The following is a 57,671-nucleotide window of genomic DNA, read 5'->3' as shown; positions in this document are numbered from 1 at the left end:
ATTACTTATATCAAAAATGCGGCTGGATCGAGGTCGGAAATATTCCCGATTACGCCATGTTACCTAATGGCGAATTATGCAGTACCACTTATTTTTATAAGAATCTACTCAAGACGATTGAGAATTACAGTTAAGAGTAGCTTCATTGTTTTGTTATAATTAACCTGCAGATTTACATAGTTCCACTCGATAACGGCGTTCGTCACAAATCACATAAATTTAGTACTAAGATTTTAATTCGTTAGTACAAAATTAGTATTATGCGTTACTCTTTGGCCATTTGTGAGGACGGATAATTTCATTGCGCCAGGCGGAACATTCGAAGGAACAGCCACTTTGATCATCTTTTCAGAAACACTAATCGGTATTACAGTTACACTACCAAAGTCAACAGCTGTCCAACCATTTTCAACATTAAACCCGGTTCCCAAAATAGTTATCTCCGTACCTGGCACACCTGAATTTGGAGAAAATGACGCGAACGTGGGCGCCATAATTGATAATTCGCCAGGAACTAAAATACGTTTTACTGGTGTCTCGACTATAATATTAACTTTCCCAGAAAGACCAGATGGAACGGTAGTAGTAAGTACAGTGGACGATGTAGCGTATCCATCAACTACCGTATTACCAACCAAAACTCTGTAATGCTGACCTGCCTCAAATCTACCTTCTATCTTAATGGTGTTACCTGGGAATGCTGTTGAGGGGCTAAAGCGCGTGGCTGAATATCCAATAATCTTCAGCTTATCTCTGGATGACAACAAATGCGGCCCTACTTTGATATAAACCGTATGATCGCCTTCTGGAGTTGCCAACGGCACTTCAAAAAAGACATTATCTGGTTCCCACATCAAATCCTGAAAGGAGCCAGTGCCTACCCTAACTTGAGGTCGTGCCCCATTTGGAGATGTTTTGGAAAAACTCGCCATACCTTTGACTTTTAACGAAACCGTTCTGCCTGAAAAAGCTGTAGATTGATCGAAAGAAACTATTTCTGGTGGTGTGACAACAAATTGATCAGGAAATTCGTATGGTCTACCGTTTATTATCGCGGTAATTTTTGATCTTTCTTGCACGGTAAAAGGCACATAAAACACGCCATCCCAATTTATAGGCACTCCGTCGCCGCCCATCGCAAACGATAATAAATTCATCGAAGGATAGTTATGAAGATTGTGCCCCGTGAATTGTATAGGCGTACCTACTGGACCGGTTTTCGGGAAAAAGTCAGAAAATTTGGCCAATACTGTAAAACCATGTTGTATAGTAGTTGACATACCGCCAATGTTCGCTTTCACATCAACTGTCCAGCCATGATATGCAGGAATATCTTCCGGAACGATTACCGATATACTAGTATCTGAAATATGAACAATACTTGCCAATGTGTTAGAAAAAGTAACAGATGACTGCTTTGCGTCTGCGGAGTGGAATTTACCAGACAACCGAACGGTATCACCTACTTGACCCATAGATGGATAAATACCGACCATTGTAGGAATCGGAATTTTAGCACTCATTGTACTTCCATATCTCGTACCCTGCCTATCAGTAATAAAGGCTCTTGCGTAAATCATCGGCTCCCTCCATAATTCAGAAGCAGGAACAAAATTTTCAATGTTGGCCTGGAACTCACCTAACTTAATATTTCCACCTAACGAGACCGAAGTATGTGCGCCAGAAGGAAGATCTGGAGAATAACCATAAATAAATCCATGATCTATACCTGCATCCGTACCCAGATCGGTAATGGTACCACGAAGAACTGCAGCACCCAGCGCAGGTATCTCAATCGCTAAAGTTTGTATGCGAGATCTTTCAGGAACCTCTTCTTTAGCACAACTTCCCACAATTAGGAAACAGAAAAAGTATAAGAAAAAAAGTGGCACAGTTAGTGTTGAAAACGCAAAGTTAACGATATTCCTACGTGTGGAAACGGAGGGCTTGAATAGGCAATAAAAGGCACTAAGAACAAGTACATTCCCTTTTATGGTACGCCAGCCATTCGCTAAAATAGCTGCGAAATAATTTTTCATAAAGTATTAGTTTGGCAGCCAAATATACCTTTTAGTTCTTAACATTCTCATGAGGTTGTCAATAATTAATTCATGAAAACAAAAGATACAGAGATAGCAGCTTGCCTAAGCTAGGTACCTCATAAAATGGAAAGCAAAAAAAAAGGAACCCGAAGGTTCCTTTTTCATATCTCTAACAAATTGATATCGGGTTTTAAACTCTATTTTACTGCGTCTACAACTGCTTTGAAAGCTTCTGGGTGGTTCATTGCTAAGTCAGCCAATACCTTACGGTTTAAGCCGATGTTTTTAGCATTCAATTTACCAATTAGTTGAGAATACGAAACACCGTGTTGACGGGCGCCCGCATTGATACGCTGGATCCATAAAGCTCTGAACTCGCGTTTTTTGGTTTTACGGTCGCGGTAAGCGTACTGTAAACCTTTTTCTACTGTATTTTTAGCAATAGTATAAACTTTGCTACGTGAACCGAAATAGCCTTTGGCTAATTTCAAGATTCTTTTTCTTCTTCTTCTCGAAGCTACTGCGTTAACCGAACGTGGCATAATGTTGAAATTTTATTTGGTTAAAGGCGTTACGTTTCTCAGCAATCTTACAACCTACAACCTGGTTAAAAAATTATTATTAATGAAGTGGACTTATTTACCGATAGCAAGCATGCGTTTCACATTGCCCATATCAGCATCATGAACATAACTAGTTTGTGTCAAGTTACGTTTTTGTTTAGTCGTTTTCTTAGTCAAGATGTGGCTTTTGAAGGCACTTTTTCTTGCGATTTTACCTGTTCCAGTTAGCTTAAAGCGTTTTTTAGCGCTGGAATTGGTTTTTACTTTTGGCATAATATTAAAAATTATATATCAATCTGTTAGATGTTTATTTTTTAGCCGCTACTTTCGGAGCTAGGGTCAAGAACATACGCTTACCTTCTAATTTAGGCAGCAATTCTACTTTACCATAGTCTTCTAGAGCTTGCGCGAAGCGGAGCAATAAGATCTCCCCTTGTTCCTTAAACACAATTGCCCGACCCTTGAAGTGCACGTAAGCGCGAACTTTCTCGCCACTTTCTAAGAACTTCATCGCATGCTTCAATTTAAACTCGAAGTCATGGTCGCTGGTGTTTGGTCCAAAACGGATCTCTTTGATGACAGTTTGTTTGGCATTTGCCTTGATCTCCTTTTGTTTTTTCTTTTGCTCGTAAACGAATTTACTATAGTCAATGATTTTACAAACCGGAGGCGTGGCATTTGGAGAGATCTCCACCAAATCCAACTCCAACTCATCAGCAAGTTCTACCGCTTTACGAGTGGGATAAATCCCAGGCTCAATATTATCACCTACTAAACGTACTTCAGGTACGCGGATGTTTTCATTGATGCGGTGTTCAGGTTCCTTCTTACGGATTGGCCCTCTACCTCTATTACCAAAATTGCTACTTTTTGCCAAATGCTTTTGAAATTTAAACCGTTATTTCTTTAATTAATAATTCTTTGAATGCTTCTGAGGTCATTGAACCCAGATCGACAGACCCATGCTTACGAACAGATACCGTGCCACTTTCGATCTCTTTATCCCCTATAATCAACATATAAGGCAATTTTTTCATCTCAGCATCACGGATTTTGCGACCTACCTTCTCGTCACGCAAGTCAATCAGTCCGCGAATATCGGAATTATTTAGGGAATTTAAAACATTTTGCGCGTATTCCTCGTATTTTTCGGACACTGGCAAGATGATAAATTGCTCAGGAGCAAGCCATAACGGGAACTGACCGGCGCAGTGTTCGATAAGGACTGCGACAAAACGTTCCAATGAACCAAATGGCGCACGGTGAATCATCACTGGACGGTGTTTTTGGTTATCACTTCCTGTATATTCTAATTCGAAACGCTCCGGTAAGTTATAATCTACTTGGATCGTACCCAACTGCCATTTACGCCCTAAAGCATCTTTGACCATGAAATCCAATTTTGGACCATAAAAGGCTGCTTCTCCATATTCAATCACCGAATTTAAGCCTTTTTCGGCAGTCGCTTCAATGATCGCTTGCTCCGCCAAAGTCCAGTTTTCTTCAGTACCAATGTATTTCGTTTTGTTATTCGGATCACGAAGCGATACCTGCGCAGTATAATCATCGAAACCCAAAGCACCAAAGACGTATAAAACTAAGTCGATTACTTTTTTGAATTCCTCTTTCACCTGATCTGGACGACAGAACAAATGTGCATCATCTTGCGTAAACCCACGCACGCGAGTCAATCCGTGCAATTCTCCCGACTGCTCGTAGCGATATACTGTTCCAAATTCTGCAAAACGTACCGGCAAATCTTTGTACGATCTTGGTTTTGTTTTATAGATCTCGCAATGGTGCGGGCAGTTCATCGGTTTTAAGAAAAACTCCTCGCCTTCTACCGGAGTTTTGATCGGCTGAAACGAATCTTCACCATATTTATCATAGTGACCCGAAGTCACATACAATTGTTTGTGTCCAATATGAGGCGTTACTACCGGTTCGTAACCTGCTTTCAACTGTGCTTTTTGCAAGAAATCCATCAGTTTCTGACGCAAAGCAGCACCTTTTGGTAACCATAGTGGCAAGCCCATTCCTACCTTCTCCGAGAAAGCGAATAACTCCAATTCCTTACCCAATTTACGGTGATCGCGTTTCTTCGCTTCTTCGATCATTTTCAAATAATCGGTTAGCTCCGATGCTTTAGGAAATGTAACACCGTAAATACGAGTCAATTGTTTGCGCGACTCATCGCCGCGCCAATACGCACCTGCAACATTGGTCAACTTGATCGCTTTGATCACGCCAGTTTGCGGAATGTGTGGCCCACGGCAAAGATCCGTGAACGAACCTTGTGAGTAAAAAGTGATTTTACCATCTTCCAGATCCTTGATTAGATCTAGTTTATACTCATCTCCTTTTTCTTCGAAATACGTGATAGCTTCTGCTTTGGAAACCGCACGGCGTTCAAAAACTTCTTTTTGCTTCGCCAGTTCCAACATCTTGTCTTCGACTTTCTTAAAGTCGTCAGAAGAAAATTCCTGATCGCCAAAATCTACGTCGTAATAGAATCCCGTCTGGATGGCAGGGCCAATACCAAATTTAATACCCGGATAAAGTGCTTCTAATGCTTCTGCCAACAAGTGGGCAGATGAGTGCCAGAAGGTAGATTTTCCTTGTTCATCATTCCAGGTCAGCAATTTGACATGTGCGTCTTGCTCGATCGCACGAGATGCATCCCATACTTCGCCATCTACTTCGGCAGCCAATACATTTCTGGCCAGACCTTCGGAAATAGACAAGGCAATCTGCATCGCAGTAACGCCGGATTCATACGCACGGACGGAGCCGTCAGGAAGTGTAATGTTAATCATATTACAACTTATGATTTTAGATTATAAAAAATGTTTGATAATACTCTTGAAGGCACAACATACCACGTTGGCATACTTCAAAAGCGTGTTTCACACTTTGGAAAACCCCATTCCAAAGTGCCACAAATGTCCGAAAAAAAATCAGAAAACCGCATATATTTGAATGATATGGATTTAATCCATCGCATTTAGCGATCTGCATCGTGCAAAGCTTGTGCATCTTGTGCTAATCGTATAAACTCGGCGCGATAACCTTCTTCATCCTTACCGCGAGAAGCTTTTGCTCGCGCAATCAATTGATCGAAATTAGCTTGTTGTTTATAGTCTGAATTACGAAGCAGCATGCCCAATTCCGCTACGGCGGTCGCAAAACGCAAATCATGCGAGGTTTGCGCTAACGGCGTTACTTTGGGATTCACCACGTGGGTAACTAGCTTACTCACTTCACCATCCGGCTCTTTGTAACGGAATTTTACCGTCGCCAGCTCCTTTTTATTAACGCTAGATTTCGGCTTAGTGTTCTCCTGATATTTCAGGTCATCCACGGATCCATCAAAATTGCTTTTTACACCTTGTGGAATGATTTCATACAAAGCGGTAACGACGTGGCCAACTCCCATATCGCCACCCAACTTTTCGTCGTTATTAAAATCTTCTGCTTCGAGCAGATTGTGCTCATAACCCACCAAGCGATACGACTGTACAAAATGCGGATTGAACTCGACTTGGATCTTCACATCCTTGGCCACGGTAAACAAACTAGCTCCAAATTCGGTGACGATTGCTTTTCGCGCTTCGGAAATGTTATCAATATACGCGTAGTTTCCATGTCCTTTATTGGCCAACATCTCTAGCTTGCTATCTTTATAATTACCCATTCCGTAGCCCAATATCGAGATGTAAATCCCGTCATTACGCTCTTTGGCAATCAGTTTTTCCATCTCTTCATCGCTAGATTCGCCGACATTGAAATCACCATCTGTGGCCATAATGATTCGATTATTTCCAGCTTTTGCAAAGTGAGCTCGCGCTATCTGATAGGCTTTGGTCATGCCAGCACCTCCGGCCGTAGAACCCGACGCCTGCAAAGCATCCAACGCATCCTTGATCTTTCTCTTCTCCTTACCAGAAGTACTCTCCAAAGCCACAACAGCAGAACCTGCGTAAGTAACAATTGCTACGCGATCTTCATCGCGCAATTGATCTACAAGCATCTTAAAAGAACTTTTTACTAACGGTAACTTATTGCTGCTGCTCATAGATCCTGACACGTCAATCAGAAAAACAAAATTAGCCGCAGGAAGATTTTCGCTAGGTATATCTTTCGCTTTGAGCGATAAACGCAACAGCTGATGCTGTGCATTCCACGGCGCATGCGTTACTTCGGTAACCACGCGAACAGGATCTCCATTTGTCGGGCCAGACAAATCGTACGTAAAATAGTTAATCATCTCTTCTACCCGAACAGCATCTGGATGCGGCATATGACCTTGACGCAGAAAACGACGCACATTGCTATACGATGCGGCGTCTACATCTGCTGCGAATGTGGACAACGGCTCTACATTGGTTCGCACAAATTTGTTTTCCTGTATTTTTTCGTAGCTTTCTGAGGAGTGGATACCGGCAGAGCGATACATTGGTCGCACATGCATACTACCGCCGAGGTATGCCGTTAGAGATTCTCCTCGTTTGATAGAATATTGACCAGCGTAAACATCCTGTCTAATTGGGATCGAATTGCGATCTCTTTCCATATTGTCGATTTGTAAAGCGACGTCAATCCGTGTTTCTTGACCAACCACGTGCTCTACCGCAGTAAATCTTTCCAGTGAAAACACCAGCACTTGCCCGAGTGCTGCATTTATCTGATAATATCCTTGTTGATCAGTATGGGTTTGTATAGATTTCCCTTTAACTCTGACAGATACGCCTCCGAGTGCTGCACCCGAACTTGCTTCTTTGACATATCCTGTTATACTTTTAGCCATCACCGTTTGGACGCCCAAAAGGATGATAAACATCCATACGCTTCTGAGTGTGTTTACTTTCATATTTGTCTCTCTTTATATTTTTTTTAATATTCACTTTAAACTACGCGCTCAGCAATGTGCTGCTAGTTGGTATAGCCCGCTTGTGTGCAAGGGATGCGCACGATCTTCCATTTCCATAAATGGATAAAAAAAATTATTTTGGGAAACAGAATGGGGCTATTCAAATCATCAAAGCGTGACGATACACCGGACGAATCATTGCTTTTACACTATCAAGTAAGCAAAGATTTGGCTTTGTTGGGCGAGGTATACCAGCGACATACGGAAATGGTTTATTACGTGTGTTTGCGGTATTTCAAGGATAGTGAGCGTAGCAAAGATGCCGTAATGCAAATTTTTGAAGAGCTCATTCTCAAAATAGAGCGGCAAGAGATCAAGAATTTTCAGAAATGGATCTATGTGGTAGCAAAGAACCACTGCCTCATGGCCTTGCGCTCTGATAAAGTTCGAAAGATAGATTTTTCGGAAGATTTTGTGGAATTATCTGTGGCTCCGCATCCCGAAGAAGATCATGTGATACAAGAACAACGATTGCAAACTTTGGAACATTGCATAGAAAAGTTACCAGAAAAGCAAAAGATAGCGGTACAGCTCTTTTTCCTAGAGGAAAAATGTTACAATGATATCGCAAACCTGACCGGATATAGTATGAATGGTGTGAAGAGCTACATACAAAACGGCAAAAGAAATCTGAAGCAGTGCATAGAAAGGGGAAAGGATGAGTAAGAGGCCAGATATAGCGTTGTTGCGTAGGTATGTACGTGGCGAATTGTCGCCTCAGCAGATGTATGAGATAGAAAAAGCTGCCGAGGCGGATGAATCGCTGATGGCCGTACTGCATGGCGTTGAAACAGAAAATACACAAGGTTTAACTGATGACATAATACCTGAACTGCAACAACGGATTCGGCAACGTAGCCACATACCTTTGCGTCGTACATCTTCAAACTCGTACCGTTGGATTGGGCTAGCTGCTTCTTTACTAATAGTACTCGGCATCGGTATGTACATTTTCTTCCCACTCGGCAACGATCAGCAAGAATTAGTACTACAAGTTCCTAGCGACGGACCGTCGTCGGACAGGATGAGGGAAAAATCGTCTTCGCTACCAGACGATTCTACCACGGTGGATCGTAAAGAAACAGCACCGACAAAAGATTTTGAAAAAAAACTTGCTTATAGCAATGTAGAAGAATCTGCTTCTCATCGTCTAAAGAATTCAAGCGCGTCTCGAAAAGCAGTACTCGATACCATTCCGATACAAATCTTCCCTTCTAACGCAGAGGAACTGGTTTCTATGAGTTTACATGATGATAACCCGAGTTTAATAGCGCACAACAACCATCAACCCCTAAATTTGCCCAAACGGCTATCCGCACGATCTGGCCGTCAAGCACGATCATCTACAGATGTGCAATCGGTATCGCTCGGCGAAATAAAATCTATCACGACAGGAATCATCATAGACCGCCAAACTCAGAAACCTATTGCGGGAGCTGTGATACAAGATCAAGAAATGAATACTTTGGCAAAGACTGATTCTACCGGGCGGTTTGTTGTGGGTTCTACAAGTGAAAAACCTATATTACGGATTCAATCAGATGGTTTTGAAACCACAGATCAGGTGGCCGACGGCGCTATGCGTATAGCGCTAAGACGAGCAAATAATGCTAAATCCATCAGAGCATCTAACCTAAGTGAACGTACAGCAAAACTTACGCAAAGCCGTCCGGCTGTAGGGCTCAAAGCATACCAATTATACGTAAATAACGTTGCTAAAGCCAGCGCATTGGGTAGCGGTGAAGTGACGTTGCAATTTGAAATTAATACGAAAGGTAGGCCAACCAATGTTGCGATAAAGAACAGCGGAGGTAAAAGACGGGATAAAGAAGCCATCAAGATCATAGAAAACGGCCCTAACTGGATCCAAGGAAGTGATCTTGAGCCTGTAGAATGGACGATTCAATTCTAAAACTTAACCTACAGCCATACGAGCGACCGGTGTTATATCTTGTCCGACGAATTCTCCCTTTTGAAACTTGTGATAACCAGCAATAGCAATCATAGCCGCATTGTCGGTACAATACTCAAATTTTGGAATAAATACCTCGGCGCGTAGCTGTTTACCTAGTCCCAGCAATTGGGTACGCAATCCGGAATTAGCGGATACACCACCAGCAATAGCAATCTGGCGAACGCCAGTTTGCTGCACGGCTTTTTTAAGCTTATTAAGCAAGATGGAAACGATACGCTCCTGTACACTCGCACACAAATCGGCCATGCGAGTATTTAAAAATTCAGGATCCTGACGCATTTCTCGTTGTACCAAATACAAAATAGCCGTTTTCAAGCCCGAGAAACTAAAGTTTAAGCCTGCAATCTGTGGTTCTGGAAGTGCAAATGCGCGAGCATTACCCGTAGCCGCATATTTATCAATCAAAGGGCCGCCAGGGTACGGCAAACCCAATATCTTTGCCGTTTTGTCAAAGGCTTCGCCTGCCGCGTCATCCAGCGTTTCGCCAATCAGCTCCATCTCAAAATAATCTTTGACCAATACGATCTGTGTATGGCCACCAGAGACAGTAAGACATAAGAAAGGAAACTGTGGCTGCGGATCTTCGATAAAATGCGCCAGTATATGTGCCTGCATATGGTTAATATCCAACAATGGAATTTGCCGAGCTAAAGCGAAAGATTTAGCAAAAGAAGTACCTACCAACAAGGAACCAAGCAAGCCCGGGCCACGCGTAAAAGCAACGGCGCTAATATCCTCTTTTGCAATGTTAGCTTGCTTAATTGCTTCGTGCACCGTCGGGATAATGTTCTGCTGATGTGCCCTAGAAGCCGCTTCGGGCACGACGCCGCCATACTTCGCATGTACGAGTTGGTTCGCAATAATATTTGACTTAATTTTGCCATCTATGCAGATAGATGCAGAGGTCTCGTCGCAGGAAGATTCTATACCAAGGATGACAGTCATAGCAGGAGTCGCACTTATTATTTTACAAAATTATCAAAAAAATAATTAAAATAATCGCCTATGTCCTGCTCACTATTGTGGTGAGTGTCGCGATATTGACCCTATCGCTACAATTTCCATCGGTACAAACCTATGCAGCAAAGAGGGCTGCAAAGTACTTATCTAAGGAGCTCAATGCTCAGGTATCGCTTTCGGCGATCTACTTTAAACCATTCTCAGCGCTTATTTTACATGATTTTACTTTGGACGATCCCGATGGCAATCGCATTGGTGCTAGCAAGCGCTTATTCGTTGGCCTTTCGTTAACAGGAATTGCTCAAAATAAAATAGATATTCAGGATATTCGGCTTACCGAAGCTTATATAAATTATACGGTTTATCAGGATAGTTCTAATTTCGACTTTCTAATTGATTATTTCGCACCGAAGAAGAAGCAAGGCACAAAACCTAAAAAAAGCTTAGAGCTTACTTTAGGGCGGGTGGAGTTGACAGATTGCCACTTTGCATACACCGATGCGACCAAAAAACACCACGACAAAGGCATCGACTTTTCCGATTTGGAGCTCACAGAATTTTCGGGTGTTTTCGATCGTATTTCTTTAGATTCAGCACAACGGCATGTTGATATCAAGCAACTTAGCTTCCGCGAAAAATCTGGATTCTATCTGCAGGAATTATCAACCTTCGCCACATTAGAGCCGCGAGCCATGATTTTCGAGGATTTGCGACTGAAGACCAATCGCTCCTTATTGACCGACTTTCTGCGGTTTGATTATGAGAAATTAGCAGATTTTGAAGACTTTATAAAACAGGTTAAGATCACGGCGCAGATCAATAATAGTACAATCGATTCAAGAGATATTGAATATTTTGCGCCTGATATGCGCTTTGTAAAGTTTTATACGCAAATACAAAGTGCTTCGCTTGCAGGTACTATTGCCGCTATGCAAGCACGCGATGTAGCACTATCCACAAAAAGCAACACTTCTTTAAAAGGGCAGTTTAATGTAACTGGCTTGCCTGCTATTGAACGTACCGTATTTGACTTTTCGCATATCGCGCTAACATCTCACGCAGACGATATCAGCGAATTGGTACGCGAACTATCAAACGATCCTACTTTTGCACTTCCAAATCAACTTACTCCGCTTGGGGCGCTCACATTCCGTGGAAGTTTTACAGGTTTATACAATGATTTCGAAGTTGACGGAAAATTTTCTACCGAGATTGGCGAAATCGAGACGCTTACTTCAATTGCCGTCGGGTCGGAATTGATCTACAGCGGTCATATAAGTTCGACTGCTTTCAATATCGCTGCGCTAACGGACAGCGATATGCTTGGCAACACTGGCGTGCAACTTGATTTTGAAGGTCGCAATACCGACTTGGCTACTTTGGATATCAAAGTTGGTGGAAGACTGCAACAATTTGACCTCAAAGATTATGCGCTGAGAGAAGTGGATTTTCAAGCTAACTTGCAAAACGAGCTTTTGCATTTAAATGGACATGTGGAGGATGTCGAAGCTACATTGGACTATGATGTCGCCATTGATTTCTCGCAAGAAGTACCCAATTACCAACTCACCTCGCACATCGACCGTCTTAATCTCAGTGCACTTTATCTTTTGCAAAAGGACAGCGTAATCGTAGCTAACACGGATCTTGAAGCTAGCTTCGCGGGAAGCGATATCAATAATCTGTCTGGCCACCTCGCCTCCCAAGATATTACTTTACACACCCTAGCAGGTGCTTTTGAAATCCAAGACTTTCGTTTCGAATCAGCAGGCGATCAGCTCAACCGGCAGCTTCGACTACAATCCAATGTGTTGGATGCGGATATGACTGGAACGATCGACCTTAATACGATTGAGGCTTATTTTCAGTCATTGGCCGTACAATACGCTCCTGCTATAGGTTTGGAGAAAAGGCCGTTTAACGATCAGAATTTTGACCTGAAAGTAGCCGTAAAATCCTTCGAACCTGTATCCGCTTTTTTGGATTTACCTTTGAAATTTGAAGAAGGTGCAACTTTAGAAGCTAATTTCTCATCCGATAATTACATCGGCAATTTTGTATTTATTAGTCCAAAAGCGTCATATAATCGCATTAAGTTGACCAATCTTCGTGTAGAAGAGCATACCGATGCCAAAAATTTTTCTCTGCGCTTACTAGCGGATCGCCTATCTCTTGCCGACAGTATTTTTGTAAACAAAGTTGCTATTGAGAATATTCTGACTAACGATAGCCTCACATTTGCTATTCATGCGGCAGAGGACCAGGCATCCGACCGATTGCGGTTACATGGACACATACATTTTGAACATAACAAACCGGCATTCATTCATTTTAATGAGTCGACTATCGTACTTAACAATGAACCTTGGGAGATACAAGCAGATACAGAGATTAGAGTATCGAAAGGAAAATTGTATTTCGAACAATTTCGATTTGCACAAAACCATGAAAACGTGGAATTCAATGGTATTTTATCCAACGAGGAAGATGATTTACGCGTTAGTTTCAACCGATTTGGTTTGAAATCCTTAGAAGCTATCACCAATCCGCTGGGTATTCATCTTCGGGGAGAGGTTAATGGCGAAGTAACGATCACTTCAGTGTTGCAGTCACCGCGCTTTAGAGCTAGCATTACGACCACACCAATCGTTTACAATACCATTCCAATCGGACAACTTAACTTCAACGCCAATTACAATCCGAGCACCAAACTGGTCGACGTCAAGGTGGATCTCTTGGATGCGCTACATCGCGGGTTTCAGTTGGATGGAACGTATAACTTGGCCGATACGGAGGAAGCTTTGCAGCTACGCGGCGAAATCCGCGAAATTGAATTGGTGTTATTTCAACCATTCTTGCAAGAGCTTGTTAGCGGCCTTGATGGCAAAAGTAATGCAGAAATCCGTATTGGAGGAACTTTTGCCAATCCAAAAATTTCGGGTACTGCAGAGATACAGCAAGCCAGTTTTACAGTGATGTATCTCAACACGCCGTACCACCTTGCACAACAATCTTTAATGGTGGAGAATAACGTAGTGCGTTTTGACAATCTACGGTTGTTCGACGCGCAACGACATGAAGCTGCGGCCTCCGGATATTTGGATCTCAATCAGCTTAGCAATCCAGATATTCAGGTAGAAGCGCGTGCCAACAATTTCCACGTATTGAATACGACGTACAAAGAAAATAATATGTATTATGGTACTGCGTATGCAACAGGCATTTTCAAATTTGCGGGTCGGACCTCGAACCTTAATATCGACATTAACGCATCTTCAAATCCGCATACGGTGATCACCATTCCACTGGATGCAGCGATGACTATTTCAGACAGCGACTTTATCTATATGGTAGAGGCCGACGACAAAAAGACGACGGTGGCGAAGAACCAATACTTCTTTCAAGGGTTGACGATGAACATGGATCTGAAAATCACACCCGACGCGGAAGTGAACTTGCAGACCGATATCGGCTCATTGAAAGGAACGGGAGAAGGCGAAGTAAGTCTTAAAATTTCTAGCAGAGGTGATTTTGAAATGTTTGGTGATTACAGTGTGAACTCCGGAAAATTTCACTTTGTAGCACAGGATTTTATCAATAAATATTTTGATATCAAACAAGGTGGTACGATCCGCTGGACAGGCGATCCTGCACAAGCACAACTTGATATTACAGCGCTGTATCAACAGCGTACATCTTTAGGAGCTTTATATGATGCTGCTGGACGAGAACGAAATGAAGAACGGGTGTTGGCACAGGCAGATATGATAATCCGCGGTACGCTGACTAGCCCAGATATTACGTTTGACTTGAGTTTTCCGCTTACGCCTTATGTGAAAGATGAGCTCCAAGCCTACTTTAGCGATGCCAACAACATCAACCAGCAAGCGCTCAGCTTAATCGTTCGCCGAAGCTTCACGGCCACAAGTGCGAGTAATGAATTTGGTCGGGAGGTCAATAATACCTTGCTTTCGGCAGGTACCGAATTCGCCTTCAATCAGCTGAATGCGATTATCTCCCAATCTTTGAATGTGAATTTTTTGGATCTAAATATTCGCTCTCTGAATGATGCGTCGGCTTCACTACGCTTGTTTGATGATCGGCTGATATTGACTGGAGGCGTCAGTGATCGTCGCAATCTGCAAACCACCGATCTTGCACTTTTCTCTGCGCGTGTGGCGACTGATGCAGAATTGACGTATCGTATACGTCGCGATGGAAGTTTGATGTTTAGAGCGTATAATCGACTAAATACGCGAAACATCCTATTTACGCCTACCGATGATTACATTAATGCGGTAGGATTGGTGTATCGTAAAGAATTCAATACTTTTCATCAATTCTTCAAACAGCTTTGGACGTTCAAAAAGAAGGAAGATGAACAGATAGACCTGACTGTACCAAGTGATACTACCGCTGCCCCAGTAACAGCTAATTAAGGTATTTTTTATAACAACGAAATCACCAATTCCTCCCATTCGTGATCGAGCGATCCCACATACGGTGGCTGCTTGGCGCGATCGTACCAGTAGTTGGCATTCCACAAATCGCCTTCTACTCGATGCAGATACGCGTGTACATGTGCAGATGTACGATCACTTAGCTGATCTACCAAATCATGGGCGGTACGCCAGTCGCCTTTGCCATCATACCATAGTGCCTTCAATGGTGCTGACCATGTGTTTTGCGGTGCCGCTTGTGCTAAACTGTTTTTGAATTCGGTTAATGTCTTCATCGGTATCGGAATATAGGTCACATTATGATTTGAATTTGCTTGCGAGTTGTGCGAGTTTTGTCGCCATGTCGCCGCCAGCATGTTGCTGTTTCTTGTTTTGCTTATTCGTATGTTTAGCACTTTTGTCCGTAGGGCGATCTACGCGATCTTGCCGTTTTCGCGGTTGTGCATCATCGTTTTTCATCGATAGGCTGATGCGATTGCGTTGTTCATCGACTTCGATGACTGTCACTTCGACTTTTTGCTGCACCTTGACTACTTCGCGAGGATCTTGCACATAGCGATTGGCGAGCTGGCTGAGATGCACCATACCATCCTGATGTACGCCAATATCGACAAATGCACCAAAATTGGTAATATTCGTCACAATACCAGGCAGTCGCATACCTACACGCAAATCCTTAACACTATTGACACCTTCCGTGAACGAAAACTGTTCAAACTGATCGCGCGGATCCAAGCCAGGCTTGGCTAATTCTGCCAAGATATCATGTAAGGTCGGCAAGCCTACTTCGCTAGATACATAGCGTTTTGGATCAATTTGCTTCCGCAATTGATCATCGCGCAACAATTCCTGAACGCTAGCGCTCAGATCCTTGGCCATCATTTCGACAAGGGCATATCGCTCTGGATGAACAGCCGAAGCATCCAAAGGATACTTCGCATCGCGGATTCGTAGAAATGCGGCTGATTGTTCAAATGCCTTAGCGCCTAATCTCGGAACTTTCTTCAGCTCTTTGCGCGAAGTAAATGGCCCATTTTCCCGTCGATAGTTTACAATTTGCTGAGCCAAGGCCGGTCCTAAGCCAGAAACATACGCTAAAATTTGTTTTGAAGCCGTGTTGAGCTCCACTCCTACTGCATTAACGCAGGAGATAACGGTATCGTCCAAGGCACTTTGCAATTTATTTTGATCTACGTCGTGCTGATATTGCCCGACTCCGATGGATTTTGGATCAATTTTCACTAGTTCTGCCAGTGGATCCATCAACCGTCGGCCAATGGATACCGCACCACGCACCGTAATATCCTGTTCAGGAAACTCCTCACGCGCAACTTCCGATGCGGAATAAATAGAGGCACCACTTTCGTTTACCATCACTATGGGAATGGTAAGCGATAGGTTACGAATGAATGTTTCGGTTTCGCGGCCTGCTGTGCCATTTCCGATCGCTATCGCGCCAACATGATATTTGTCGACCAAATGAATGATCGTCTTCTTTGCTTCGGCTTCGCCGCCCGCACCATTATGTGGGAAGATCGCAGTATTTTCTAAAAGACTGCCCTGTTCGTTGAGTACGACTGTCTTACATCCTGTGCGAAAGCCTGGATCGATAGCGATAAGTGAAACTGCACCTAAGGGCGCTGCCAATAACAATTGGCGCACATTTTCAGCAAAAACCTTAATTGCTTCCTCATCGGCTTGTTGTCTTGTCGATACGCGCATCTCGTTTTCCATCGACGGCTTGAGCAAGCGTTTGTAACTGTCTTGTATCGCCAATCGTAGTTGATCGGCTGCTTCGCCAACGCTTGTAATGTATTTTTTTTCGATCTGTGGTAGCACCTCGCTCTCATCCACGGTGATACCGAGGCTAAGTAACTCTTCTTTTTCACCACGGCGCATAGCTAATATGCGATGCGAAGGTGCATCTTTGATTAATTCTGTCCAATCAAAATAATCTCGATATTTCTGAGCACTGGCTTCTTTACCAGCAATCACCTGGCATACGAATTTTCCTTTTTTCTCTAGCATGCGGCGTGCTATTGTGCGCACTTCAGGGTCTTCGTTAATGATCTCCGCGACTATATCTCGCGCACCCGCTAACGCTTGATCGATCGAGTCCACACCCTTTTCGCTGTCTATAAAAGCTTCTGCTCGTGTTTGTAGATTGCGCACATCTTGTGCAAATAATATTTCTGCCAAGGGAAGTAATCCCTTTTCTCGTGCAATTGATGCGCGGGTTTTGCGCTTAGGTTTGTAGGGCAAGTAGAGATCTTCCAATGCGGACATCGTTGCTGTAGCGCGAATCTGCGCTTCTAAGTCCGGCGTTAGTTTTTCTTGCTCCAAGATTGACTTTAGCACTGCTTCTTTTCGTTTATCCAGATCACGTAATTGTTGCATACGATCTCGAATCGTCACTATTTGCACTTCGTCAAGACTGCCCGTCATTTCTTTTCGGTATCTGGCGATAAAAGGAATGGTGGCCCCCTCATCTAACAACTGAATGGTGGTCTGTACTTGTTTGAGCTGGATATTCAGCTCTTGTGCTATGCTAATTTCGGGAGACATCAGAAAATGCTGGGTTAGGTTAGATATATTATGAGCAAAATATCCGATCAAGACAGAGCGATGCTGAGCCTATAATCGGATATTGTTGTAGCTTTAGGAAAGCAGTGCTGCTTTTTTAGGCTTCTTTGGATTCAGAAGATGCGCTATCATCAGTGGTCGGACTAGCCATTGGCACATCTGCGACTACATTGCTTGGATTATGTTGTTGTGTTTCAGCTGGAGTAGTGAACTGTGGTACCGTAGATGCCGGTTTCGATTCCTCGGCATGCGCACGCATCTGTTCGGCCATTGATGCAGATGTAGGAGCAGAAGTCGCTACGGGGCTTTTCTTCGGCTCTTCTACCTCGACGTCTAAATCTCGTTCGAAGCTATTAATCTGATCAGATAATTCGCGTTTGATGCCATCTGATGCATCTTTGAATTCGCGGATACCTCTTCCTAAACCACGAGCCAATTCTGGTAATTTCTTTCCTCCAAATAGAAAAAGGATAACAATGATGATTAACATCATTTCTTGTGTCCCGATATTTAAAAACGCTAAATTCATGACTTTTATATCAATTATTAATGCTGCTAATGTACGCAAAAGTTCAGAATTTAGCAGACTAATCCATGTAAAGATCTTGTAGCTAAAGGGTGTGCAAAAGTTAACATCAAGATTTCCGCACTTCTATTTACCTTTGTCCATATTCAATTATCATGTTTGCTTCCATACGGAAAGATAAAGCTTTCTACATCAGTACTATGGCGCTAGCTGCGCCGATCGTCGTATCTCAATTAGGGCATACAATGGTGCATACGGCCGATACGATTATTGTCGGCCAATTTGCAGGTCGCATACCGCTAGCGGCTGTTTCTCTGGTGCATGCTGTTTTCATGGTGGTGCTAGTCATAGGATTGGGCATTGCTTATGGTATTACACCACTTATTGCACAATATAATGGTAAATCCGATTATAAAGAATGTGCAAAATTGCTCTCGAACAGTATCTGGCTAAATGTGTTGACCGGAATTATCCTTTTTTGCGCAGTGTACTGGGGCTCGATGTATGCGATGCAACATACTGATCAAGATCCATTGGTCGTAGAAACTGCCAAACCTTACCTATTTATCTTGGGGCTTTCCATTTTGCCGCTGATGATTTTCAATGCTTTTAAGCAATTTACCGAAGGTTTAGGATTTACTAGGCAAGCTATGAATATCACGATTTGGGGCAATGTATTGAATATTGTGATTGCATTGGTACTCGTACGTGGCATGTTTGGTTTTCCAGAGATGGGCATCCGTGGTGTTGGTATTGCTACTTTGGTGGATCGCGTTTTGATGATGATCGTGATGGCAACGTATGTGCTACGATCTAAAAATTTCAAACGATACATGTCCGACTTTTCTATTTATTTTTTAGAACGTACACGGATCAAAAGTATTTTTAAAATCGGTGCACCTGTAGCGATGCAGTACGTATTTGAAATCGGAGCATTTGCTACCGCAGCATTAATTGCTGGTAAAATCGGCGCATTGGAGCAAGCGGCACATCAGGTCGCTATAACTTTAGCCGCGATGACGTACATGATGGCCAGTGGTATAGCTTCGGCAGCTACTATCAAAACAGGCAATAGCTTTGGTACGGCAAACTTCCAACGTTTACAGAAGTTTGCGACGGTTTCGTACCGTCTGGTACTGGTATTTATGATTTTTTGGGCACTGATCTTTGCTTTGTTTAATCAGTATCTACCTTTGGTGATTACTCAAGACACAGAAGTAATTGGCCTTGCTGCGGCGTTATTGGTAATTGCAGGAATGTTTCAACTATTTGATGGAACGCAGGTTGTCGGGTTAGGTGTATTACGAGGAATGGGCGATGTCAATGTACCTACGGCTATTACATTTGTCGCGTATTGGATTATCGGCGTGCCTAGTGCATATGTGATGGGATTAGAATTTGGCTGGGGAATTCAAGGCGTTTGGTATGGCTTAACGCTGGGCCTATTAACTTCCACCGCTTTACTGTATTGGCGATATAAGACGATGATTGTTCGAAAAATGAACAGCACTGTACATTCGCAAACGCAAAGTGCTTAAATATTAGTCGTGATTTAGGGATCGTACTACACCGTACGATCCAAATCCCAATTCTCTAAATAATCTGCCACACGCTTGATAAATGTACCTCCCAGAGCACCATCGATTACGCGGTGGTCGTACGACATCGTGATGTACATAAAATGACGAATACCAATCAAATCTCCAGCTGGGGTCTCGATTACAGCTGGTTTCTTTTTGATCGTTCCTACAGCTAAAATTGCGGCTTGCGGCTGGTTGATGATCGGCATCCCGAAGATGTTGCCAAAAGCTCCAATATTCGTAAACGTAAATGTACCCCCTTGCGTGTCGTCGGGTTTTAATTTATTGTCACGAGCTCGTTGTGCCAAGTCATTCACCGCATGACTAATGCCTAGTAAACTTAATTGATCAGCATCTTTAATGACAGGGACAATCAAATTTCCATTTGGTAAGGCCGTAGCCATACCAATATTAATGTGTTTGCGACGAATGATTTGATAACCATCTGCCGACACGTTTATCATCGGAAAATCCTTCAGTGCCTTAGAAATAGCTTCAATGATGAGTGGAGTAAAAGTGATATTCTCGCCCTCTCTCTTGTTGAAGCCATCTTTGACACGGTTACGCCAATTAACAAGGTTGGTTACGTCGGCCTCTACGGCCGAAAATACATGTGGCGATGTGTGCACACTGCTCACCATATGATCGGCAATGAGTCGGCGCATCCTATCCATCTCGATTATTTCATCACCATCGCCTTTGGCAACTACCACTGGTTTGGCGACCGGCGACTGGCGTGATACATCAGAGGCTGTGCTTTCAGAAATAGCATGATTAAAACTATTTGATGCATCAGAATCGTCATCTGCTATAGCTTTCACATCAGATTTACTGTTCTTCTGCGCAATATATTTCAGTACATCATCTTTAGTAATACGTCCTTCTGCTCCACTACCAGAAACTTGATCGAGTTCGGCCAGTGAGATTCCTTCTTCCTGCGCAATACTCCGTACTAGTGGAGAATAGAATCTTTCTAAACTTTCAGCTACATGCAGTTTTCCTGACGACGTACTATCACTATCGGACTGCTCAACAGTAGATTCTACCTCCGTTAAACCTGGCACATCGTTAATATCTACAGGAATATCATCTTCTTCAGTAGAGGATGAAGTATCAGTATTACTTTGTTCGGTATCGCGATCAGACTCGTCTGTTTCGATGATTGCAATGGCTTCCCCTACTTGAACTACCGCTCCATCTTCGAACAAACGCTCTTTCAAGATACCTGATCTAGTAGATGGCACATCGGAATCCACTTTATCTGTTGCTACTTCCAATACAGACTCATCTTCCGCAATCGGATCTCCAATTTCCTTTAACCACTTAGTTACGGTTGCTTCCGTAACACTTTCACCCATTTTTGGAAGAGTAAGTTTATGCAGTGCCATTGTGTATCTTTTTTGAAGTGAATTACGAATATAGTCAATCTCCTTATAACGTAGGGTAATTCAAAATATAATTATTAAGAATGCAGTGGATACAAAATTTTATTCCTAACAACCTAAATTGCGCAACTCTTGCCATAGCAGGAGAAAACATTGTGTACTAGTGCGTTCGATATTAATATTGCGATCGTTCTGAAAATGGAACAACCTGGTGATTACGGTAGTTTTAGTAGCTAACGCAATCCAAATGGTGCCCACGGGTGTATCTTTTGTACCGCCATCAGGACCAGCAAACCCACTGGTCGCTAAAGCAAAGTCAACATCGAAGCTTTTTAATGCTCCCGTCGCCATCGCGCTCACAACTTGCTCACTTACCGCACCGTACATTTCTAAATCATGCTTACTAACGCTTAACATTTTCTGTTTTATCTCATTAGTATAGGACACTACAGAGCCTTTAAAGACATGACCTGCACCTGGGATCGCCGTAATACGGCTAGCAATAGTACCGCCAGTGCAGCTTTCTGCCGTAGCTAGTGTATAATTTTTCGAATGCATGAGTGGCAAGATAGCTCCTTCTAAATCTACATCTCCGAAAGTGACAAAATACTCATTTGTACGCGCCTTGATGTTATTAGCGAACACTTGCATTTCTGCCCTCAGTGCTTCAGCATCGTTACTCACGCCGGTTAGCCGTAGTCGTACCATACCCAATTTAGGCAAGTACGCAATTCGGATATAATCTGGCATATCGGCTTCGATATCTTGAATAGATTCTGCTAAGTGCGATTCACCAATCCCAGCAGTTAGGATATATATATTTACAATATGCCCTTGGTCTGCGACAGATGCTAATTTTGGCAACACATGCTGCGACATGATGTGTTTCATTTCGTACGGCACACCAGGCATAAAGACAAATGATTTGTCTTCGTGCGTATACCATAAGCCAGGTGCAGTGCCGAGCTCATTGAACAGGACTTCTCCATTCTGGAATACATCAGCCTGCATTTGATTAATAGCAGGCATAGCACGTTTGCGTTGTGCGAATATTCCTCGTACATGCTCCAATACGAGCTCATCGCGAACGAGGTTAGTGCCAAAATAGTTAGCAGCAGTTCGTTTGGTGATATCGTCTTTGGTAGGACCAAGACCACCCGTTACCAAAATAATATCTGCTCGCTGCTTGGCCTGTTCAAAAGCATCAATAATAGCATCCTCGCGATCGGCAACCGTAGCAATATGCACTACGGCGATATTTAACAGTAGTAATTGCTGTGCAATCCAAGCAGAATTAGAATCAACAATCTGACCTTGTAAAATTTCGTCGCCTATGGTTATGATTTCTGTTTTAATCGGCATAGTACGGTAGTTTAGAAACTAGAAAATGTAATGACTTTGGCGCTTCATTAGTTTTAAATCTTGCAATATTGCTGCTTTGGCGCGTATAGTCACGTTGTAACTCTGAAATTGGCCAATCGGCACCCACGAAAAGGACATCTCCCAACAATGCAAATCTCGATATATACTAAACTGCGGTATCACGACCTGCATTTGACCAAAATCGTAGCCTCCGTTGAATTGCACTTTCCACTTCGGCGTTACGTTAAAATCGCCATGCAATTGTACAGTACTCGTTATATTGCTACCCATGCGCTGTTCTTCCCTGTTAAAGACGCTGGCATAGTTAAAACTAAAAGAACCTGATAAGTTCCACGGAATATTGAAATCCACAAAAGCATTAGGATCTCGACTTACGCGCGCAAGCGCGTCGGCTTGCTCTTGAGTCATTCCTGGCATATTATTTTTCAGTGAATCGATATTATTATTGCGACTTCGCGAAGCATCTGGGTTAAAGCTGTAATCGAAAGACAGACCAAAATTTGTAAGACGTGCCAAGCTACCTTCGCGCAACATAAAACGGTTAATGCGTGTACCAGTTACTCGATCGTACGTATAGGGGTCAAATGCACCATTAAAATTCAGATTGATCTTTTCGTTAAATAATGATGTACGTCCCGAGAAACTAATCATGGACAATTTCAATGAGTCAGCTGCCACATTATAATTACCACTAAAAGTAAGACCCTGAAGTATTTTTACTTTTCTAATGCCTGATCCCGTAGTATCTTTATCTGAGCGAACTTTTGCCTCAATGTTATTGTCAACAGAAAAACCAATCCCCATAGAACGGCCTGCGGCCGGACCGCCGAATATCGCACCATCGAAAATAGAATACCGTGCAGCTTGCCCCTGTGGATTAATATAATCTCTATAAAATCCATAGCGCGGATCACCAAAGTCAGGTCGATAGTTTAAATTCACGGATGGCGTTACCACATGTCGTATAGCTTCTATTTTACCTATTTTTGGATATTGACCATATACTTTTGTAGAAAGCCCTGAAGACATGGAGTAATCGTATGCGCGGCGAAATCCTTGAATCGTATCACGCATATCGCGAAAACCAAGTTGATCGTTTTCTCTATAATTACGAATACTTTGCAAATACCACCTTTCGGTGTAATTAACCGCGGTATTGAACTGAAAATATTTCAGCACCTGCAACGAAAGTGCAATCGGAATGGTATGTTGCATACCATTTGTAAAATCGTTCAACGTTTCTTTTCGGAATAATAGCGAATCTGTAGTAGTCAACTTATTAGTTCCTTGCAAACTATATCCTACCGTAATGCGCTCATACCATCGCTGCCTTCCTTGTCCGTCGCCAAATTTAAAAGGGTTAAAGGTCGAAACGTTTAAGCTGAATGTCGGCAACTCCAAATCCAACCTTCCAGTAGCGATATCTTGCCGGTGGCTCATGGTCGAGGTAAAATTCACCTTTCCGTCAGCAAACACACGACCATAACTAATATTAGACGACATATTATTTTGTGTCAATTGTCGAAAATCGTTTGTACCATTTGCCGCCGTATTCCGAAAGTAAGAACTAGTACCAAAGTTGACGGATGCCGAAAAGGAAGTTCCCGGATTAGCCTCCTGGCGTTGTGTATGATTCCATGTGACGTTAAAATCCTGTGCCCGATTATAGCTCTCCGTTCCTTCTATACCAGTCGGCGTAGATCCATATCTAAGATTGAAACCACCGTTAAATTTATAGTTGACGATATATTGTGTACGCATTGATGCCTCAAAAGCACCTCTAGAATAAATATTTGTTCGAAATTCGGTATCCCAATAATCATTAAAAGTTAAGTACCAACCTAGGTCACGCATCGCGAATCCGCGGGTCGCATCTTCTCCAAACGAAGGAAAAAGCATACCTGAGGCCGGCTTATCTTGCTTTGGAAAAAAACCAAAAGGAATGGCAACAAATTTCATTGGAATATTCTGTACGACGAGATAGGAAGGACCTGCTATAATCTGATTTTTGACTACTAATCCTTTAGAAATCTTGATACCGAAATGCGTATGTGGCTCGGGTAAGTTACACGTGCTATACAAACCATCAAATAATGACATCTCTTCGTAAATGTTACGGCGTACTACCCTAGCTTGTACAAATGCGCCATCCACCTCAGTCATCACACCAAAGGTTTTCGGTATCTGAGTTTTATAGTTATAAAACAACGAGTCCACTGCAATCGGCCCTTCGCCCGGCATGATTACAACCGGCCGCCCAGCATACTTCCCATTATGATCATTTATACCCGAAGCAAAAAGTACATTCGTATTTCTGTCTAACCGAATGTAATCTGCGGCTAACTCAAAATCTTGATACTTGACCTTGGCACCACCATACAGATGAAGAATATTTCGACTTACTTCATTCACCGAAGAATCATTTGCCACAATCGTGACCACAGTTTCTAAATCGCTCTCAGAATCCTTCATGACAACTGTATCACGCCCTGTCACTTCTTTGAAGTTATTTTGCGCGGTATCAATTCCTAATGTATCTACCAACGACGAATCTCTTAACGGGATAGTATCTCGTGTAGGTCTAGCCTCCTGCGCAGTAGCGAATAAAACATTCACAAACACGAGGATAAGCATACCGAAAAGAGAAGTAAACGCTCTCAAAATAAATTATGAATGTTATGTTTGTATAATGTTGATATGTTCTCCGGCAAAAATAGTTAAAAAACCGATACTGTGAACGATTTTAACATTCTTCACCGAGCGTCGAAAAACCATTTACATGTACCAAAATGAGTATATTTTTAAACGAAGTGACAAATGATTTTGCTAAAAAATGTTAATTCTTTAATACGAGCGATATTTCTATCTTCCCTAATTTGCGGCAGTTTGGTTTATGCAAACGGATATACCTCCCAAAAAAATGCGCCTAAGCACATTAATCATGTGATCAACAAACCTTTTTCTTTAGTGGTGATCGATCCAGGCCATGGCGGCGACAAACCAGGAGCAAAAGGACGTATTTCAGCAGAAAAAGACATCGTTTTACAAGTTTCTAAAAAATTAAAAGCTGCAATAGAAGAAGAAATGCCCGGCGTAAAGGTGCTACTTACGCGCGATAGCGATGTGGACGTACCTTTCTACGAACGTACTGCCCTAGCAAATAACAATCACGCCGATCTCTTTCTTTCTGTACACTGCAATTCGGCAAACTCAGAACGCCGAGTCAAAGGGCGGACTCAGGTTACACGCAGACCGCACGTACGCGGTACCGAAACATTTGTTTGTGGATATAATCGCCTAGCGCAACAAGATGTCGCCATCCGTGAAAATGCCGATATTCTGTTAGAAGAGAATTATAAGGAAAACTATAACGGCTTCGATCCGAATGATCCTTCCACTTATATTGTATTTTCTCTAATGAAGCGAAAATATAGAGATCAAAGCATCAAAGTAGCCACCATGATGCAAGAAGAATATGTACAATCTGGCCGAGCAAATCGTGGCGTACAAGAGCTCTCCCTTGCGGTATTGGCTACCGCAGGAATGCCAGCCGTACTTACCGAAATCGGTTTTATAAGTAGTCCCGAAGAAGAGAATTTTATGCTCTCGGACCACGGACAAGCCGAGATAGTAAGTAACTTAACTACTGCTATTAAACGCTTTAAGACAAGTGTGGAACGTTAATTGTTATACGACACGAATATTCTACATACATTAACAATTATTTAATAAGTCATAGTATATTGATGATTCAAGAGCACTCAGCAACCCGACCTCAAAGAATTCAAAACATTGTATTACTTCTCTCGTTATCAACGCTGTTGATTGTTGTTTTTGGAAGTTTTAGGGAAAAACCAAACACTGATAAACCCGCACAAAAAATCAAAACAATCGTGTTAGATGCAGGCCACGGCGGGCACGATTCGGGAGCAGTAGGCTCGCAATCTCGCGAAAAGGATCTTGCCTTACAAATAACATTGAAACTCGGAAAAAAGATAGAACGCGAAATGTCCGGAGTAAAAGTTATCTATACACGTGATGATGATAGCTATCCAAAATTATATGAGCGCCCGGCCTTGGCTAATAAGCACCACGCCGATTTATTTATATCCATCCATTTGAATTCAGTGGGCAGGTCCTCCAGTAGATCCGCAAAAGGCACAGAAACTTTCGTTTTGGGTTTTAACAGCATGGTAAATCAAGATGTTGCGATGCGCGAAAATGCTTCTATTCTCTTGGAAGATAATTATGAAGAGAATTATGATGGATTTGACCCTAATGATCCTTCTACGTATATCGTATTTAAATATTTGAAGAAAATGTATCGAGATCAAAGCATCAAGCTCGCCAGTTATATGCAAGCAGAATACGCTCGATCAGGCCGTGTCAATCGCGGTGTCAAAGAACTTCCCTTGGCGGTATTAAAAACAGCAGGAATGCCCGCTGTACTAACTGAAGTTGGCTTTATCAGCAATTCGGAAGAAGAGAGATTCATGATGTCTGCACAAGGTCAACAAGAAATAGTAGATAATCTATTCAATGCTATAAATACGTATAGAAAAAATATGGAACGTTAAACTTTTCTTATATTAGAATGTTAACATACTAAAGAATCAAACTTACGCTATCATTTAAAGGCTAAATATTTTGAAAATTTCAAACGAAACTAAAGTCGGAGCGCTAACTGCCATTGCCATTGCATTGCTATTTATTGGCTATAGTTTTTTAAAGGGCAACGATGTTTTTACATCTGAAAACACTTACTACACGGAATATAATAATGTAGATGGACTTTCTGCATCAAAACCTGTGATGGTAAATGGCTACCAGATTGGGCGAGTATCTAGCCTAAAGATGCAGGACAATGGAAAGATCCGTGCCGAATTCAAAATTAAGAACGATTATGCCATTCCTTCCAATACGGTTGCTCGTATTGTAAGCGCCGACTTATTAGGCAGTAAAGCCATTGTGTTTGACTTGGGCAACAGTACGACGATGGCGCGTGATGGAGATCCCTTGCTTTCTGACATTCAGGCAAATTTGATGGAGAAAGTGGAACCTTTGCAACACAAGGTCGAAAATCTGGTAGTCAAGGTAGATTCTGTGCTAACCGCCGTCAATACGGCCTTGGACGATGAGTTTCAACGCGATTTTAAGCAAAGTCTTCGTAGCATATCGACATCCTTGAGTAATGTCGAAAAAATTACAAATGACGTAGAAGGTTTAGTTGGCTCAGAGCGTATGCGCTTGGCGCAAATTATGATGAACCTCGAGTCGATTACCAACAACTTTAAGCGGTATGATGGGCAAATCAATTCTATACTGAATAATCTAGACACAATGTCTAATAATTTGGCTCAGGTACAAGTTAAAGAAACAGTAGATAATGCGAACAAAGCGATGCAGGAAGTACATGCCATCACCCAAAAGATTCAAAACGGTGATGGATCGTTGAGCTTATTACTAAACGACGATAGATTGTATAACAACCTTAGCGATGCGTCAATGAATTTGGACAACTTGCTGAAGGATGTCAAAGAAAATCCGGGACGTTATATCCGCCTAAGCATCTTCGGCAAGAAAGACACTAAGTAATCATCCCTTTATATTTTCACACAAAAGAATAGGCCTGCGTATCGCGCAGGCCTATTCTTTTTTGTGTGTGTGTGTGTGTGTGTTGAAAATTGCTTTATAAGGTTTCTGCTAACCACCGGAAAAATTCGCGTTGCCACACCTGTGCATTGTGACCAGATAGTACCCAATGATTTTCTTCTGGCAAGTACACTAGTCTACTTTTAATGCCACGCAATTGTGCTGCTTGGAACGCTTCCAAACCTTGACCGATTGGCACTCTAAAATCTTTGCCACCTTGGATCACCATAATCGGCGCATCCCACTTTTCGATATGCTTAATCGGATTGAAAGCAGTATACGTTTGTTCGTTGGCTGAGTCCCAATAAGGGCCACCCAAATCTTTGTTGGCAAAAAACAATTCTTCGGTTGTGCCGTACCAAGAAGTCATGTTGAACAAGCCACAATGAGAAATAAAGGATTTGAATCGACCTTCGTGTACGCCCGCCAACATAAATACAGAATAGCCGCCATAACTTGCGCCAACCGCACCTAATCGCGCCGTATCGACATACGATTCGGTAGACAAATCATCTATCGCAGATAAATAATCGCGAATAGGTTGACCACCCCAATCTCCAGAAATATCTTCATTCCATTTCACTCCCCAACCTGGCATACCACGGCGGTTTGGTGCAATCACAATATAACCTTGTGAAGCGATTAATTGCAGATTCCAACGGAGCGAGTAAAATTGCGTTACCGCAGATTGTGGCCCGCCTTGGCAATACAATAAGGTGGGATATTTTTTTGTTGGATCAAAGTCCGGTGGATATACTACCCACGAAAAAAGATCTTGCCCATCGGTTGCTTTGGTAAAGCGGCCTTTTACTGGCGTTTCGGCGATGTGCGCGTAGGCATCATCATTCACTGTCGTAATCGCACTCAGCTCGCGCGATTTAAAATCATACCGATAAACTTCTGCAGCACGTGTAAGACGCGTAGAAGTCACTACCAAACCACCATCATACTCTCCAACGATTCCGGTGATATCAAACTCACCCTCGCTAATTTGTGTAATCTTTGGAAGCCCTTTAGTCGTTAGCTTATTCGGCACTTGTACTTCAAAAAGTTGCACAGTTCCTTTTACAGGCGCCGTGAAATAGATCTTTTTACCATCTCTGCTCCAAGTAAAAGCATTGACTGTTTCATCCCAATGTGCCGTCAGATTCAGTCGAATTTTATCGCCATCATCCTTTAATATAATATCATTCTTATCGGCTTCGTAACCATCCGTTTTCATGCTCAACCAAGCCAGCCGATTTCCGACAGGACTAAAACTCGGGTGAGTATCATACCCGTTCATTCCTTCAGTCAGGTTGCTCACCTGTCCGCTCGCCAAGTCGTAATGATAGATATCGGTATTGGTACTTAAAGCATATTCTTTGCCTGCTTTCTTTTTGGCTACGTATAAGATCGCTTTGCTATCTGGCGACCACGCAAAATCTTCGGCTCCGCCGAATGGTGCTTGCGGACTATAATACGGCTTGCCTTCTAGCAAGTCAATTCCTTCGCCCAACTTCCCATCAGCATAGCTGGCTACAAACGGATGCGTAAAGCGACCGTCATTGAAGGAATCCCAATGCCGAAAAGCCAGATCATCGTATACATATACATCACTTTTTGGCAAATCCTGGTATTTGTCTGGGCTGTGCACCGCATTCACGAGTACCGATTTGCTATATAGAATATGTTTTTTATCTGGCGAAAGCTTCACGTCGGATAGCTTGCCTTCGGTATCGGTCAGCTTGGTTTTCTGAGCACCATCAGCTTGCATCTTCCACAGATCACCTTTGTACAAATAGATGATCTCCCCTTGGCTATTGATCTCCAAAATAGTTTCTGATCCAGCTTCTGTGGTCAGTGGTGTCGGATTTCCGCCTTTTATCGGTACGACAAATAGATTGCGCTCGGCAGCGTTGGTCTCAAAACTGTATTGCGCGACACCGTAGATCAGGTTTTTACCATCGGGAGTCAATCGTTCGCCCGACACGCGACCTAGCTTCCACAGATCTTCTGCCGTTAAGGCTTTTCGGTCGGAAGAGATATTCACCACTTCCGTATTTTTTGTACGCTTTATTCGTTGTGGCACATCTTTCGAATTTTGTGCGTGCCCGAGTGTGGTGATACTCATCACCAGCAAGGCACCCAACATGTTTTTTGTATATGTCATTTAGTGTTGTTGTTTGTTGCATTCATCCGATGCGCTATCCAGCGATCAATTCTTTGGCATGTTGCAATGCTGCTTCGCCTGGCTGAGCGCCACTCAGCATTTTCGCGATTTCGACGATGCGCTCTTCCGGCGCCAACGCTTCGATCCGAGAAAGTGTGCGTTCGTCTTGATCTTCCTTGTATACTTTAAAATGGCGCTTACCTTTGGAAGCAATCTGCGGAAGATGCGTAATGGCAATCACTTGCATATGCGCTGCTAATGCATCCATCACCTCGCCTACTTGTAGCGCTACCTCGCCCGAGATACCTGTATCGATCTCGTCGAAGATAATGGTCGGTAATGAAGAAGACCGCGCCACCAATGATTTCACCGCAAGCATTACCCGCGAAAGCTCACCCCCAGAGGCGACTTTGTGAATTGGTTGTGGAGATTGCCCTTTATTCGCCGAGAATAAGAAAGCTACTTTGTCTGTACCATGGGTATTGAAGATATCGTTTTGTGTGAGTTGAATCTCCAAGACTGCATTAGGCATGCCTACTTTCTGCAAGGTTTTCTCAATTTCTTGTTTGATATCGGGCAGTACATTTTTTCGCTTTTCCGACAGGGCTTGCGCTGCTTCGAGGCTAAGCTGTTCGGCTTGTGCGACTTCTTCTTGCAAGCGACTCACTTCTTCTTCTTGATTATGGAGCGATTTCATTTTTTCGCGGAGGCTCTCGCCCAATGCGATTAATTCGTTGACATCAGCTACGCGGTATTTCTGGACCAATCCATAAAGGGTAGACAAGCGTTCGTTTACAAATTGTAATCGCTCTTCATCTACCGTGATGGACTGTTCTTTCTGTACCAATTCGGCTGCGATATCTTTGATTTCGATAATATTGCTATTCAATCGAGCCAGCAAGTCATCTCCTCCCGACAGATAGGTCGAGATCCGTTGCAGTTCGTGTTGTGTGTCGCGGAGGCTCTGCACGATGCTTTGCTCCGATTCTTCTACCAAATGAATGGACTGAAGCAATCCGCGTTTTATTTCTTCGGCATTCTCCAATTGCAGTTGCTCTGCTTCCAACGTATCTACTTCGCCTTCAGCAAGTTGAGCAGTATCCAATTCATTCACCACAAATTGGTTATAATCCAATTCCGTGTTGGATTTCGCAATAGCCTCTTCCAGCTGCCGCAATGTTTTGGTCGCCGTTTTGTAATGTTTCCATTGCGTATGGTACTCATTGAGCGCTGCTGCATTGCCAGCTACACTATCTAGCACGAGAAATTGAAAATCTTCCGTATTGATTTGGGTGGTCGCTTGCTGCGAATGGATATCGATCAATCGTTCGCTGAGTGCCTTCAGCACCTGCAACGTGACGGGCGAATCATTGACAAAAGCTCTGGATTTACCTTCTGGACTAATCTCTCTACGAATAATGGTTTCCGCCTCGTAATCCAGATCTTGCTCGTCAAACAAATCCTGCAATGCATACTGTTGAATATCAAAATATCCTTCGATAATACACTTGCTACCATCGTGGAATGCATATTTCCCTTCGACCCGATTGCCCAGTATCAATCCTAGTGCGCCCATGATAATGGATTTTCCGGCACCCGTTTCACCGGTAATGATGTTTAGCTTATCATCAAACTCGATATCTAGAGAATCTATCAAAGCGTAATTTCTAATCAGAAGCTTTCTTAGCATGCGTTGTCCGGTTATTGTGTAACCAAAGATAAAAAGGATTTATTAGATACACTGTTGCCCGAATGCGTAATGTGCCGGAAATCCGTATTTTTGTGTAATGCCTGATTTTACCAAGTCACTCGCCCGATATATGCCCGAAGCCGCAGCACCCATTATTTCTCAATGGATTGTGGATACCGAATGTCGTTTTCGTATTTCGCGTTCGCGCAGCACCAAACTCGGCGATTACCGAGCACCATTTCAAGGGCAAACTCACCAGATCTCGGTAAACCACGATCTCAATCCTTACGCATTTCTGATCACCACGGTGCACGAGTTTGCACATCTAAAAACGTGGACACAGCACAAACATCGGGTAAAGCCACACGGTTTGGAATGGAAAAACAACTTCAAGACCTTGATGACTCCATTCTTCAAGTTGCAGGTATTGCCACATGATGTGACGGTGGCACTCGTAAAATACATGGACAATCCAGCGGCATCGAGTTGCACCGATTTGAATTTGTATCGCACCCTAAAAAAATACGATCAGGGTGCAAGTGAAGTGATCACGGTCGAATCAGTGCCAATCGACAGTGTATTCTCCTTGAAAAATGGGCGTGTTTTCCAGAAAAAGGAAAAGTTAAGAAAGCGATTCGAATGTGTGGAATTGGCGACGGGCCGATTCTATTTGTTTCATCCTATCGCAGAAGTGATTCCGGTACCGCCCGCATAAACTATCCGACAATGGATATCTCGAAGAACTCTTATATTTGAATTATGTATAAAACGCTACCTATTCTAGCATTATCACTACTTGCATTGGCTTCCTGCCATTCACAAAGTGAACAATATGATGCCTCTACATTGGATTCAGCTGCACTGGCAGCCATTTCCGAAACTACTTATCGCAACTATGTCACCGAACTTTCTTCCGATGATTTTCTGGGAAGAAAACCATTCACCAAAGGTGATACATTGGCGGTACAGTATATAGAAAAACAATTCAAAGATTTGGGATTAGCACCGGGAAATGGTGATTCTTACTTTCAAGAAGTGCCGATGGTGCAGATTGACGCCAAACCAACAAACAACACCTGGACCTTTAGTGGTGCAAAAGGGCAAGTAAATGCGCGCTATCTGGATGATTTTGTGATTGGCTCACCGCAATTGAATGAGCAGATTCAGGTCAGTGATTCGGAATTGGTATTTGTAGGTTTTGGGATTGTAGCACCAGAATTTGACTGGAACGATTATGCTGATGTGGATGTAAAAGGAAAAACCGTCGTGGCGATGATTTCTGATCCCGGCCGTTACGACAAGAATTTGTTCAAAGCAGATACCATGACCTATTACGGTCGCTGGACATACAAATACGAAGAGGCCGCGCGACAAGGAGCTGCAGGCGTGATCCTGATTCACGAGACGGATGCCGCTAGTTATGGTTGGAACGTGGTACGCTCTGGCTGGTCTGGTCCACAACTAAGTTTAGTACCCCAAGAAAATGCACAGAATGTACAATTTCAGAGCTGGATAACCACACCAATTGCCGATCAACTCTTTGCCATTAGTACCATAGATGCTGGCGCGATGGAAGACGCCAAAAAGCCAGGATTCAAAGCGCGTGAGATGGGCGTAAAAACGGGTGTAACTTTGCAAAATAAAATCCGGAAATCGACCTCCAACAATGTGATTGCACAACTAAAAGGCACGAAGCGTCCAGATGAGGTAATTATCTACACCGCGCATTGGGATCATCTAGGCGTAGGCGAAGCCACGGATGGCGATTCTATCTTCAATGGCGCTATTGATAATGCGGCTGGCGTAGCCGCATTGTTTGAGATTGCAAAAGCATTCCAAGCGGCAAAAGTACAACCAGAACGTACCATCGTATTTATGGCGGTGACTGCCGAAGAAGAAGGTTTGCTCGGTTCGCAATATTACACGGAGCACCCAATTTTTCCATTAGATAAAACCGTCGGCAACTTAAACATGGATGCCTTCAACGCCGTTGGTGCGACCAAAGGCGTGTCTATCGTAGGTCGTGGACAGACGGAATTAGAAGATGTTGTAGCGCGTTCGGCTGCAAAATTCGATCGCGTAATAGTCGATTCTGGAAATCCGTCATCGGGCGGATTCTACCGCTCCGATCACTTCAACTTTGTGAAACAAGGCGTACCGGGCTTATTTATGGGGAGCGGCGGCGATTATCTAGAAACAGATACCGTTGCACTGAACAAGAGAAAAGAAGCGTTGGCGGGCACGTATCACACGGTGCACGATGAGATCAACGAGCATTGGGATCTCACTGGTATCTTGGCCGATATTCGTCTGTTTTTTGACATTGGCTATAGCCTGAGCATGGATACCGCATTTCCGAATTTTAAAAGCAAATCGGAATTCAAAGAATTAGGCGACAAACGGCTATCAAAGTAGTATATTTGAGCCGAGATAATCTATTGAAGTACTAATATTTTTATGATAACTGGAATGAAACATTTACACTCTACACTGGCTGTAGTACTGCTCATCGCTTTGGTGATTTCTATTGTAATTACTTTGGCTAACTATTTAGGCAAAAAACCATATAACCGCAAAATTGCACTGATTGGTTTTATTAGTGCTCACCTTCAGTTGTTGGCTGGATTGATTATTTATTTCGTTTCTCCGTTGGGATTGGAGAGCGTATCGGGTGCTAATATGAAAAATAGTCTTTCGCGCTTGTATTTTTTGGAGCATCCATTGGTAATGCTTTTGGCAATTGTATTAATCTCTGTAGGATATATTAAAGCAAAGAAACTAACCGATGCGCAAGCCGCTAATAAAACGGTATTGATTTTTTATGTGATTGGATTGATTTTGATCTTAACCCGTATTCCTTGGTCTACTTGGTCTTTATTAGGCTAATACAAGATTTTTAAAGTAAGTCGAGCGCTCAAACGATGTTTGAGCGTTTTTTTTTGACTTTCTATCTAATACGTTGAAATCTATATTTGAGGCTTCGCAACAGCACAGCTTATTATTCCTGATTATGACCGGAAAAAGTGCCTTCTGGTAAGTAAAACATCTCTAATTCTTTTTTATCATTTATAGTTCGGCAGGTACCATTTTGCAGTAACACCATCTTGGTACAAAGACTCAATGTAGAGTGATAGTCATGATCTGATACCACAATGCCTTTATGTACTCGAAAGCTCGAGATCTGAGCAGCAACTTCATCCTTAATGATGGGTGATAGTCCGGAAAAAGGTTCGTCCAACAAAATAAAAGTTGCAGGTTGATGCAATAGCAGCACAATTTCTAAAAATCGACATTCGCCGCCAGATAAGTCTACCACTAAATTATCTTTTACTCGTTCAATAATTGCGTGATGTAGAACACGTACTCTTTTTTCTTCTTCAGGTATCATGAGGCGCACGGCTTCTCGAACGCGCATAGCGGTGGGCAGAAAGCGATCTTGCGGCAGATAGCAAACTTCTTTTGATAAGAAGGGCTTTTCGATGCGCTTACCATTAAGTCTAATGTAACTATGTTTTGCCTTTAATGCGCCGAACAAGATTTTCATTAAAGTAGATTTCCCGCATCCGTTACGACCTATCAGCGCGACAATCTCTCCTACTTTACAATGTAAAAATCCTCCTGTAAGTAATGGCTTTCGAGCATCGTAACAAAACGCTACAGAATCTATATATAATTCTTTTAGTATCGATCCGTTCATTCTAATACATAAAAGTTTGTTCGTCGAACAAGTAATGAACTAAAAAGTAAATGATGATGGCAACGCTCAAATTTAGCAGAAAGGCTACTAGTTGTAAGCGAAAACGACTGTAACCTAAATTGTAGTACAGATACATGGTATTGTTTTCAAAAAATCGGACAATACCGACACTCACGAGGTAGCCAACTGTAGCAAACATACTGGCGTAAAACGAGATGTTGCCCAACAATAAGACTAATGCTATACTGAGAAAAATATTGATAAAGAGAATCGTTTTATAAAAATGCCAATAAATGCGCATGGTTAGTCTACTGTCGTTTCCTCGACAATATACACATCTTCATTGGTTCGTTTCATTTTGAATTTTTCGCGGGCGATCTTCTGGATAATGTCTGGATTGGATTTGACATCTTTAATCGCTGTAGATATGGTAGAGATTTCGTTGGTGTAATACTCTTTTTCGGCTTCTAGCTTTCTTCGCTCTTGCTGATAGTTGTATTGCGTAGCTAGGTCATACCGATCAAAGAAAGCCATCCAAGCGATAAAAACCGCAACGGCAATTAAATACTTATTTCGAACTACACTGACGAAGCGCTCCATAGACACAAAGATATTATTATCGCATTAATATGAATGCATTAAACAAAAAATAAATAATAATCCGTGTTTAACTGCTCACCTAGCACGATGCGCTAAAATCTACACTAATTTTTTGGTTCGATAAAAAAAGGCTATCAAAGTACTTCCGTACGCTGATAGCCTTTTAGAAAACAATCCTAAAACGGATTATTTTTTGGTTGCGTATTTGAATGCGCTACCGATGTATTTTGCATTGCTACCCAATTCTTCTTCGATGCGAAGCAATTGATTGTATTTTGCAATCCTGTCTGATCTAGAGATCGAACCTGTTTTGATTTGTCCACAGTTCAACGCTACTGCTAAGTCAGCAATGGTGTTATCTTCTGTTTCACCAGAACGGTGCGACATTACTGAAGTATAACCATTGTGCTGCGCCAAAGAAACTGCATTGATCGTTTCGGTCAACGAACCGATTTGGTTTACTTTTACCAAGATCGAGTTTGCTGTATCTGTATCAATACCTTCTTGAAGACGTTTTGTGTTCGTTACGAATAAATCGTCGCCTACTAATTGTACGCGATCACCGATTTTCTCGGTCAATAACTTCCAACCAGCCCAGTCATCTTCACCCATACCATCTTCGATCGAGATAATTGGATATTTCTCTGTCAATTCTGCTAAGTAGTTTACTTGCTCTTCTGTAGAACGAACCGCTCCGTTAGCACCTTCGAATTTCGAGTAATCGTATTTACCGTTTTCAAAAAATTCTGTAGAAGCACAATCTAATGCTAAGAATACGTCTTGACCCGCTTTGTAACCTGCTTGCTCAATCGCTTTCAATACTGTTTCGATCGCATCTTCTGTACCGTCGAATGTAGGTGCAAAACCACCTTCATCACCTACTGCTGTAGATAAGTTACGGTCGTGCAAGATTTTTTTCAACGTATGGAAGATTTCAGCTCCCCAACGAAGTGCTTCTGAGAAAGATGTAGCGCCTACTGGCATGATCATAAACTCTTGGAACGCGATAGGCGCATCAGAGTGCGATCCACCGTTGATGATGTTCATCATCGGAATAGGAAGCGTATTGGCATTGACACCACCGATGTAGCGGTACAATGGTTGACGGCTTTCTTGTGCGGCAGCTTTTGCAACAGCAAGAGAAACACCTAAAATCGCGTTAGCGCCTAAGTTGCCTTTGTTTTCGCTACCATCCAAATCAATCATGATTTTGTCAATGGCATTTTGCTCGAATACATCCACACCTTGCAAAGCTTCAGAGATTTTCGTGTTTACGTTCTCTACTGCTTTCAACACGCCTTTCCCTAAATATTTTGCTTTATCGCCATCACGCAATTCAACCGCTTCGTGGGCTCCTGTAGATGCTCCAGATGGAACAGCTGCACGACCAACAAAACCATTTTGTGTGGTTACATCAACTTCAATGGTTGGATTTCCGCGCGAATCTAGTATTTGGCGCGCATGTACATCGATTATTAAACTCATTTTTACTGTATATGGTTATCTAAAAATATCTTTCACACATAGTGTATCAAAAACACTAAGATACAAAACTTTGCCTTAGTTTTCAAAGATAGGAATTATCCATAGTGCTGCAAGCATTAACAAAAAGATAACAACATAAAAATGAGGCTTGTATCTTTATCCTTGCACGGCCGCTACAAACTCCTTGATAGACTTTGCCGGATCATCCGTCCGCATAAAGTTTTCGCCAATTAGAAATCCGCTATAGCCTACTTTCTGTAGTTCACGAATCGTCTCAGGATCTGAGATCCCACTTTCTGATACTTTGATGTAGCTGTCAGGAATCTGTGCGACCAACTCGTAAGAATGATCTAGTGAAACGCTGAAATCTTTCAGATTTCTGTTGTTCACGCCAATGGCATCAATCGTATCAAACAAACTACGGCTCAATTCTTCGGCATTGTGCACTTCTAATAGCACACTTAAGCCAAGCGATTGCGCATATTCGGACAAAGATTTGATCTCGTCGGCGTTCAAGCAAGCAGCAATCAACAAAATAATATCTGCTCCGTAAGCCTTCGCTTCGGTAATCTGATACGGATCGATGATGAACTCTTTGCGCAACAACGGAATTTGCAACACTTCACGTGCAGCCGTCAAATCGGCTAAACTTCCCTGAAAGAAATCCGCGTCGGTGAGCACAGAAACGGCAGAAACGCCCGCATTCTGGTATCCCTGTACCACTTCTTGTACAGTGACATTTCCGTTAATCACGCCTTTGGAAGGCGATGCACGTTTGTATTCGGCAATAATGCCGGTATGTCGGCCATCGGCAATAAAATCGCGCAAGCGATAGCACGTTCTGCCAAACAGCGGATAAGCTTCCAGCTCCGCAGCGCTTACTTTTGATTTTGCTACCGCAACTTCTTCCCGTTTCCGATCTATAATTGTATCTAATATGGTCATACTATAATTTCTAAATTAATTCCTAAAGCGTTGTATTTAGGAAAGCCAGTTGGCAATTAATTGGCGGCCATTATCTGTCAAGATCGATTCGGGATGAAATTGCATACCGCGCACATCGTATTCTTTATGAGATAATGCCATAATGATTCCATCGTTGTCTACCGCGGTGACTTTCAGGCAATCGGGCAAAGTGTCGCGATCCACCGCCCACGAATGGTAACGACCAATCTGCGAATCTTGTGGAAAATCTCGAAACAAACGTTCTCCCGAATCCAACACCTGAATACCAGTAGCGACGCCATGCAAAGGTTTCTTCATATTGAATAAAGTACCGCCATATACTTCGGCAATCGCTTGCTGACCTAAGCAAATTCCTAGAATTTGTTTGCTCGCGCCATAGCGACGAATTACATCCATCAGTAATCCGGCTTCGCTCGGAATTCCCGGTCCGGGAGATAATAGCAAACTATGATACGCTTCTACATCTTCCAAGGCAAATTTATCATTGCGCACCACGTCGTAATCCCGACCAAGCTCTTGCAGCAGATGCACCAAGTTGTAGGTAAACGAATCGTAATTATCGATGACTAATATTTTGTTATTGTGCATGCGGCAACTTGGTTTCTAAAGTGTGTATATTGTTTGGTATCTCTTCTGCCAAAGTGGCTGCTTTGGCGATGTAAGCATTTTTTAACTCGAGTAATTCGGCTATTCTGTGCTCAATGGTTTGCAGTGAATCTGCCACATGCTTTTGGTGTTCGCAGTATTCTAGTGGTCTTATCATCATAGCGTTTGTGCTAAATCTAATGCGCGACGCAAGGCCGCAATTTTGTTATTTACTTCTTGTAATTCACTCTCTGGATCCGAATCCAATACAATCCCGGCGCCAGCTTGGTAATGCAATACATTACCTTTACTCAGAAACGAGCGAATCATGATCGCGTGATTGAAATCTCCATTGAAACCCATAAAACCGATGGCCCCAGAATAAAACGATCGCTGCAAACCTTCGTAACGATCAATCAATGTCAAAGCCATATGCTTTGGTGCGCCAGATAATGTACCTGCCGGAAAGGTATCGCCCACCACATCAAATGGATTGGAGCCTGCATGCAGCTTACCTGTCACTTTGGAAACCAAATGGATAATGTGGGAATAATATTGTGCTTCTTTGTAAGATTTCACCTGTACATTGGTACAATGTCTGCTCAGATCGTTTCGCGCCAAATCTACCAACATCACGTGCTCGGCAGATTCTTTGGGATCATGCTTGAGCTGCTCGGCGATCTGCTCATCACGCTCCATATCGCCCGTACGTTTGAAAGTTCCTGCGATCGGATAAATGGTGGCTTCGTCTTTACGAATGGTCAATTGTGCCTCCGGCGAAGATCCAAAAATTCGGAAATCGCCATAATCAAAATAGAATAAATATGGTGATGGATTGACCGAGCGCAACGCGCGATAAACATTAAACTCGTCTCCCGTGAAGCCAACCGAAAATGCACGCGAAGGTACAATCTGGAAGACATCACCGCGCTGGATATGCGTTTTCATCTTACGCACCAATTCGCGAAACTCTTCATCAGTCATATTCGAACCTTCGTTTTCTTGTTTCTTGAAAGCGTATTCTGGGAAATTTCGATTTTGAATAATGTATTCCAACCGGTCTAGATCAGAAGTTTCATTCTCCAACAGGTTTTCAAAAAGAAATAATTGATTTCGGAAATGATCGATCGCGATGACATATTTGTATACATGGTATTGCATCGGTGGTATGTCGCGTTTAGGATCTTTTGGCGTAGTGAGCTGAATATCTTCATAATGCTCGACCGCATCAAACGAGAAATAACCAAACAAGCCATTAGATATGAGATTAATCTCCGGCACGGCTTCTGAATGGAAGGAATCTCGGAAGGCAGAAACTTCCTCCTTAAGATTGATCCCTTTTATTGGTTTACTTTGCTTCGGCCTATTCGGGTACGAAATATGTAACCCTTCTTGATTCAATACAATACCAGCGATGGGCTGACAACAGATATAACTGATATTATTATCGCGGCTCTGATATTCCGAACTTTCCAGTAATAAGCTATTGGGAAACACGTCGCGCAGGCGCAGATAGATACTTACCGGCGTAGTGGTATCTGCCAAGATCTTCTTGTAGTTCGTTTTAAATGTATATGACATGTATTCGCATTTTCTGATATAATGAGCTGTTTTTCTTCAAAACAAATGAGGCCCGACGTTCGCGTCGGGCCTCATGTAAATAGGATGTATCTTTTATATTATACACACCAATAGTTATGCCTGCCGACGCTGTTTGCACCCGGCCACCACCACGATTGATATGTTGTATTATTCGACATTGAGAAACAAATATAATATTATTTACGGATAATACTAATGCACAGTCAGAATAAATTAAAAAAAGGTTTCGAGCAAACATTTCACGTATTATTACGTTCTAAGAGCAGTGAATAAATAGTGAGACTCGGCGCATGCAAATGTGTTCAGCAACCCATAGAGTCGACAACATTACCGAAACGATAATAATGAGTCCGAAAAACAGTAACAAAGTAATCATTGTCTCTAATCGACTACCAGTAAAGATTGAAAGAAAAGAAGATGGATTGGTCATCAGCCCAAGTGAAGGAGGTTTGGCGACAGGACTTGGATCCATCTACAACGAAGGAAACAACATATGGGTAGGTTGGCCAGGCATCATTCCACAGGATGAAGCTGAAAGCGCATTTATCACTGAAGAATTGCGTTTGTTGAACCTTGTTCCTGTTTTCCTTACGGAGGAAGAGATACTGGGTTATTATGAAGGTTTCTCTAACGAAGTGCTTTGGCCAATATGTCATTACAGTCCTAGTTATGCGGTATATGATACCGACAACTGGAATAAATATGTGCAGGTTAACGAAAAATTCGGACAAATCGTACGCGAATACATCGACAGCGAAGATACCGTGTGGATACACGACTATCAGCTCATGCTACTGCCAAATGTACTGCGCAAGCAGTACGAAAGATTATCCATCGGCTATTTCCAACATATTCCATTTCCTCCGGATGAAGTATTCAGAAGCATTCCGTGGCGCAATGAATTATTACTAGGCATACTTGGCGCAGATTTAATTGCCTTTCATACTTTCAACGACACACAGCATTTTCTGGATGCATGTACGCACATCCTCAACATACCAATTCGTAATAATTACTTACAGATTCGAGGGCGTAGTGCATACGTTGAAGTGTACCCAATGGGTATAGATTTCGACAAGTTTAACACTTTATCGAAAGACAATGGAGTAAAACAGCGAGCACTGGAAATAAAATCATACTTTAAACAACGCAAAATCATCTTATCCATCGATCGACTGGATTATAGTAAGGGGATAATTCAACGGATTGTGGCGTTTGAAGAGCTACTCAAAAATTATCCTGAGCTGCGTGAGCAAGTAGTATTGTACATGTTGGTGGTACCATCTCGCGATAAAGTAAAACAGTATAAGCGCTTGCGTGATGAGATAGATCGTAAGGTTGGTAATATCAACTCTGTGTATGGCTCTACCGACTGGACTCCGATTGCTTATTTCTACAACTCTTATCCGGTCGAAGAGTTATCTTCTTTATATGTAGCAGCGGATGTATGCCTAATCACTTCCATACGCGACGGTATGAACCTTGTGAGTAAGGAATACATTGCTAGTAAGGAAGAAACTTCCGGCGTATTGGTATTGAGCGAATTGGCTGGTGCATCAAAAGAATTGATCGATGCGGTACACGTTAATCCCAATTCGGTCGACCAGATTAGTCATGCGTTGCACTTCGCATTGCATATGTCGGAAGACGAAAAGCAGAACCGCATGAAAGCTAACTTTGAGTTGGTCAAGAAGTTCAATATTCATCATTGGGTCGAAATTTTCTTTGCTCGCATGAAGGAAATCAAAATTCAACAACGCAAGGAATTTGCCCGCAAAATCCAACCTGAAAACAACGAGGCAATCTCAGCTGGCTTTTATAAAGCACAAAAAAGGATATTTTTTCTCGATTACGATGGTACGCTAATTGGCTTTCACAATGAAGCAGACAAAGCAACACCAACTGACGAGGTGTACCAATTGTTGGACACGTTGCAATCTGATCCGAACAATACCGTGGTCATCATTAGCGGGCGACCGCATCAAACTTTGGACAAATGGTTTGGCGACCGTGGCTACACATTAGTGGGCGAGCATGGCGTATGGAAAAAGCTACCTGGCGAAGCATGGCGAAGCAAATCCAATTTGTCGGATCGTTGGAAACCTTCGGTAAAACGTATCATGAATAAAATTGCTAATCGTACTGCTGGATCCTCCGTCGAGGAAAAAGAATACTCCATGGCTTGGCATTATCGTAAGGTCAATCTGGATTGGGCAGATTACGTGCGCAAGAATTAATGGATAGCTTACGCTACTTGATCCCGCATCATGGCTTGCAACTTTTGTATGGCGATAAGGTTATAGAAGTCAAGAATTCGGAGGTCAATAAAGGTAAAGCAGCTAACGGCATTGTTGAAAAACTACAGCCGGATTTTATCTTCGCAATGGGCGATGATGCTACCGATGAGGATATGTTTCATGAATTGCCAAGCGAGACGATATCAGTCAAAGTTGGTAGTAAAAAATCTGCTGCCAAGTATTATGTCGATAGCCAGCAGGATGCTATACAATTACTGCATTCTATATCCGGATTAGTTCAAAAAAATCAACCCGAATAACTTAATATATATAGGCTTTATATGTCGCAAAAACATCGTTATGAAAGCGGTATCATAGGTAACTGCTCTTATATTGCCCATGTGGGCAAAGACACCAATGTGAATTGGCTTTGTTGGCCTTCTTTCGAAGATTCATTTGTCTTCGGTTCGCTATTGGACAAGGACAAAGGTGGAGAATTCTCAATTAGACCCACTAGCGATATTTTGGAAAGCAAGCAATACTATGTAGATAATACTAATGTACTATGTACGGAAATTGTGAGTGAAGACGGCTCTTATCGAATTACAGATTTTGCGCCACGCTTTGAACAGTACGAACGGTACTACAAACCATTGATGCTGATCCGGAAAGTAGAACCGCTATCGGGCCATCCGCAGATCCGGGTAACGTGCGAACCTACTTATGATTACGGAAAGCAATCTTTCAAAAAAGATCGTGGTAGCAATCACGTACAATTTCACTCGGCCGATACACACATGCGCTTGGCTACGAATATGCCGATCAGTCATTTTTTCGAAAATGAGATGCCATTTCTATTAAACCAGACTGTCTACCTGATCCTGACGTATGGCAGCGCATTCGAGGCACCGATCGAGCGTACAGCTGAGGAGTTTCAGAAAAGAACTCAGCACTATTGGCAGAAATGGATTAAAAAAGCATCCATCCCGACATTTTATCAAAAAGAGGTTATTCGTTCAGCGTTAGTTCTCAAATTACACCAATATGAAGATACGGGCGCTATTATCGCGGCAAGTACGACCAGCTTACCGGAGCATCCGGGCTCTGGCCGCAATTGGGATTATCGCTACTGTTGGCTTCGTGATAGTTACTATGTGCTGACGGCTCTTAGCCACATCGGCCAGTTTGAAGAGATGGAAAAATATGCCTCTTACATTGCAAATATCACGCACATTGACCAAGATCGACTGCAACCGCTTTATGGAATTTTCGGACAGCACAAACTGACTGAAAGCACCTTGGATTATTTGGATGGCTATCTTGGTGAGCAACCGGTACGAATTGGTAATCAGGCACATGAACACATACAAAATGATGTGTACGGCCAAGCGCTGATCGCGCTCCTACCCTTACTGACGGATAGTCGTTATAATCACGAATCGAAGATCAATGTACGTGAGTGGACATCCTTTATCTTGAAAAAAATTGGAGCTACCATTGATGAGCTAGATGCAGGAATTTGGGAATTCCGAAACTTCGAGCAGCGCCACTGCTATTCTAATCTCTTTCAGTGGGCCGGCAGTACGGCAGCGTTGAAAATTGCACGTATGTACGGACTTAAAGATATTGAAGAAGAAGCCCAACGACTTAAGAAACGTGCTGCCGAACATATTGAAGGATGCTTTGATCCCGAAAATGGGGTTTATACAAATGCGATTGACAGCAAAAACTTAGATGCGAGCACCCTGCAACTCATCATGATGAATTACTTGGATCCATCCAGCGAAAAGGCCGCTAAACATCTCGAGGCACTTGAGCAGGAACTAAAAGCGGAGAACGGCTTATTCTATCGGTATCTGCATAAAGATGACTTTGGCAAACCCAAATCTACCTTTCTAGTATGTGCATTTTGGTACGTAGAAGCGTTAGCATGTGTCGGTCGTGTAGAAGAAGCAAAAGAGATCTTTGAGAAATTGATGCAATACAGCAACCACCTAATGTTGTTCAGTGAAGATGTTAGTGAATTCGACGGCAGCCAATGGGGCAATTTCCCACAAGCTTACAGCCACGTTGGCTTAGTCAACGCAGCATATAGGATAGCTGTAAAATTGGATAAACCAACTTTCTTCGAAAAAGAATAAATCCAAAATGATGTATCGTCCTCTGCGTCAATGAGGACGATACTTTAAAAAAGTGAAATGACATTTCATTTTTATTCTTTTTATTTCTACTTTTGTATCCCAGAAAATGAAAGAAAATCTTTATCTATCTGACGCTTCTTTACCGATGATTTTCATTGGTTATGTACGAAATTAATTTGCAGCCCGTTTGGGCTTTTTTTATGTATATAGCAAAGAATAGAATTAAAGATAATCTACTTAGTGTTTAACAATAGTTATTTTATACAACAATGACCAACTACAGCAAATTACCCGCGGTATTAGTACTCGAAGATGGCACCACTTTTCACGGAAAAGCAGCAGGAAAAATCGGAACTACCACTGGCGAGATCTGTTTTAACACGGGTACCACTGGATACCAAGAGATTTTTACAGACCCATCTTACTATGCGCAAATCATGGTGACTACAAATGCACATATTGGTAATTATGGCGTTGATGAGGACGATACCGAATCAAAAAAAATACAGATTGCTGGCTTGGTGTGTAAAAATTATAATGTGAACTATAGCCGTAAGATGGCTGATGGTTCAATCCAAAACTATTTTGAGGAAGAAAACCTTGTGGGTATTTCGGATATCGACACACGCTCTTTGGTACGCTATATCCGCGACAAAGGCGCGATGAATGCCATCATATCTTCAGAAAATCTAGATGTAGATGCCTTAGTAAAGCAGCTTAAAGATATACCATCAATGGCTGGTTTGGAGTTGTCATCTCACGTAACTACACAAGAACCATATTACTACGGTGAAGAAGATGCTACTACACGCATCGCCGTGTTAGATTTAGGTATCAAGAAAAACATATTGCGCAATTTTGATGCGCGTCAAGTGTACGCAAAAGTATTCCCTGCGAAAACTTCTTTCCAAGAAATGGAAGCATGGGGAGCTGATGGCTACTTTATCTCCAATGGCCCGGGCGACCCTGCTGCGATGGACTATGCCATCACAACGGTTAAAGAAATTTTGGCAGCAGATAAGCCAATGTTTGGAATCTGCTTAGGTCATCAGATCTTAGCATTAGCAAATGATATCCGTACGGAGAAAATGCATAATGGACACCGCGGTATCAACCATCCGGTAAAAAATATCATTGCTGATAAGTGTGAGATTACTTCTCAAAACCACGGTTTTGGTGTGATTCGTGAAGACATTGAAAAGTCGGACGCCGTAGAAGTAACGCACATCAACCTGAATGACAATTCGATCGAAGGAATTCGCGTGAAAGGCAAAAGAGCTTTTTCGGTGCAATATCACCCAGAATCTTCTCCTGGCCCACACGATTCTCGTTATCTTTTCGATGACTTTATCGCTATGGTAAAAGGATAAATTGGAAAAAAAACACAAAAACAATCGGCCGTTGATCTTAAACAACGGCCGATTGTTTTATAAACGCTACGGCTATTACAAGTAATAGCTGTATTTAATAGCCAGGATTCTGCTGCGCTCTCAAAGTTGGATTTGTCAGTACTTCGCTTTCAGGAATCGGCCAAAGAAATAAGAAACTACCATATGGAATCGCGCCAATATTGCGCACTATCGCTGGAGGCGCGTCAATATCATAGCTTGATAAACCGGCTAAGGAGGCGAATTCAATCTTAGCCGGTATACCGTTAGTTCCATATACTGGATCAAGCGCTAAGCGGTGAATATCTGGCCAACGACGACCTTCCCCAGCGAATTCAATTCTCCGCTCGTCCAATATTGCTTGTAGCAGATCAGCCGGAGCAGATAGTCCAAATCGTGCTTCTTGTGGCACAGATCTGTCTCGAACAGCATTCAACAAACTTAAAGCTTGCGCGCCACTCCCGAGTCTAGCATGCGCCTCGCTCGCATTGAGCAAAATCTCCGCATAGCGCAATATAGGAGCCCAATCGGCAAATATTAAAAAACTCCGATATTTGTTATTAAAAACTAATTGATATGAAGGATCTCCACTGACTTGTCTGAAGTGGAGCAATTCTCGGCGAAGATCTTGTGCGATCCAAAATGGCGAATTCCACAAAATCGGACTCGTAGATACCTGATTGCGACCTCCACTTGCTGTTGCATCTGGATTTGCTGTAGAAGCACCAAACACGGAGGCTAAGGAATTAACAACACCAGGATTAGCGATTCCGCTATTTGCAAATGAAAATATTGACTCTGTATTTCCAGCGTTATTAAGAAAAGGAATATCCGGAGTGGCCGTTAATTCATAACTGCCGATCGGACTGGTAAATAAATTGGATCCTGAAGCGCCTAGCTTATTGGCCTCGGCTACTACGCCAGCGTAATCTTGCTGATGTAGCTTTACTCTGGTTTTTAGTGCAATAGCAGCTCCTCGCGTCGCTCGTGAAATATTCAATACAATAGAAGTTCGCGATGTCGGCAAATTTTCTTCTGCAAAATCTAGATCTGTTAGAAGATGACCATATGCCTCTGCTACCGTACCTCTTCCTAACTCTAGATTTTGTGCGGCTGTAGCGCCATTAGTAATGGCTATGGTTCTGTAAGGAATTCCAGCTTTATCTCCAGCACCATCCGCAAATGGACGACAAAAATGGATTAGTAATTCATGATGAGCCAAGGCCCGCAAAAATCTACCTTCGCCTTCATAGGCCATTGCTAATTCGACCGGAATAACACCATTCTGATTGGCTCTTCGCACACCCTCTATCATCACGTTAGCTTGGTTGATTAAAGCATACAATTGTTCCCAATGACTTCTATTCTGTGGGCTTACTGCGGTATAGTTACTTTCGTAGATATTTACAAAAATTTGCTGCAAATTAATCATGTCTTCTCCGCGCATTTCTGCATGCTGTATGGCGGCTGACCCAAAAGGGTAACCACGATCTGAACCACCTTCATTCTCTCCTCCAATGGTTGCGATTCGATAGACACCATTGACTGTTAGTTCGATATTTCCAGGTGTGCTAAATGCGATTTCTTCAGGCAGATTATCTAAAGGATCAAGGTGCGTAAAACTCTTACAAGCACTACAAAAGACCATAACCACTATGGTCGATACAATTGCAACTTTTATTTTATCTATATAAATCATATTATTTGTGATTAAAAACCAATATTAAGGCCAAGAGTATAGGTACGGGGAATAGGATTAGCGCTGAAATCTAGTGCAGATTGTACATTAATCGCTTGCACATCTTGCAACAGAGCATTCCCTCCATTTACGTTGGATACTTCGGGATCTAAGCCTGTGTATGCTGTAATTACGAATGCATTTTGAACTTGCGCAAAGATTCGAAAACTATTCACATGGATCCGTGACAAAAAATTTGGATTCAGTGCGTAACCTACTCCTATATTCTGTGCGCGTAAAAAACTACCATTCTCTAAGAATCGACTATTTAAATTGCCTACTTGTAAGGCATAATTATCTGAATTGAAATATAATCTCGGCACATCGGTTATTTGTCCGGGAGTAGTCCAGCGATCTAATAATTCTCTACCAGCACCTGCAAAACCTTGTTGATTCAGAGATTCTTGGCGCGTTCTATTATATACTTTATTACCACCTGAGAATGTAAATAATATGGTGGCATCGAATCGTTTATAACGAAATGTATTGTTCAAACCTCCAAACCAGGTCGGATTAGAAAGACCCAAAATTCGTTTATCTGCTACAGTCAGACCCTCCGTAATTTGTGATTCGTCAGCACCATTTTCGGGATTGTAAATACTCCATGCGCCATTATTACCAAATCCACGTTGCACTACCGTGCCATCGGCTTTTTCGAACAAAGGATTTCCGTTGGCCGGATTTACGCCTCTACTAACGTATCCATAAAACGCTCCAATCGATTCGCCTTCGCGCACCGTATGATAAAGGTAGTTGATGGCTTGGCCATCGGCCAATCGCTGTACCTTATTTCGCAACAATGTGATATTAAAACTAGTGCTCCAACTAAATTTATCACGGGCAATATTGGTTGCGCTCACCCCAAGTTCAAATCCTCGGTTGTACATAGCGCCGACATTGCGATTAATAAAATTAGATGGTATTCCTAACGAAGGTGCAGTTGGTGTTGCCAAGATAAGGTTGTCAATATTATTGCTGAAATAGTCAGCAATGATGGATATTCGATTATCAAATAGTCCGACATCTACCCCTAAATCTATCTTTTGGCTGGTTTCAAATCTTAGATCGGGATTTGCCACCTGAAAATATCGCATCCCATTATTATCGCCGTACTGAGTACCCAGAAAAATACCTGCTGATGGATAATTACCAATTTCTGTATTTCCAACGATAGCCCAACTACCGCGAATTTTTAGGTTGCTGATGATTGACGACTGGAACAAATTCTCTTCAGACAATCGCCAACCAAGTGACGCTCCTGGCAGAAGTGCGGCTTGATTATGTCTTGGTAGTGCGGATAATCGATCGTTGCGCAAGCTTGTACTGAATAAATATTTGCCTCTGTAAACATAATGTATCCGTCCAAAATAAGAATCAAACGCATTTTCAGTTATACCTCCTCCTATAAGTTGGTTTCTCAATGTACCGGAAATAATGTTTTCATTTTCTCCAAAATAAGATGACGATAACCCCGTACCACCTGCATTAAAAAAACGATTTATACTTTTCTGCTGCTCCAGTCCTATCACTGCATTGATGCTATGATCGCCATAAACTTTATTGTAGGTCAACAAATTCTGCCAATTGTAGCGGAATCTTGGAAAACTAAATTGTACAATGCGACCGCCGACTGGTCTTCCATCTCCGTGGAATGGATTGAAATATAAGTAATCTTCTCCCAGCATATAGTTTATACCTATCTGCGTTCTGAAATCCAATCCATCCATTATGTGAAATTCCGCAAAGGCATTTCCGCTAACATTTAACTGCTGGGACTTGTAAATATTGTTTTCCAACACATAAGCTTGGTTCACATTACCTCGTATGGGTCTAGTATTTGCGCCTGAACCTAATGTTAATTGATCATTACTTAGATTATATGTTCCATCAGGCCATATTGCTGGCACATTGGGGAAAGCAAAGATGAGGCCCTGTATGGCGCTTGAAGTGGCATTGCCACTGATATTGAGACCACGATTGGCTGTGTGTGTAACGGCATTATTCACACCTATGGTCAAGCGATCATTTAATACTTTTTGCTCTAAACGAGTTCGCAAGGTATAGCGTTTGAGAGAATTTGGGTAGGTAATACCATCCATATCTGTGTAGCCCAGTGATACGAAATAATTTGTCTTATCACTTGCACCACCAATAGATAATGAATGATTTTGCTGGAAAGCGGAACGAAAAACGATGCTTTGCCAATCTGTATCGTAAAATTCATTTTCTCGACCAGGTATAGGTGTCGGGAAGGCAGCGTCTTCAAGATTGGCATTCCGAAGTTTTTCATTTGAAATCTCGATAAATTCTTCTGCATTCAACAAATCGAAACGCTTGGATGGTGTTGCTATCGCGAGCCAATTGTTGTACTCCAACTTTGCTAAACCTGATTGACCTCGTTTGGTAGTAATTAAGACAACACCATTGGCTGCACGTGAACCATATATGGCTGTCGATGCGCCATCTTTCAAAATTTCGACACTGGCAATATCATTTGGATTGATATCTGCTAGTGGGCTGGATTCGGTAAATGAACTAGCATTATTGGATATGTATGGCACTCCGTCTACAACGTACAAAGGATTTGAGTTATTGGAAATGGAGTTTGTACCACGAATACGAACTCGCGCCCCCTCTCCTAGCATACCACTAGGTGTGGTAGCTTGCACACCAGCTGCTTGTCCTTGCAAAAATTTATCGAAAGATGATAGGGCAACATCTTGAAAATTATCACCTTTTATTTTGCTGACCGATCCCGTTAGATCTGACCGACGGATTGTCCCATATCCCACGACAACGACTTCAGAAATATCAGAATCAACTGCAGTCATGCGGACATCAATTGTACTTTGTTTGTTAATGAGAATTTGTTGTTCTTTGTAGCCAAGTAAGGAAAAGCGAAGGTATTTGGCTTCTTCGGGCACGCTTATCTTATATGCACCGGACGCGTCGGTATGTGTGACAATGGTGGACCAACCTGGCAGAATTACGGATACACCCACTAAAGGCTGATTATCATTTGTAGATTTGACGGAGCCTGTGATCGTTCGTTGCTGAGCAGATACCAACTCGCCGCACAGCAAGAATATGATCAAAAAGAAAAGTTGTTTACACATTAAGATTGGAAATTATAGCTAAATTAGCTTTGTTAACTTTTAATTATAATAAATCCAAAATTAAATTATTTATTTTTCTAAAGTGTAAATATTTATATTTAATTAGATCAAATATAAATATTGTTACATCTAAACGTATCCCATTGTCGTTTAGAAGCAACTTTGCTATATATATAATCGCGTTTAATTAAACGATATGAAATATATTTTTTGAGATTATTATCTACAATAGCTATCATTTGGTAGTTCTCACCACCTATAATAATTGAACACTAAGGAATCGTAACCACAAAAAAAAGAGCTATCTCCTTATCGGAGATAGCTCTTCGCAATACATATGATTGTCTAAAAAATTTAGTCGTTTTGTTCAATCAAAGGATTGGCATCCAACTCTGGACGTGGGAAAACGAATTGCCAACGATCATCTCCCGCAGGAACTGACATCACGTTATTCACTGTTCCAGGAAGGAAGTTAGGCACCACTGTACGATCTAACGGCTGGTTCAAACGTTTCAAATCTAAGAAACGGAATCCTTCTCCCCAAAGTTCAACACGACGATGATTCCAGATTTCTTGCAATAAAGCAGATCCTGTATTTGTCGATTTTACCGCTTCAGAATCGCGAACACGAGTCAATTCAAACAAAGCGTCTTGTGCCAAACCATCTTGATTAGAGCTTGCATAAGCTTCTGCCAAGATCAATTGCATCTCCGAAAGGCGCATTAATGGCACATCTCCCCAAGAGTTCCCTGGTGCTTTGATTGAAAATTTGCGTGACATATATGGTTGTCTTGCAAATGCTGTAGTAGGTAACGGGAAGTTTTCAGCATCTGGTTCTGCCTCCCACATCAACTTACGCACATCTGTAGCAGGAATCCAGTCGTACAATGCCGAATTGATACGCTTAGGATTACCACGCATGAATGAAGTATTTGCGTTGTACGCAATTTGCGCGAAGTAAGATCCAAAAGCATCCGCTTGATCTGAAGATGGCATAGAAGCCCAAATCCACTCTGACATAGCCGGAGCATCGTTGAATCCTTGCTGATATTGCGCTTGATCCATTAATGGAAATGCTCCAGAAGTAATTAATCTATTCGCATACTCAATCGCCGCTGGATAATCGTGCATAGTTAAAGCTACGCGAGCACGTAAACCCAACGCAACATCTTGATTCGCGATGGATTTGTTAGTACGTGAAGTAGTTCCAATGTTAATAGCTTCTGTCAAATCATCAACAATCTGAGCATACACTTCGCTCACTGTTGATCTTGGCAATGCACCATCCAAAGAATTCAATACCAACGGTACGCCTAACTGGTCGTTTACACCTGAGCCAGTATGTCTTTTTCCGTAGAACTGCACTAAGTAGGAGTAAGCATACGCACGCAATGTTAACGCTTGAGATTTAACAGCATTTTTTTGATCATCTGTCGCTTCAATATTATCAACATTATCCAAGATGTAATTGGAGTCACCAATAATTTTGTAGAATGTACGGTAAACGTATTCGTTATAGCGGTGAACGTCAATACGGTGACCATCCCAGTTTCCTTCTCCAGTAGAGGTGAACCAGTTTGCAGAACTCATGTTAAGATCATCTCCCATAAAGTCCATGGCAAGCATAACACCTCCGACGCCTGGCTTGTTTTGCACGTTCCAGTCGATCAAGGTGGTACGCTCAAACATCAAACGGTAAATTCCGCTCAAAGCCGTATTGGCATTGTTGATAGTACTAAAGATTTCTTCCTGACTAACTTTATCTGTCGGAGAAGTCTCCAAATAATCTTTTTTGCACGCTGTCATAGATAAGATCAATGAAGCGGCACATATATAAAATTTTCTACTTTTCATAAATAAACAGGTTCTAAATTAAAATGAAGCATTTATACCTACACTGAAAATCCGTGTTGGGAAGTAAGTCGTTGAGTTTGTTCCGTCGAATGATTCTGTAGGGTTCAAACCTTTTCTCTTTGAGAATAAAGCCAAGTTTTCACCTGTAAAGAATACACGAGCTGATGACATATCAACGGCATTCAACCACTGCTGTGGTAAACGGTACGCCAAGTTAATATTACGAATATTTAAATAAGAAGCGTCGATCAGCCAACGGTCAGAAGCCGCATTAATGTTTGCATTATTTGCCTGATCTAATCTTGGAAGGTTAGCTGTAGTATTGTCCGTAGTCCAAGTATTCATCGCGTCAATATGATACGATTTACCAAATGTACCTGCTGACATTAAACCTGCATACTGACTATCATACATCTTTCCACCTAATTGGTAGGTTAATAAGAATGATAATGTCAAGTTTTTGTAGTTAAAGCTGTTGATGATCGAACCCATCACATCAGGAATAGCTGTACCAGCATAACCAAACTTCGCGTTATTTTGTGTAGTTACATACTCTACTCCATCTACCGTTCTGATTAGACTTTGAGCAGTTCCGTCTGCAGGAATGTACAATGACGCACCATCAGAAGGATCAACACCAGCATACTGACGTAACCAGAAAGCGTAATAATCTCTACCCACTTCACGTCTTTTCGATCCAGAAGTAATGACTGGAGTTTCTGCCGGCATTTTAGTGATTTCATTTTTGAAGGTGGTGAAGTTTTTGGTCAATGTCCAAGTGAAATTCTCATTTCTGATCAAATCACCACTTAATGAAATCTCAAAACCTCTGTTGTACATCGAACCCACGTTTCTGAATTGTGAACTAACCGCTGCGGACAATGGAAGCGGTACTGACATCAACAATCGATCAGATCCTCTTTTGTAATACTCGATCTCACCACGCAATCTGTTAGAGAACAAGGCAAAATCAACTCCTACGTTGAATGTATTCGAAGATTCCCATGTCAAATCAGGATTTGCCAAACTGTATAGTGATGTTCCTGGCTGTGAACCATTATTTAAGCCCAAGTTATACAATGCTTGGTAACCGAAGAAAATACGATTGTTATCAGCATCCAATAAATGGTTGTTACCAACTTGTCCGTAAGATGATTTCAGACGAAGATCATTTACCCAGGATACATTTTGCATAAAGTCTTCTTTGGATACTGCCCAAGCACCACCAATCGAGTAGAAGTTACCCCAACGTTTTTGTGGAGAGAATATGGAAGAACCATCTCTACGTACTCCTCCATCAATGAAGTATTTTTCATCGTAGTTGTAAGCTACTTTAGCGAAATACGACTCAATACGGTTCAAGTTTTTGTAACCTTCAGTTGAGAAAGGTGTAACGTAGTTATCAAACTCTGTAATTCCAGAAGTGATCTGGCCAGTTTTTGTCGCTTCTCTTCTTGAGAATGAATAATCATAATTCTCATGAGCTACCAAGGCATTAATATTGTGCACACCATTTAGTGTTTTGCGGTAATTAAGGACCTGATTAAAGGTATATGATCTTGTGATATCATTTAAAGCATTAGTCAATCCGTTGTAAGATACACCATCACCTACTGTGCTGTTGTAGATATAATCAAAGTTTCTGTTTGATAAATCTGCACTAAATGACGGGGTGAAAGTAAAGTCATTCAAAAATTTGAACTCTAAATATGCACGACCGCCTAGCAATGTACGTGTGTTCACACGATCATTTAGCATCGTTTCGTAAATTACATGACGACCAGGACTTGCACCTTGAGGTCTGTTTTGTGAACCTGGGTGAATCCCATAATCATAATAATGCTCTCCAGTTACAGGATTGATTATTGGATCGCCAGTAGTTGCATCATATGCATGAATCGGATAAATAGAACCAAGTCCACGAATAAAACTGAAAGGGTTGACAAAAGAACTAGCATTGCCAGTAGAGGCATCTACTGCCATCGTTCCTTCTGAGTTGGATCCTGAAATGTTTACTCCTGCTTTTAACCAATCTTTAACTTGTGAGTTGACATTAATACGTCCGTTGAATCTTTTGAAATCAGAGTTAATGATATACCCTTGATCGTTCAAGTAACCTAGAGAAACATAATAGTCAGTTTTCTCATTGCCTCCTGAAATATTCATGTTCGCGTCAGTACGCTTACCAGTACGTTGTACAGCATCGAACCAGTTGAAATCATCATATTTCAATCTAGCGTCAGGATTCATCTTACCATCAATATCCAAAATTTGATCATTAGCCACATTGAATGGGTTGTAAAACAAATTATTAAAGGCTGTTGACTGTGCCAATTCTTTTGCTGCAGCTTCCGTTAATGGGTTAGTAGCTCTAAACATAGCTGAGTGCTTGATGGCTTTGTAGGCAGTTGGGTAGTAATCAAATGTACCGACAGTTTCGTACTCTTGAATACCGCGTTGTGTAATACCTTGTATCAAGTTGACGCTCAAACTAGCAGCTCCACGACCTTTTTTAGTAGTAATCATAATCACCCCGTTACCAGCACGTGAACCATAAAGAGCCGCTGATGTTGCATCTTTCAATACGGAGATATTTTCGATATCATTCGCATTAATATCGCCGATGTTACCATCGAAAACAGCACCGTCAACCACATATAAAGGCTCGCTAGATGCGTTCATTGATCCAATACCGCGCAATCTCACATTTGCACCAGATCCAGGCTGACCGTTTCCGGAGCTTACTGAGATACCTGGAGCCATACCTGCTAATGCGTTTGTTACGTTAGATACCGTACGTTTTTCTAAATCTTCTGCTCCTAATGTAGCAACAGAACCTGTAATTTCCTGTCTACGAGCTGTACCGTAAGCAACAACAACAACTTCGTCTAACGCTTGGTTTGATGAAACTAGTGTAATGTTTACCTGAGTGCGGTTATTCACAGCAACTTCTTGGCTTTCGAAACCTACGTAGCTAAAAACCAATCTTCCAGCACCAGGTACTGAAATAGTATAGTTTCCAGATGCATCTGTTTGCGCACTTGTAGATCCGTCTTTTAAAGAAACAGATACTCCACTCATAGGACTTCCGTCGCTAGAGGAGGTAACTCTACCCGTTACAGCGCGATTTTGCGCATTTGATACTCCTAATCCTAAAATAAAGAGCATCAAAAAACTTAGTAAGTGTTTTTTCATATGTTCGTGTGTTAGTTAATATTGGCCAATAGTAGACATTAAAATCAATAATGCAAAAAAGTGTTAAATACACGAGTCATAGAAAAATTGGAACACTTATTGCAACAGTTTTATAATCATTTTTCAAACGACACCTCATTTCTTATTGGGATTCTTTTTTAATTTTTAAAGAAAAAATTAAGTCACACTGGTTTATTGTGCTGAATTCGTATTTTTTTTATTTTTTTATCGACAATTCACGGTTTGTCACAAAAAATCGTGTTGAAACAAATTGTTTTTTCAAAATATGCAAGCTATTTGGTCAAACATTCAAGTTTTTTCATTAATAACACAGATAGAATAACGATTTGACATTAAAAGATAAATCCTAATTCGGTGGCTTCATGGAGGTAATATTGTAACTAACACCAAAAAAGTAGAACTTATAAGAAACAGGATAACACCTTGATTTACATTATGATATTTGCATATTGGCTTGTAGAAGTGTGCAGACGCCATTTGCTACAGTCATCAAGGGTCAAAGACGTTCTCAAGTTGGAAAGATAATGTAATCGCCATGCCGATTTTGCTTAATAGGACGACTATATTGATCCTTTGAAGTCAATCATCGCAAATACGGTCCAATCCAATTATTGTATACAATCATACCACTACAGAAAAGAGAAATCATTGGTATTAAAAAAGCCGCCTCAAAATCTTGAGGCGGCTTTAATTCAGAATACAGTTCTCAATAAATTAGTGAGACAGATTCATTTTTTTGTGTAAGGATTTATTTGCGAATCCATACCCTAGTCTGTACAGGAATGATCTCCTGACCATCATTCAATGTTACTAAAAACATAAATGCGATTTCTTGTTGGGAAATATCTTCATCATCAATAAAATCTTGAATAAGGGCATTGTTAGCAGCACTTTTAGAACGAAACTCGTCAATAGTTGTCGTGAATGTCGCTCTATTCCCATTACCCGCAATCGGAGCGTCAATGTAAGTTGCTGCACGAACTCCACCAGCATTGATATTGGTCGCACCAGCATGTACACGTGATATGGATGTGATGGTTTTGCCCGAAGTTTCAGGTATGGCCAACGTAAAACTGATATTACCATCATTTAATGGTACAATAATGTACGGGTTGAAGCCATGTGTTGTCGCCCCTTCGAAGGTCACCGGAATATCTGGACGACT

At 42.0% G+C, this 57,671-nt stretch carries 43 protein-coding genes (1 of these 43 running past the window's edge); 15 read left to right on the top strand and 28 right to left on the bottom strand.

Annotation, left to right across the window (positions count from 1 at the left end; translation table 11 throughout):
- Window positions 1–134: the end of a GNAT family N-acetyltransferase gene (locus A0125_RS04530; protein ID WP_066752879.1), read on the top strand. 418 nt of this gene lie to the left of the window's left edge; 134 of the gene's 552 nt are visible here — the last part of the coding sequence; its start codon lies off the left edge, out of view; its stop codon occupies window positions 132–134.
- A gap of 99 nt (window positions 135–233) precedes the next feature.
- Here the strand turns inward: A0125_RS04530 and A0125_RS04525 are convergent, their stop codons facing one another.
- From A0125_RS04525 to A0125_RS04500, 6 genes are all read right to left on the bottom strand, one after another.
- Window positions 234–2,039 (bottom strand): IPT/TIG domain-containing protein, encoded by a 1,806-nt coding sequence (locus tag A0125_RS04525; protein WP_066752876.1) that lies wholly within the window; start codon window positions 2,037–2,039, stop codon window positions 234–236.
- A 200-nt stretch (window positions 2,040–2,239) separates the two neighbouring features.
- Complete coding sequence (gene rplT, locus A0125_RS04520; RefSeq protein ID WP_066752873.1) at window positions 2,240–2,584, bottom strand: 50S ribosomal protein L20; 345 nt, start codon at window positions 2,582–2,584, stop codon at window positions 2,240–2,242.
- 93 nt (window positions 2,585–2,677) lie between these two features.
- Window positions 2,678–2,878: a 50S ribosomal protein L35 gene (rpmI, locus tag A0125_RS04515; protein ID WP_066752870.1), complete on the bottom strand. Its 201-nt coding sequence runs from the start codon at window positions 2,876–2,878 to the stop codon at window positions 2,678–2,680.
- Between the two features lie 34 nt (window positions 2,879–2,912).
- Window positions 2,913–3,482, bottom strand: coding sequence for a translation initiation factor IF-3 (gene infC / locus A0125_RS04510; protein WP_206367886.1), 570 nt, complete (start codon window positions 3,480–3,482; stop codon window positions 2,913–2,915).
- 13 nt (window positions 3,483–3,495) lie between these two features.
- Complete coding sequence (gene thrS / locus A0125_RS04505; protein ID WP_066752867.1) at window positions 3,496–5,421, bottom strand: threonine--tRNA ligase; 1,926 nt, start codon at window positions 5,419–5,421, stop codon at window positions 3,496–3,498.
- Window positions 5,422–5,609: 188 nt separating this feature from the next.
- Window positions 5,610–7,475 carry a YfbK domain-containing protein gene (locus tag A0125_RS04500; protein ID WP_066752864.1) on the bottom strand — a complete coding sequence of 622 codons (1,866 nt, stop codon included), beginning with the start codon at window positions 7,473–7,475 and terminating at the stop codon, window positions 5,610–5,612.
- Between the two features lie 150 nt (window positions 7,476–7,625).
- On the opposite strand from A0125_RS04500, the gene A0125_RS04495 reads away from it, so the two are divergent.
- Entirely contained in the window at window positions 7,626–8,201 is a 576-nt protein-coding gene (locus A0125_RS04495; RefSeq protein ID WP_066752861.1) for an RNA polymerase sigma factor, read from the top strand.
- Window positions 8,194–9,447 (top strand): hypothetical protein, encoded by a 1,254-nt coding sequence (locus A0125_RS04490; protein WP_066752858.1) that lies wholly within the window; start codon window positions 8,194–8,196, stop codon window positions 9,445–9,447. Before A0125_RS04495 ends, A0125_RS04490 begins: the two co-directional genes overlap by 8 nt.
- Window positions 9,448–9,450: 3 nt before the next feature.
- Here the strand turns inward: A0125_RS04490 and tsaD are convergent, their stop codons facing one another.
- Window positions 9,451–10,455, bottom strand: a complete 1,005-nt coding sequence (gene tsaD, locus A0125_RS04485) for a tRNA (adenosine(37)-N6)-threonylcarbamoyltransferase complex transferase subunit TsaD (protein WP_066752855.1) — start codon at window positions 10,453–10,455, stop codon at window positions 9,451–9,453.
- A gap of 29 nt (window positions 10,456–10,484) precedes the next feature.
- On the opposite strand from tsaD, the gene A0125_RS04480 reads away from it, so the two are divergent.
- Window positions 10,485–14,909: a translocation/assembly module TamB domain-containing protein gene (locus tag A0125_RS04480; RefSeq protein ID WP_449325439.1), complete on the top strand. Its 4,425-nt coding sequence runs from the start codon at window positions 10,485–10,487 to the stop codon at window positions 14,907–14,909.
- A gap of 8 nt (window positions 14,910–14,917) precedes the next feature.
- Here A0125_RS04480 and A0125_RS04475 read toward each other — a convergent pair whose 3' ends face one another.
- The 3 genes from A0125_RS04475 to A0125_RS16495 form a co-directional block, all read right to left on the bottom strand.
- On the bottom strand, window positions 14,918–15,205 hold the full coding sequence (locus A0125_RS04475) for a hypothetical protein (protein ID WP_066752849.1): 288 nt from the start codon (window positions 15,203–15,205) through the stop codon (window positions 14,918–14,920).
- 22 nt (window positions 15,206–15,227) lie between these two features.
- Window positions 15,228–17,495 carry a Tex family protein gene (locus tag A0125_RS04470; protein ID WP_066752846.1) on the bottom strand — a complete coding sequence of 756 codons (2,268 nt, stop codon included), beginning with the start codon at window positions 17,493–17,495 and terminating at the stop codon, window positions 15,228–15,230.
- A 115-nt stretch (window positions 17,496–17,610) separates the two neighbouring features.
- The gene (locus A0125_RS16495; RefSeq protein ID WP_082784905.1) at window positions 17,611–18,042 is read right to left on the bottom strand and encodes a Sec-independent protein translocase subunit TatA/TatB; all 432 of its coding nucleotides are present in this window, start codon (window positions 18,040–18,042) and stop codon (window positions 17,611–17,613) included.
- 152 nt (window positions 18,043–18,194) lie between these two features.
- Between A0125_RS16495 and A0125_RS04460 the strand changes: the two genes are divergently transcribed.
- Entirely contained in the window at window positions 18,195–19,577 is a 1,383-nt protein-coding gene (locus A0125_RS04460) for an MATE family efflux transporter (RefSeq protein WP_066752843.1), read from the top strand.
- Window positions 19,578–19,603: 26 nt separating this feature from the next.
- Here the strand turns inward: A0125_RS04460 and A0125_RS04455 are convergent, their stop codons facing one another.
- The 3 genes from A0125_RS04455 to A0125_RS04445 all read right to left on the bottom strand — a co-directional run bounded on the left by A0125_RS04455 (window position 19,604) and on the right by A0125_RS04445 (window position 25,048).
- Window positions 19,604–21,007, bottom strand: a complete 1,404-nt coding sequence (locus A0125_RS04455) for a dihydrolipoamide acetyltransferase family protein (RefSeq protein WP_066752840.1) — start codon at window positions 21,005–21,007, stop codon at window positions 19,604–19,606.
- A gap of 105 nt (window positions 21,008–21,112) precedes the next feature.
- Complete coding sequence (locus tag A0125_RS04450; RefSeq protein WP_066752837.1) at window positions 21,113–22,366, bottom strand: competence/damage-inducible protein A; 1,254 nt, start codon at window positions 22,364–22,366, stop codon at window positions 21,113–21,115.
- Between the two features lie 18 nt (window positions 22,367–22,384).
- The gene (locus A0125_RS04445) at window positions 22,385–25,048 is read right to left on the bottom strand and encodes a putative LPS assembly protein LptD (RefSeq protein WP_197464789.1); all 2,664 of its coding nucleotides are present in this window, start codon (window positions 25,046–25,048) and stop codon (window positions 22,385–22,387) included.
- 156 nt (window positions 25,049–25,204) lie between these two features.
- On the opposite strand from A0125_RS04445, the gene A0125_RS04440 reads away from it, so the two are divergent.
- The 3 genes from A0125_RS04440 to A0125_RS04430 all read left to right on the top strand — a co-directional run bounded on the left by A0125_RS04440 (window position 25,205) and on the right by A0125_RS04430 (window position 27,982).
- Entirely contained in the window at window positions 25,205–26,071 is an 867-nt protein-coding gene (locus A0125_RS04440) for an N-acetylmuramoyl-L-alanine amidase family protein (RefSeq protein ID WP_082784904.1), read from the top strand.
- A 62-nt stretch (window positions 26,072–26,133) separates the two neighbouring features.
- Window positions 26,134–26,964 carry an N-acetylmuramoyl-L-alanine amidase family protein gene (locus A0125_RS04435; RefSeq protein ID WP_066752829.1) on the top strand — a complete coding sequence of 277 codons (831 nt, stop codon included), beginning with the start codon at window positions 26,134–26,136 and terminating at the stop codon, window positions 26,962–26,964.
- Between the two features lie 70 nt (window positions 26,965–27,034).
- A complete protein-coding gene (locus A0125_RS04430) occupies window positions 27,035–27,982 on the top strand; it encodes an MlaD family protein (RefSeq protein ID WP_066752826.1) in 948 nt (315 codons plus the stop codon).
- 94 nt (window positions 27,983–28,076) lie between these two features.
- On the opposite strand, the gene A0125_RS04425 is transcribed toward A0125_RS04430, so the two are convergent.
- Window positions 28,077–30,191, bottom strand: coding sequence for a S9 family peptidase (locus A0125_RS04425; protein ID WP_231863126.1), 2,115 nt, complete (start codon window positions 30,189–30,191; stop codon window positions 28,077–28,079).
- A 34-nt stretch (window positions 30,192–30,225) separates the two neighbouring features.
- Window positions 30,226–31,881, bottom strand: a complete 1,656-nt coding sequence (recN, locus tag A0125_RS04420; RefSeq protein WP_066752823.1) for a DNA repair protein RecN — start codon at window positions 31,879–31,881, stop codon at window positions 30,226–30,228.
- Between the two features lie 97 nt (window positions 31,882–31,978).
- Here recN and A0125_RS04415 point away from each other — a divergent pair, with 97 nt between their 5' ends.
- Genes A0125_RS04415 through A0125_RS04405 form a run of 3 tightly spaced genes read left to right on the top strand, consistent with a single transcriptional unit; the run spans window position 31,979 to window position 34,767 of the window.
- Window positions 31,979–32,596, top strand: coding sequence for a SprT family zinc-dependent metalloprotease (locus A0125_RS04415; protein ID WP_066752821.1), 618 nt, complete (start codon window positions 31,979–31,981; stop codon window positions 32,594–32,596).
- 44 nt (window positions 32,597–32,640) lie between these two features.
- Window positions 32,641–34,296: a M28 family metallopeptidase gene (locus A0125_RS04410; RefSeq protein WP_066752819.1), complete on the top strand. Its 1,656-nt coding sequence runs from the start codon at window positions 32,641–32,643 to the stop codon at window positions 34,294–34,296.
- Between the two features lie 54 nt (window positions 34,297–34,350).
- Window positions 34,351–34,767 (top strand): hypothetical protein, encoded by a 417-nt coding sequence (locus A0125_RS04405; RefSeq protein ID WP_066754202.1) that lies wholly within the window; start codon window positions 34,351–34,353, stop codon window positions 34,765–34,767.
- Window positions 34,768–34,879: 112 nt separating this feature from the next.
- Here the strand turns inward: A0125_RS04405 and A0125_RS04400 are convergent, their stop codons facing one another.
- The 8 genes from A0125_RS04400 to A0125_RS04365 all read right to left on the bottom strand — a co-directional run bounded on the left by A0125_RS04400 (window position 34,880) and on the right by A0125_RS04365 (window position 40,795).
- On the bottom strand, window positions 34,880–35,578 hold the full coding sequence (locus tag A0125_RS04400; RefSeq protein ID WP_066752817.1) for an ATP-binding cassette domain-containing protein: 699 nt from the start codon (window positions 35,576–35,578) through the stop codon (window positions 34,880–34,882).
- A 1-nt stretch (window position 35,579) separates the two neighbouring features.
- Complete coding sequence (locus A0125_RS15810; RefSeq protein WP_066752815.1) at window positions 35,580–35,879, bottom strand: hypothetical protein; 300 nt, start codon at window positions 35,877–35,879, stop codon at window positions 35,580–35,582.
- A 2-nt stretch (window positions 35,880–35,881) separates the two neighbouring features.
- Entirely contained in the window at window positions 35,882–36,178 is a 297-nt protein-coding gene (locus tag A0125_RS04390; RefSeq protein ID WP_066752812.1) for an FtsB family cell division protein, read from the bottom strand.
- 186 nt (window positions 36,179–36,364) lie between these two features.
- Window positions 36,365–37,663: a phosphopyruvate hydratase gene (eno, locus tag A0125_RS04385; RefSeq protein WP_066752810.1), complete on the bottom strand. Its 1,299-nt coding sequence runs from the start codon at window positions 37,661–37,663 to the stop codon at window positions 36,365–36,367.
- 156 nt (window positions 37,664–37,819) lie between these two features.
- Window positions 37,820–38,608 (bottom strand): indole-3-glycerol phosphate synthase TrpC, encoded by a 789-nt coding sequence (gene trpC / locus A0125_RS04380; protein ID WP_066752807.1) that lies wholly within the window; start codon window positions 38,606–38,608, stop codon window positions 37,820–37,822.
- Window positions 38,609–38,644: 36 nt separating this feature from the next.
- A complete protein-coding gene (locus A0125_RS04375) occupies window positions 38,645–39,217 on the bottom strand; it encodes an anthranilate synthase component II (protein WP_066752805.1) in 573 nt (190 codons plus the stop codon).
- Window positions 39,207–39,395, bottom strand: a complete 189-nt coding sequence (locus tag A0125_RS04370; RefSeq protein WP_156472419.1) for a hypothetical protein — start codon at window positions 39,393–39,395, stop codon at window positions 39,207–39,209. Before A0125_RS04370 ends, A0125_RS04375 begins: the two co-directional genes overlap by 11 nt.
- Complete coding sequence (locus tag A0125_RS04365) at window positions 39,392–40,795, bottom strand: anthranilate synthase component I family protein (RefSeq protein WP_066752801.1); 1,404 nt, start codon at window positions 40,793–40,795, stop codon at window positions 39,392–39,394. Before A0125_RS04365 ends, A0125_RS04370 begins: the two co-directional genes overlap by 4 nt.
- Window positions 40,796–41,160: 365 nt before the next feature.
- Between A0125_RS04365 and A0125_RS04360 the strand changes: the two genes are divergently transcribed.
- The 4 genes from A0125_RS04360 (at window position 41,161) to carA (ending at window position 46,564) form a co-directional block, all read left to right on the top strand.
- On the top strand, window positions 41,161–43,053 hold the full coding sequence (locus A0125_RS04360) for a bifunctional alpha,alpha-trehalose-phosphate synthase (UDP-forming)/trehalose-phosphatase (protein WP_410528178.1): 1,893 nt from the start codon (window positions 41,161–41,163) through the stop codon (window positions 43,051–43,053).
- On the top strand, window positions 43,026–43,373 hold the full coding sequence (locus tag A0125_RS16575) for a trehalose-phosphatase (RefSeq protein WP_410528177.1): 348 nt from the start codon (window positions 43,026–43,028) through the stop codon (window positions 43,371–43,373). Before A0125_RS04360 ends, A0125_RS16575 begins: the two co-directional genes overlap by 28 nt.
- A gap of 21 nt (window positions 43,374–43,394) precedes the next feature.
- The gene (locus A0125_RS04355; protein ID WP_066752799.1) at window positions 43,395–45,194 is read left to right on the top strand and encodes a glycoside hydrolase family 15 protein; all 1,800 of its coding nucleotides are present in this window, start codon (window positions 43,395–43,397) and stop codon (window positions 45,192–45,194) included.
- A gap of 269 nt (window positions 45,195–45,463) precedes the next feature.
- Window positions 45,464–46,564 (top strand): glutamine-hydrolyzing carbamoyl-phosphate synthase small subunit, encoded by a 1,101-nt coding sequence (gene carA / locus A0125_RS04350; protein WP_066752797.1) that lies wholly within the window; start codon window positions 45,464–45,466, stop codon window positions 46,562–46,564.
- A gap of 94 nt (window positions 46,565–46,658) precedes the next feature.
- On the opposite strand, the gene A0125_RS04345 is transcribed toward carA, so the two are convergent.
- The 5 genes from A0125_RS04345 to A0125_RS15805 all read right to left on the bottom strand — a co-directional run.
- On the bottom strand, window positions 46,659–48,281 hold the full coding sequence (locus tag A0125_RS04345; protein WP_197464788.1) for a RagB/SusD family nutrient uptake outer membrane protein: 1,623 nt from the start codon (window positions 48,279–48,281) through the stop codon (window positions 46,659–46,661).
- Between the two features lie 11 nt (window positions 48,282–48,292).
- Entirely contained in the window at window positions 48,293–51,415 is a 3,123-nt protein-coding gene (locus A0125_RS04340; protein WP_197464787.1) for a SusC/RagA family TonB-linked outer membrane protein, read from the bottom strand.
- A gap of 375 nt (window positions 51,416–51,790) precedes the next feature.
- Window positions 51,791–53,290, bottom strand: a complete 1,500-nt coding sequence (locus tag A0125_RS04335) for a RagB/SusD family nutrient uptake outer membrane protein (RefSeq protein ID WP_082784903.1) — start codon at window positions 53,288–53,290, stop codon at window positions 51,791–51,793.
- A gap of 18 nt (window positions 53,291–53,308) precedes the next feature.
- Window positions 53,309–56,485: a SusC/RagA family TonB-linked outer membrane protein gene (locus A0125_RS04330; protein WP_066752789.1), complete on the bottom strand. Its 3,177-nt coding sequence runs from the start codon at window positions 56,483–56,485 to the stop codon at window positions 53,309–53,311.
- 769 nt (window positions 56,486–57,254) lie between these two features.
- The coding region (locus A0125_RS15805) for a hypothetical protein (RefSeq protein ID WP_066752786.1) at window positions 57,255–57,671 on the bottom strand (417 nt) is incomplete at its 5' end.

This window comes from Sphingobacterium populi (assembly GCF_001586775.1).
Classification (GTDB): domain Bacteria; phylum Bacteroidota; class Bacteroidia; order Sphingobacteriales; family Sphingobacteriaceae; genus Sphingobacterium; species Sphingobacterium populi.
This window is presented reverse-complemented; position numbering and strand designations above follow the sequence as displayed.

Bases quoted from the DNA above. Each gene is read 5' to 3' on its own strand.
- A0125_RS04525 (WP_066752876.1), bottom strand. From the start codon at position 2,039: ATGAAAAATTATTTCGCAGCTATTTTAGCGAATGGCTGGCGTACCATA.
- rplT (WP_066752873.1), bottom strand. From the start codon at position 2,584: ATGCCACGTTCGGTTAACGCAGTAGCTTCGAGAAGAAGAAGAAAAAGA.
- rpmI (WP_066752870.1), bottom strand. From the start codon at position 2,878: ATGCCAAAAGTAAAAACCAATTCCAGCGCTAAAAAACGCTTTAAGCTA.
- thrS (WP_066752867.1), bottom strand. From the start codon at position 5,421: ATGATTAACATTACACTTCCTGACGGCTCCGTCCGTGCGTATGAATCC.
- A0125_RS04500 (WP_066752864.1), bottom strand. From the start codon at position 7,475: ATGAAAGTAAACACACTCAGAAGCGTATGGATGTTTATCATCCTTTTG.
- A0125_RS04495 (WP_066752861.1), top strand. From the start codon at position 7,626: ATGGGGCTATTCAAATCATCAAAGCGTGACGATACACCGGACGAATCA.
- A0125_RS04490 (WP_066752858.1), top strand. From the start codon at position 8,194: ATGAGTAAGAGGCCAGATATAGCGTTGTTGCGTAGGTATGTACGTGGC.
- tsaD (WP_066752855.1), bottom strand. From the start codon at position 10,455: ATGACTGTCATCCTTGGTATAGAATCTTCCTGCGACGAGACCTCTGCA.
- A0125_RS04475 (WP_066752849.1), bottom strand. From the start codon at position 15,205: ATGAAGACATTAACCGAATTCAAAAACAGTTTAGCACAAGCGGCACCG.
- A0125_RS04470 (WP_066752846.1), bottom strand. From the start codon at position 17,495: ATGTCTCCCGAAATTAGCATAGCACAAGAGCTGAATATCCAGCTCAAA.
- A0125_RS16495 (WP_082784905.1), bottom strand. From the start codon at position 18,042: ATGAATTTAGCGTTTTTAAATATCGGGACACAAGAAATGATGTTAATC.
- A0125_RS04460 (WP_066752843.1), top strand. From the start codon at position 18,195: ATGTTTGCTTCCATACGGAAAGATAAAGCTTTCTACATCAGTACTATG.
- A0125_RS04455 (WP_066752840.1), bottom strand. From the start codon at position 21,007: ATGGCACTGCATAAACTTACTCTTCCAAAAATGGGTGAAAGTGTTACG.
- A0125_RS04450 (WP_066752837.1), bottom strand. From the start codon at position 22,366: ATGCCGATTAAAACAGAAATCATAACCATAGGCGACGAAATTTTACAA.
- A0125_RS04440 (WP_082784904.1), top strand. From the start codon at position 25,205: ATGATTTTGCTAAAAAATGTTAATTCTTTAATACGAGCGATATTTCTA.
- A0125_RS04435 (WP_066752829.1), top strand. From the start codon at position 26,134: ATGATTCAAGAGCACTCAGCAACCCGACCTCAAAGAATTCAAAACATT.
- A0125_RS04425 (WP_231863126.1), bottom strand. From the start codon at position 30,191: ATGACATATACAAAAAACATGTTGGGTGCCTTGCTGGTGATGAGTATC.
- recN (WP_066752823.1), bottom strand. From the start codon at position 31,881: ATGCTAAGAAAGCTTCTGATTAGAAATTACGCTTTGATAGATTCTCTA.
- A0125_RS04415 (WP_066752821.1), top strand. From the start codon at position 31,979: ATGCCTGATTTTACCAAGTCACTCGCCCGATATATGCCCGAAGCCGCA.
- A0125_RS04410 (WP_066752819.1), top strand. From the start codon at position 32,641: ATGTATAAAACGCTACCTATTCTAGCATTATCACTACTTGCATTGGCT.
- A0125_RS04405 (WP_066754202.1), top strand. From the start codon at position 34,351: ATGAAACATTTACACTCTACACTGGCTGTAGTACTGCTCATCGCTTTG.
- A0125_RS04400 (WP_066752817.1), bottom strand. From the start codon at position 35,578: ATGAACGGATCGATACTAAAAGAATTATATATAGATTCTGTAGCGTTT.
- A0125_RS15810 (WP_066752815.1), bottom strand. From the start codon at position 35,879: ATGCGCATTTATTGGCATTTTTATAAAACGATTCTCTTTATCAATATT.
- A0125_RS04390 (WP_066752812.1), bottom strand. From the start codon at position 36,178: ATGGAGCGCTTCGTCAGTGTAGTTCGAAATAAGTATTTAATTGCCGTT.
- eno (WP_066752810.1), bottom strand. From the start codon at position 37,663: ATGAGTTTAATAATCGATGTACATGCGCGCCAAATACTAGATTCGCGC.
- trpC (WP_066752807.1), bottom strand. From the start codon at position 38,608: ATGACCATATTAGATACAATTATAGATCGGAAACGGGAAGAAGTTGCG.
- A0125_RS04375 (WP_066752805.1), bottom strand. From the start codon at position 39,217: ATGCACAATAACAAAATATTAGTCATCGATAATTACGATTCGTTTACC.
- A0125_RS04370 (WP_156472419.1), bottom strand. From the start codon at position 39,395: ATGATGATAAGACCACTAGAATACTGCGAACACCAAAAGCATGTGGCA.
- A0125_RS04365 (WP_066752801.1), bottom strand. From the start codon at position 40,795: ATGTCATATACATTTAAAACGAACTACAAGAAGATCTTGGCAGATACC.
- A0125_RS04360 (WP_410528178.1), top strand. From the start codon at position 41,161: ATGAGTCCGAAAAACAGTAACAAAGTAATCATTGTCTCTAATCGACTA.
- A0125_RS04355 (WP_066752799.1), top strand. From the start codon at position 43,395: ATGTCGCAAAAACATCGTTATGAAAGCGGTATCATAGGTAACTGCTCT.
- carA (WP_066752797.1), top strand. From the start codon at position 45,464: ATGACCAACTACAGCAAATTACCCGCGGTATTAGTACTCGAAGATGGC.
- A0125_RS04345 (WP_197464788.1), bottom strand. From the start codon at position 48,281: ATGATTTATATAGATAAAATAAAAGTTGCAATTGTATCGACCATAGTG.
- A0125_RS04335 (WP_082784903.1), bottom strand. From the start codon at position 53,290: ATGAAAAGTAGAAAATTTTATATATGTGCCGCTTCATTGATCTTATCT.
- A0125_RS04330 (WP_066752789.1), bottom strand. From the start codon at position 56,485: ATGAAAAAACACTTACTAAGTTTTTTGATGCTCTTTATTTTAGGATTA.